Source organism: Pseudacidovorax sp. RU35E, from assembly GCF_900156165.1.
In the GTDB taxonomy this organism is placed as follows: Bacteria; Pseudomonadota; Gammaproteobacteria; order Burkholderiales; family Burkholderiaceae_C; genus Xenophilus.
Genome location: NZ_FTMY01000002.1, coordinates 1 through 55,473, shown reverse-complemented (window position 1 = coordinate 55,473; position 55,473 = coordinate 1). Strand labels below are relative to the sequence as shown.

Sequence of the window (55,473 nt, the reverse complement as noted above, 5' to 3'; positions counted from 1 at the left end):
GCATCGACGACATGACCCCACACTCCCGCTTCGGTCGGCTGGCCGTGCTGCCCTACATCGCCAAGTGGCTGCCACTGGCCAGCCTGGTGGCCGCACTGGCCGGCTCTGCCTCCGCCTTCTTCCTCTTCGCCCTGGACGCCGCCACGCGCTGGCGCGAGGCCCATCCCGCCATCATCTGGCTGCTGCCGCTGGCTGGCGCCGCGGTGGGCTGGATCTACTGGCGGCTAGGCAAGCAGGTGGAGGCCGGCAACAACCTCATCATCGACGAGATCCACGACCCCCAGAAGACGGTGCCGCTGCGCATGGCGCCGCTGGTGCTCGGCGGCACGGTGGTGTCGCACCTCTTTGGCGCTTCCGTGGGCCGCGAGGGCACGGCAGTGCAGATGGGGGGCGCGCTGGCAGACCAGCTGACCCGCCTGTTCCGCCTCGACAACGAGGACCGGCGCATCCTGCTGATGGCGGGCATCGCGGCGGGCTTCTCGTCGGTCTTCGGCACGCCGCTGGCCGGCGCCCTCTTCGGCCTGGAGGTGCTGGCCATCGGCCGCATGCGCTACGACGCGCTCTTCCCCTGCACCGTGGCGGCCATCGTGGCCGACCAGGTCGGACTGGCCTGGGGCGTGCACCACACGCACTACGTGGTGAGCAGCGTCGCACCGGTGACCCTGTGGAGCGTGCTGGCCGTCACGCTGGCGGGCATCGCCTTCGGCCTCACCGGCCGGGTGTTCGCCGTCGCCACGCACCGGCTGGGCAGCTGGGTGCGGCGCTGGATCGCCTACCCGCCGCTGCGCCCCTTCGCGGGCGGCATCGTGGTCGCCGTGGCCGTGTGGGCGCTGGACGCGCACCGCTATATCGGGCTCGGCATTCCCACCATCGTGGCGTCTTTCGAGGGCCCGCTCCGGCCGTGGGACTTCCTGGGCAAGATGGCCTTCACCATCGTCTCGCTGGGCACCGGCTTCAAGGGCGGCGAGGTGACGCCGCTGTTCTACATCGGCGCCACGCTGGGCAATGCGCTGGCGCCGCTACTGCACATGCCGGTGTCGATGCTGGCCGGCATCGGCTTCGTGGCGGTGTTCGCGGGGGCGGCCAACACGCCGGTGGCGACCATCGTGATGGCCGTGGAGCTCTTCGGCCCCGCCATCGGCCCGCTGGCGGCCATCGGCTGCCTGGCCAGCTACCTGAGTTCGGGGCACACGGGCATCTACCACGCACAGCGCATCGGCCAGGGCAAGTACCGGCACGTGCTGCCGGACGGGCTGCGGCTGTCGGAGATTGCGCAGTACCGGCCTCAGGCCAAGGCAGCCGAGGACAAGGCACGGCCAGATGACGGACGTCCATGAACGGCCGCTTCCTCACCGACATCCAGCGCAACGCCCACAACGCCGCCATCCTGGCGCGCTGGTCCCGCCTGGCGCTGCCGCAGGGCTGGCTGGTGGCGGGCTGTCTGTTCCAGACGGTGTGGAACCTTCGGGTGGGAGCGTCGCCCGAGGCCGACATCCACGACTACGACCTCTTCTACTTCGACCCTGCAAACACCACCGAGGCCGATGAACAGGCCGTGCAGCGCCATGTCGAGGCCGTGCTGGGCGATCTGGGCGTGCGGGTGGAGGCCTCGAACCAGGCGCGCGTGCACCTCTGGTACGAGTCGTACTTCGGCCAGCCTTATGCCCCGCTGAACAGCGCGAAGGACGGCATCGACCGCTTCCTCGTGCCGGCCACCTGCGTGGGCGTACGGCCGGGAGAGGTGTATGCGCCCTACGGTCTGGAACTGCTCTACGCAGGGGTGCTGACGCCCAATCCGCTGGTGCCGCACCGCGCCCTGTTCGAGCGCAAGGTGGCGTCGTACCGGGCACGCTGGCCATGGCTCACGGTGCAGGCCGGCTGAGCAGGCCCAGCCGCGGGTACCCAGCCGACCGCTCCGGATGCCTCAGGCCCGCATCGCCACCATCACCGAATACGCCTTGACCACCGCCGTCGCCGCCTGGCCGACGGCGATGCCCAGCGCATCCACAGCATCGTTGGTGACGCTGGCCGTGATCACCGCGCCGCCGGGCAACGTGAGGCCCACGAGCGACGAGACGGCGCCGCGCTCGACGCGCGAGACGGTGCCGGCGAACTGGTTGCGTGCCGACAGCTGGTAGCCAGCGAAATCGGTCACCAGCACCACGGCCGAGGACTTGATGAGCGCGATGGCCTCCTTGCCAACGGCCGCCTGCAGACGCGTGGCGGCGGCGCTGGTCATGGTGGCGACGATCTCCTGGCCACCGGCCAGAGCGATGGTGAGCTGGGTGGTGACGGGGCCGGCCTCGACGGCGCTGACGGTGCCGGCGAACTGGTTGCGGGCGGTGGTCTTCATGGCGATTCTCCGGAGAAGGCCGGCCAGGGCCGGCTGCTGGATGAGCAGGGCTTCCTGCGCACGCAGGAAGTCGGCATGGGCGCCCTGCAGACCGCGCCAGGCGGCCAGCAGCGCATGGCCGGCGGGCGTGAGCTGCGAGCCCCCGCCGCCCTTGCCGCCGATGGCGCGCTCGAGCAGCGGCTCGTTGGCCAGGTTGGAGGCCGTCTCCAGCAACAGCCAAGCGCCCTTGTAGCTGTAGCCCGCGGCGCGGGCGGCGCGGTTGATGGAGCGGGTGCTGTCGATGGCTTCGAGCAGGGCGAAGAAGCGTGCGTCCAGGCGGCCGGCCAGGCGCAGTTCGCCATGCAGCAAGGTGGCGTCAGCCATGGGCGGCGCCCAGCAAGCGGCGCACGGCGGCAGCCTCCGGCGGCTCGGCCGCGCGTGCGGCGCCGCCGAGCAGTTGCAGTTCGACGCCGGTGCCGCGGGCCACATCCACCTGCCGCACGGCGCGGCCCTGCTCGATGAGCACCGCTTCTTCCGCCAGCGCCAGCACATCGTCGACATCGTGCGTGATCATCAGCACGGGCAGCTGCCAGCGGGCGCAGACGGCGGCCAGCTCCTGCCGCAGCTCGTGGCGCAGCATCGGGTTGAGGGCGGCGAAGGGCTCGTCGAGCAGCAGCAGTTGCGGCTCGCAGGCCAGGGCGCGGGCCAGCGCCACGCGCTGCTGCTGGCCACCCGACAGCGCCGCCGGGCGCGCATTCGCCATCGATTCGAGGCCGAAGCTGGCGAGCAGCTCGTCCACCCGTTGCGCGGCGCGCGCATCCAGCCGGCGGCGCCACCAGGTGGTCAGGCCGAAGCCGATGTTCTGCCGCACGCTCAGGTGCGGGAAGAGCGCATAGTGCTGGAACAGGTAGCCCACGCGCCGCTGCTGGGTCGGCAGGTCGATGCCCGCGCCGGCGTCGAAGAGCGTGCGCCCGCCGATGCGCACATGGCCGCGCGCGGGCCGCAGCAGGCCGGCGACCGCCTGCAGCGTGAGCGACTTGCCCGCGCCCGACGGCCCATACAGCGCCACCATGCGCGCGTCGCTGCCGAAGCAGGTGCGCAGCTCGAAGCAGCGCTGGCCGTCGCTCACCGCCAGTTGCAGGTCGATGTCGATCAGCGCCATCAGGAGGGCTGGCCGAAACCGTACTTGTTCAGCACCTCCATCGCGGGCGGCGTCGACAGGAACTGGATGAAGTCACGGGCCAGCGCCTTCTGGCGGCTTTCGCTCACCACCACGATGGGATAGCTCACCGGCGTGTGACCGGTGGCGGTGAAGGCGATCCTCACCTTGTCGCCGCCGATGGCCGCGTCGGTGCGGTAGACGAAGCCGGCGTCCACCTCGCCGCGCGCCACATAGTCGAGCACCTGCCGCACGCTGTCGGCGTAGACGAAGCGGGGCTCCAGCGTGCGCCACAGGCCGGCCGCGTCCAGCGACTCCTTGGTGTAGCGGCCCACGGGCACCGTGGCCGTCTTGCCGATGGCGATGCGCTTGACGGCAGGGCCGGCCAAGTCCTTGGCCGACGCCAGCGCCGGGCCGCCCTGCGCGGGCACCACGGCCACCACGGTGTTGAGGGCGAAGTCGCGCCTGCTGTCGGCGTCGAAGAGCCTCTTCTCGATGCCTTGCGTCACCGTGGCCTGGTCGGCGCTGGCGAACACGTCCACCGGCGCACCCTGGGCGATCTGCTGGATCAGCGTGCCCGAGGCCGCGAAGTTGAAGACCAGCTTGACGCCGGGATGGGCGGCCTCGAACGTCGGCCCCAGCGCTTTGAAGGCATTGGTCAGACTGGCAGCGGCCGACACCGTGAGTTGCTGGGCTGCAGCCAACGCGGGCACCGCGGCCAGCGCCAGCGCGCAGAGGCCGCGGCGGGTGAGGCGGTGGAGGAACGGGGCGCAGGACATGGGCGAGACTCCTTCTCGATAGATGCGACAGATGGGGCGGCGACGATGACGCCTGACACGCTCAACGCGGCGACAGGAAGCGGTTGGACACCACCAGCAGCGCCACCGACAGCACCGAGGTCACCAGCACCAGCAGCAGCGCCGTGCGGTCCTCGCCGGCCTGCACTGCGTCGTAGATGGCCATGGACAGCGTCTGGGTCCGCCCCGGGATGGAGCCGGCCACCATCAGCGAGGCGCCGAACTCACCCATGGCACGGGCGAAGGCCAGCAGCGTGCCGGCCAGGATGCCGGGCCAGGCCAGCGGCAGCGTCACGCGCATGAAGCTGCTCCAGGCCGACTGGCGCAGCGTGCGGGCGGCGGCCTCGAGGCTGCGGTCCACGCCGCCGAAGGCCGCGCTCGCCGACTTGAGCACCAGCGGCAGCGCCACGACAGCCGAGGCCACCACGGCGCCGTGCCAGTTGAAGACGATCGTGTAGCCGAAGTAGTCGTACAGCCAGCCGCCCACCACGCTCCGACGTCCGGCCAACACCAGGATGGCGTAGCCGATCACGGTGGGCGGCAGCACCAGCGGCAGGATGCAGATCGCCTCCAGCACGCTGCTGCCCGGAAAGCGCCGGCGGGCGAACAGCCAGCCCAGTGCCGTGCCCGCAATCAACGCGACCAGGGTCGCCACGCCCGCCACCTTCAGCGAAAGCAGAAGCGGATGCCAGTCGGCCGCCTGGACGGCGGCGGACAGTTCCGACAGTGGGAATGGCGCAGTGTCGGCCATGGTTGTGTAATTCAGTACATAGCGAAAGCCCGCAATATACGCGTCGCCTGGTACCGACCGTCTGAAGGTTGGAGGACCGACCCCGCCGTAAAGAGGAACGCGGTGCCCTACTTCAGCTCGGGGAAGTCGACTGACGTGTCGTTGACGCGGTTGAAGACGTTGGTGAAGGTGATCACCGCTACGGACAGTGCGATGTCCACCACCGCGGCATCGGCAAAGCCGGCTGCGCGAAAGGCCTCGAACGCCTCGGCCGGCAGCGTGCCTGAAAGTTGATGCAGCGCGCGGACGAAGCCCGCCAGCGCATCGCGCCGGGCGTCACCGGTGGGCGCAAGCGCGCGGATCGCACGCACCGTGTCCACCGGCAGCCCCGCCGCCTAGCCCGCCAGGCTGTGGGCCGCCACGCAATAGTCGCAGCCGGCGATACGCGCAGTCATGGGGAGCATTCCTTTGCAGGAGGGTTGACGAATCGGGATGGACGGCGAAGCGCCACATTCAAGCCCAGGGCCATGACCTCGGCCGTCGCCGCCACGGCCCCGATGCCCCAGACCGCGCCGCAGCCCAGCACGGCCGCGCCGATGGCGCTTCCGGCCGAGAAGCCGAAATACATGGTCGAGGTGTTGAGGGCCAGCGCCACTGGCGCCTGGGCGGGCGCGCCGGCACCGATGAGCCGCGACATCTGGGCCGGGAAGAAGGACCAGACCGTGAAGCCCCACAGGCTGACCGCAGCCAGCACCGGCAGCACGGCCAGCCGCTGCGGCAGCAGCGTGGCCACGGCCAGCGCCGCAAAGGCCAGCGCCAGCAGTGCGAGCGAGCCCCGCACCACCCGGTCCGCCCCGAAGCGGTCGTTCAGGACGCCGCCCGTCATCACACCCGCCGCCGCCGACACGCCCCACAGCGACACCGTGGCCGTGATCGCCGCCGGGCCGAAGCCGAGCACGGCGGCCAGGTATTCGGCGACGTACGGATAGGCCGCGAAAGCGCCGATGGCCCAGGCCAGGCTGACGCCCAGCAGGCGCAGCACCGGCACCTGACGCACCACGGCCACCCGCTCGCGCAGGCTGGCGACCGCCAGGCCCTGACCGGCCTGCCGGCCGATGCCGAGCCCGATGCCCACGATGGCGACGGCGCTCATGCCGCCCACCAGCAGGAAGGTGGCGCGCCAGCCGAAGGCATGGCCGATGAGCCCGCCCAGCGGCAGGCCCAGCGCGATGGCCAGGGTCTGCCCGGCGCTCACGATGGCCAGCGCCCGCCCGCGCATGTCGGGCGGCACGATCACGCCGGCCAGGCCGTTGGCCGCCGGCACGTAGAGCCCGGCCGCCACCGCCATCAACACCCGCGCCACCAGCAGCAGTACGAAGGACGAAAACAGCGCCGCCAGCACATTGCCCGCCGCGAACAGCGACATGGCCAGCAGCAGCACTGGCTTGCGCCGCAGGCGGCCGGTGGCCACCGTGCTCACCGGCGAGGACAAGGCCAGCACCAGCGTGAACACCACCACCAGCAGCGCCACGCGCGTGATGGGCAGGCCGAAGTCCTGCGCCATGACCGGCAGCAAGGGCGCGATCATGAAGCCCTCTGTGCCGATGGCGAAGGTGCCGAGGGCCAGGAAGCCTGCGGGAATCAGGGGGCGCATGGCTACACCGGGATCGGGTTGGCCGCGATCTCGGCATTGAAGCCGTCCACCAGCGCATGCTCGCCCGAACCGGGGTTGTCGCGCAGCGGGCGGATCGCCTCGACGAAGACCTCGGGTGCGTCGGTCGCCAGGCCCTTCATCGTCTCGGCGATGAAGGCGTCCAGCGGCATGGCGCGCGGGTCGCCGCTCTTCTTGATGAGGTCGGTGTCCACCCAGGGCGGCGCGATCTCCTGCACGGTGACAGTGCTGCCCTTGAGCATGAAGCGCTGCGACAGCGCATAGGAATGCAGCGCCGCCTTGGAGGCCGAATAGACCGCGTTGGTGGCGATGGGCACATAGGCCAGCACCGAGGTGTTGTGGATGATGGTGGCGCGCGGCTGGGCCTTGAGGTGCTCGATCAGCGCGGAGGTCAGGCGGATGGGCCCGAGCAGGTTGGTGTCGAGGATGCGCCGCGAGACGGCGTCGTCGATGCAGCCCGAGGGATCGTCGAAGGGCATGATGCCCGCGTTGTTGATCAGCACGTTGAGCGCCGGGTAGTCGCGGATCAGCTGCGCGGCCACGCGGTCGATGTCGGCCGGGTTCTCGATGTCGAGGGCCACGCCCTCGATGCCGGGGTTGGCGCGCGCCACCTCGTCGAGCAACGCCTCGCGGCGGCCCGCGATGATCACCTTGTTGCCCAGGCGATGGAACTGCTCGGCCAGCGCGCGGCCGATGCCGGAGGTGCCGCCGGTGATGAAGAGGGTGTTGCCGGTCATCTGCATGATGAAGTCCTTTCGATGAATAAGGCGGGATCAGGCGAGGAAGAGGTCGAGCTGGACCGCAAAGTCCTCGATCTCCTGGAACAGGAAGGCGTGGCCCGCGTCGGGATAGAGCACCAGCCTGGCGTCGGGCGCCTGCTGCGACAGCACGTACGAGCGGTAGGCCGGCAGCATCACGTCATGGGCGCCGTTGGCCACGAGCATCGGCAGCCGCAGCTCCCGGGCACGATGCAGCACGCCGGGCCAGGACGAGATGGCCTTGACCTGCGCCATGAAGGCCTCGGCCGTGACGGCCGGGCCGATGTCCGCTTGCGCGGCAATGCGCGCCAGCGACGCCCGGCCCGCGGCCACGGCCGGTTCGGTCTCGGGATAGAAGAGGAAGAGGAAGTCCGGCGCGTCGTTGACGCCCCGCGTCATCACCTGCGGCACGCGGGGATGCGGCTGCGGCCCGTCGGTGATGCCGCCGGGGCTGGAGCCCGCCACCACCAGCCGCCGCACCAGATGGGGCGCGTCGAGCGCCAGTTGCTGCGCCACCACCCCACCCAGGGACCAGCCCAACACATCGGCCTGCGACAGCCCCAGCGCCACGATCACCTCGGCCGCGACTGCGGCCATGCCGGCGATGCTGTCCGGCACGCGGCCCTCGGAGCGGCCGATGCCGGCGCTGTCGAAGCGGATCACCCGGCGCTCGGCCGCGATGGCCTGGATGAAGGCCGGATCCCAGTCGTCCAGCGTGCCGCGGAAGCGCTGCAGCAGCACCAGCGGAATGCCGCCCTGCGGGCCGTCTTCACGGATGGCGAGGCGGCCGTGGCTCGTCTGCAGCCAGTGATTGCGCGATTCGGCGTTCATGTCGTTCGTCCTTGTGCGATGAAAGCCTGAAGATTAGGCCTCGCTCGCACGGCACGAATGACATGGAAACGGCAATTCAAGACATCACACGGATTCGTCCTCCATCAGGCGCAGGCTGCGTTTCAGGCCGGCGGGTGGCTGTCCGTAGTGGCGCAGGAAGGCGCGGCGCATGCGGTCGCGGTCGGCAAAGCCGGTGTCGCGCGCCACCACGTCCAGGGGGTGGCGGCCCTCTTCGAGCATCACGCGCGCCGCCTCCAGCCGCAGCATCTCGACCGCCTTGGCCGGCGACTGGCCCGTCTCCTCGCGGAAGAGCCGGCTGAACTGGCGCGGCGACAGGCTGGCAGCATCGGCCAGTTCCTCGACCGAGAGCGGATTGCGCAGGTGCTCGCGCGCATGGGTCAGGGCGCGCCGGACGCGGTCGGAGCGCGGCTCCAGTTCGAGCATGGCCGAGAACTGCGACTGGCCGCCCGGCCGGCGGTGATAGACCACCAGCTTGCGCGCCACCGAGCGCGACACCGCGGCGCCGTGGTCGTCCTCGATCAGCGCCAGCGTGAGGTCGATGGCTGAGGACATCCCGGCCGAGGTCCAGACCGGTCCATCGCGGATGAAGATGCGGTCCTCGTCCACCCGCACCTTGGGAAAGCGCCGCTGCAGATCGCGGGCATGCGCCCAGTGCGTGGTGGCCGCCCGGCCGTCCAGCAGGCCGGCTTGCGCCAGGACGAAGGCGCCGGTGCACACACCGGCCACGCGCCGCGCCTCCTGGCCGGCGCGCGCCACGAACTCGCGCACCCCGGGCGAGACGTCGGAAGGCACCAGCTCGCCCGCCGCCATCAGCGTGTCGGGCATCACGCCGAAGGGCACCGTCTCGATGCCCGCGTTCATGGACGAGCGCACGGTGCCGCCGTGCTCGGACAGGACCGTGAGCCGATAGCCCGCCGCGCCCAGCTCGGCATTCGCCAGTTCGAAGGCAGACAACGCCGCCAGGCCCATGAGCTGGAAACCGTCTTCGAGGATCAGACCGACTTGGCGCATGCTGTGCTTCCTGAATTGCTGAAACACGCATTCTCAGCCACAGCCGCACGGAACTGAAGCGCGAGCGCCGGCCGCCGCATCTGCACTGACTGGCCATGTGGACGCGAAGAACGTTGCTCTCGGCGCCGTTGCGCTTGTTCACGAGCCAGTCGGGTGGGGATCAAGCAACGCCACCGGGCACGCGAGAACGGTGTCGAAGATGCCCACCCTTCGATCCCTGGCACGCGTACGTGGACCGCGACGACTTGGGCGGCACCTGACGCAGGAAGGTGGGAGAGGCGGAAAGGTCTGCCTTGCAGCGAAGTCCTGAAGGACGACGGAAGGCGGGAAGAGGTGGAGCGGGTGAAGGGAATCGAACCCTCGTATGAAGCTTGGGAAGCTGCCGTTCTGCCATTGAACTACACCCGCCTGGGCGGCCCGCGGGGGGCCTGGAGGCTGTCTCGCCTGCTCGGGCGAAGACAGCGCGGGAGTGTAGCACCGGGGCTCGCGCCGCCCGCCGTGCGAGGCACCCGACTTGCGTCAGCGCCGCGCGTCCGCCGTCCCGCTCTCGGCCGCCACCAACGCCCCCTCGGGCGTGCCGACCACCTCACGCACCCAGCGCTGGCGCATGCGCAGGATCCGGGGCAGCGCCCGCACGAAGGCGTCGACCAGACGCGGCTCGAAGGCCGTCCCCGCGCCTGCCCGGATGTGGGCCACGGCATCGTCCTCGCTGAGGGCACCGCGGTAGGGTCGCGGCGAGGTCATGGCGTCGAAACAGTCCGCGATGGCCACGATGCGGGCCGCCAGCGGAATCTGCTCGCCCGCCAGCCCCGAGGGATAGCCCGTGCCGTCCCATCGCTCGTGATGGCACAACGCGATGTCGCGGGCCATGCCCAGCACGTCCGAGGGATCGTCGCCGATGAGTTGCGCGCCGAGCAGCGGATGCGCCCGCATCACGGTCCACTCGTCGGCATCGAGCGGCCCGGGCTTGCGCAGGACGGCATCGGGCACCGCCACGATGCCGAGGTCATGCAGCGGAGCCGAGCTCTGGAGCATGGCGCACCAGTCGGCCCGGGCGCCCGCCTCCAAGGCGATTTCGTGGGCCGTCTGGCTCATGCGCTGGATGTGCGAGGTGCTCACGTTCGCGCGCATGGCCGCCGCGTCGCACAGGCGCTGAAGCTGGCGCAGGCTGGACTGCTGCGCCGCCAGCATGCCCAGCGCGGCCAGGTGGGTCCGCACGCGGGCTGCCACCACATGCGGATAGAAGGGCTTGGTGATGTAGTCGGCGGCCCCCAGCCGCAGCGCCTTGGCTTCCGCGTCGCCGTCGTGCACGGCGGTGCAGAAGATGATGGGGATGTGCCGGGTCGCGGCATCGGTCTTCAACGCCTCGCAGACGGCGTAGCCGTCCATGCCGGGCATCATCAGGTCGAGCAGCACCAAGTCCGGCCGCCGCTCGCGGGCCAGCTCGACGGCGCGCCGGCCATCGGTGGCGAAGATGAGGTGGTAGTCGGCCTGCAGCGACAGGCGCAGCAACTGCAGGTTGCTCGGCTCGTCGTCCACGAGCAGCAGGCTCTGGCGCCGCGCATCGGCGGCATCACGCACCACGGGACTCGCAGGCGCATCGGACACCGCCGCGCCCGCTCCTTGATCGAGGCTCACGGCGCTGAGCTGTGCCGCCGGCATCGGCCGCAGGAAGGCTGCACGCTCCTCCCCCTGGGCCAGCAGCCATGCCCGTCCCAATCCCCGCGGGAGGATCACCGGCATGCGTCGGGGCTTGCCCGGCGGGCCGTAGTTGCCCATCAAGGGATGGCCAACGGCATCGACCGTGAGCAGTCCGACGCTCAGGCGCCGAACGCCGCTTTCATCCGCCCAGCTGCTCCACAGGCCGGCCAGGTAGAGGGGTCCGTCATCGCGTCGGCCGATGCGCGTGGCCCACGGCTCGCCGCTGGCATTGCGGTGATCCGGCACCTGCAGGGCCGATACCGGCACGAGGCACTGCTGAGCCCCCTGCCAGACACTGCGGACCGCCGCCTTGCCCACCTCATCGTCCCGGATGAGTGCCGTGCGCGCACGCATCGCGGCCGCCAGCCCGGCGCGGTGCGTCTCGCGCGTGACGAGGCCCCAGCGGCCATTCGCCATCACGATCTCGCCCCCACGGCGGAAGACGAAGGAGAGCTCGTCGCCCGGGACGACGGGAGCGTCAGCGGCCTCGGGCAAGACCCAATCGCCCGCGCGAAGGTCGCGGCGCAAGGCCTCCCAGTGGTGAGGCCGCGCAGATTCAAGACTTGAAATCATGGGGGGCACAGCGCCAGGACAGTCACGCACGGGCCGTGTCCCGGAGGGACGTCCGGAGGCATCGGCAGGGGCACCTCCTGCGGGCGCCGGCGCCCGACGCTGCAGAAGCGCCCCGTTGCGCTTTTAACAATATTTACAGTCTAGCCTGCGCGGCCCACGCCGGACTTACGCAGGGGGACCCGTCAGCCACTGCTGCGTTTCCTCATCGAAGCCGGACACGGGTTGTGCCTTGGCCAGGGACATCCACACGCCGAAGGGAATGCGTTCAACGGCACGGTGCACGGCAGCGCGCGCCACCGTGAGGCGGCTGCCATCGAGCAGCATCACGCCGCATTCGGCCGGCACGTCCTCGATGCCACCGATGGGCCGGCCACGGGCGTCATTGCCCAGCACATACCAGCACTCGCCGCCCAGGTCGAGGTAGGCCGCACGCTTGTCGGGCCGGCGCAGGTCGCCAAGCAGGTCCGCCCGCGTGACCTTGACTTCGTGCACCACCGGATGGGCATAGGCCTCGACGGTGGTGTTGCGGATGGAGAACACGTCGGGCCGCGCGATGCACCAGCGTGCGGGCCCGTCCGGCGCCAGCGGCGGCAGGCGCGCGCGCAGGCTGAGGCCGCGCCAGGCGATGCGGCCGCCCCGGGTCATCTCCCGGGCCACCTGTTCAACCAGCGCTTCGTGGGCGGACATGGCACTGCGATTGCCGGCCAACGCACCGGCAAGCCGGGCCAAGCCGGCATCGCTCAGGCGTACCGTCTCATGGCCCAGGGCGGACCGCACACGCTCCAGAAGGCCGGCGGCCAGCAGGTCCACCTCGATCGCATCGCAGCAGGGCCAGCCGGCCGAACGGTAGACCTCACGCAGCCGACGCATGTGGACCCGGCCCAGTGCGGCCACCGGGCCAGGCGGATCTGCGACCGGTGGCGCAACGGGCGGGTCGGTGACCGGGATTTGGGGTTCCAGGGGATCGCCGGCCGGCGGCGGGATGATGATGGGTGGCGACGCTGGCGGCTGCCCCGGCGCTGGCGGCGGCGGGTTCGAAGGCAGGGGCGCCGCCCGCTCGGCGCTGAGGGAAGGAGCGGACATTCCCGCAAGGCTAACGCCAACGCGGCAACCCTGGCCGCAGGTGCGATGTTGCGGCCTTCGCTTCGAGGGCGAGGCGGCCCGCTCGGGTTCGACGCGGCGGCATGTCACACTGCCGCCGCCATTCAACCCGCCCAAACCCTGATGACCGTCTCCGAAGTCTTTTTGATCGCGATGCTGATCGTCTTCTCCCTGCCCTACCTGCTGTGGCGGCTGGGGCGCACCGACTACTTCGCTCCGCTGGTGGTGGTGCAGATCATCATGGGCATCCTGCTCGGGCCCGGGGTGCTGGGCGCCGCCTTTCCCGACTACTACCAATTCGTGTTCAGTGCGCCGGTGATTCAGTCGCTCAACGGCGTGGCGCAATGGGCGGTGATGCTCTTCGTGTGGATCGCCGGCATCGAGCTGGACCTGCGCAAGGCCTGGACGCACCGCGGCGAAAGCAGCGTGACCGCCGGCCTGGCGCTGGGCGTGCCGCTGCTGCTGGGCAGCGCCGCGGCGCTGGTGCTGCTGATGCAGCCGGGCTGGATGGGCGCCAAGGCCCAGCACTGGCAGTTCGTGCTGGGCATCGGCATGGCCTGCGCGGTGACGGCGCTGCCGATCCTGATCCTGCTGATGGAAAAGCTGGAGATCCTGCGCCAGCCGCTGGGCCAGCGCATCCTGCGCTATGCCAGCCTGGACGACATCGCCATCTGGGGCGTGCTGGCCGTCATCCTCACCGACTGGGAGCGCGTGGGCCGCCAGGTGGGCTTCCTGCTGGTGTTCGCCGTGGCCTCGGTGCTGTTCCGTCGGCTGATGCGCCGCGTGCCGGAGCGCGACCGCTGGTACCTGGGTCTGATCTGGCTGGCCGCCTGCGGACTGGGCGCCGACTGGTCGGGCCTGCACTACATGGTGGGCGCCTTCATCGCCGGCGTGGTGATGGACGGCGACTGGTTCGACCAGGAGCATATGGACCTGCTTCGCCACCACGTGCTGCTGGTGATCATGCCGGTGTTCTTCCTGAGCACCGGGCTGCGCACGAGCTGGCAGGTGGGCGGCTTTGCCGTCTTCGGAGCAGCCGCCCTGCTGCTGGCGGCCTCGGTGGCGGGCAAGCTGGCCGGCCTGGGCCTGGCCGGCCGCATCCTGGGCTGGGGCCGCGGCGAGGGCATGCTGATCGGCTGGCTCCTGCAGACCAAGGCGCTGATCATGATCATCTTTGCCAACGTACTGCTGGACAAGGCCATCATCACCAACACCACCTTCACGGCCCTGCTGCTGATGGCGGTGGCCAGCACCATGCTAACGGTGCCGATGGTCACGCCGCGGCTGCGGCGCATGGGCCAGGCGGCCGGCGGGCGCTGAGCGCCCGCGCCGGCCCGGGCGGCGCTATTCGGCCTCGATGCCCGCCGCCTTGATGACCTGGCCCCACTTGCGCGTCTCGCCGGCCTGGAAGCGGGCCAGTTCCTCGGGCGTGGTGGTCCAGGCCTCGGAGCCGGAGCCGTCGAAGAAGCCCTTGGCCGCGGCGCTCTTCGTGGCCTTGCCCAGCACTTCGTTGAGCTTGGCGACGACCGGCGCAGGCGTGCCGGCCGGCGCATAGGCCGCGAACCAGTAGCCCATGTCGTAGCCCTTGACGCCGGCCTCGTCCAGCGTGGGCACGTCGGGCAGCTGCGTGCTGCGCTTCTGCGTGGAGTAGGCCAGGGCGCGCAGCTTGCCCGCCTTGATCTGCGGCACGCCGGTGGAGGTGTCGGTGATCATCATGTCGATCTGCCCGCCCAGCAGGTCGGTGATGGCCAGCGGGTTGCTCTTGTAGGGCACATGCAGGATGTCGACATGGGCCATCTGCTTGAGCATCTCGCCCGCCACGCGGCTGGACGAGCTGCCGCTGCCGAAGCTCATCTTGCCAGGGTTCTTCTTGGCGGCGGCCAGCAGCTCGGCCACGTTTTTGTACGGCGCGCTGGCGTTGACCACCAGCACCTGGCCGCCCTTGCCCAGGCCGGTGACGGGCGCGAAGTCCTTCACCGGGTCATAGGGCAGCTTGCGGTAGAGGTGCTCGTTGGCCGCATGCGTGGTGTTCGTGGTGATGAGCACCATGTAGCCGTCGGCCGGCGCCTTGGCCACGTACTGCGCCGCGATCATGCCGCTGGCGCCGGCGCGGTTGTCCACCACCACCGACTGGCCGGTCTGCTCGGTGAAGGACTGGCCCAGCGCTCGCGCCAGCTGGTCGGTCGCGCTGCCGGCCGCAAAGGGCACGACGAAGGTGACGGGCTTGGCGGGATAGGCCTGGGCCTGCGCCAGGCCGGGCAGCGCGGCGGCGGCGGCCAGTGCGGCGGCAAGCCAGGTGCGTCGGTGCAGGGGCGGGAATCGGTTCATGTCTCTTGTCTCCTCGGGTCGGGGGTGGATGAAGGAAGGTCGTCAGTCGATGGGGGGACCGGCCAGATGCCCGCGCAGCGCGGCAGGCACCCGCACCGGCAGGTCGAGCAGCAGGTACGACAGCGCCTTGCCATGGCTGTCGAGGTTGAGGGCGTCGTTGACGCCGCCGTCGAGCACGTCGTCGAGCACGAAGTTCATCGCCTGCAGCCTGGGCAGCAGGTGGCGCGTGACGCGGCTGGGCCGGCGATGGGCGAACAGCGCGGCGACGGCGTCCTCCGTCACCTGCTCGACCAGCAGCGGCCACAGGTCCGGATGCCAGGCGATCACGCTGATGTTGGAGCGGTTGCCCTTGTCGCCGGTGCGGCCGTGCGCCAGCCGATGGAGGGGCACGACCCGTTCGGCATCGGCGTGCGGGGCGGAGGGGAAAGGCGTGGGATTCATCGTCGGCCTCCTCAATCGGCCATGAAGTAGCCGGTGCTCACCGCCTCACGCGGCACCAGGCAGGACAGCGTGCCCAGGCGCGGCCGCATGCCGGTGCGCACGCCGCCGCCACCGGCGGGCCCACAGCAGTACAGCGCCGTGACCTCGCGCACCAGGCGGCGCGCGACGGCCGCGTCGGCATGCTGCAGGGCCACGCGCAGGCGGATGTCGCGCAGGGCGTCGTCCGGCGCAGCGGGGGCGGCATCGAGTGCCGCCGCCAGGGCGCGGCCCGCGTCGTCGCCGAAGATGCTGCAGGCGCCGATCAGGTCCACCCGCAGCGGGCCGGCATCGCGCAGGCGCTCGCGCAGCACCTCGCCGGCCAGGCGGGCCCGACCCAGGGCGCGGGCGCCCGCGTAGCTGATCTCGCCTTCGGCGAACCAGCCGGTGGCATGGCACACGTTGACCTTGAGCGTGGCCGGGCGTGCATGACCGCGCACGCCCTGCAGGCGCACGCCGCGCGCCGTCTGCAGCACCTCGGCCTCGCGGATGTCGGCCACCACGTCGGGCGTGAGGTAGGCGCCGGGGTCGTGCAGCTCGTAGAGGAGCTGTTCCTTGACCGTGTGCAGGTCCAGTCGGCCGCCGGTGCCTTCGGGCTTGAAGAGGGTGCAACTGCCGTCGGCCTCGATCTCGGCGATGGGATAGCCCAGCTCGGCCAGGCCCGGCACCTCTTTGTAGCCCGGGTCGGCGAAGTAGCCGCCAGTCACCTGCGCGCCGCACTCCAGCAGATGGCCGGCCATCGTGGCGCCGGCCAGGCGGTCCCAGTCGTCCAGCGCCCAGCCGTAATGCGCCAGCGCCGGGCCCAGGGCCAGCGCCGGGTCGGCCACGCGGCCGGCGACCACGATGTCGGCACCGGCGCGCAGGGCGTCGGCGATGGCCTCGGCGCCGATGTAGGCGTTGGCGCTGACCGGCGGATCGGCCGGCATGGCGGCGCCCAGGCACTGGGCCAGCAGGTCGTGGTGTTCCGGGCCGGAGAGGTCGTCGCCATGCACGACGGCGATGCGCGGCGCGCGCAGGCCCAGTCCGCGCGCCAGTTGCTGGATGCGCCGCGCCGCGCCGTGCGGATTGGCCGCGCCGAAGTTGCTCACGATGCGCACGCCATGGGCCAGGCAATCGGCCAGCACGGGGCGCAGCAGCTCGTCCAGCAGCGGCTCGAAGCCCGCATCGGGGTCGTCGCGGCGGGCCAGTTGGGCCAGCGCCAGGGTGCGCTCGGCCAGGGTCTCGAAGATCAGCACGGCGCTCTGGCCGCGGGCGATCAGTTCGCGCACCACGGGCGCGGCGGCGTCCACCCGGTCGCCCGAGAAGCCGGCGGCGCAGCCGATCAGCAGTCGTTCCTTCAGTGCCATGCGTGTCTCCTGCGACGGCACTCTAGGCGCGGGGCGTTATTCTGTGAAATAGATTGTCAGGATCAATTCATCCGCATCACCAATGAATCTGAGCAGCCGGCAGCTCGATGCCTTCCTGGCCCTGGCCACCGAGCGCCACTTCACCCGCGCGGCCGAGCAGTGCCACCTGTCGCAACCGGCCTTCAGCGCGCTGATCCGCACGCTGGAGGAAGGCCTGGGGCTGCGCCTGTTCGACCGCAGCACGCGCCATGTGGCGCTGACCGACGAGGGCCGCAACTTCATGGCGGCGGCCGAGCGCATCCGCGCCGAGATCGACGCGGCGCTCGATGCCGCGCGCGACAGTGCCCAGCTGCGGCGCGGGCGCGTGTCGCTGGCGCTGCTGCCCTCGCTGGCCGCGGGCTGGCTGCCGCAGGTGCTGGCGGAATTCCGCGAGGCCCATCCGGGCATCGTGCTCGAGATCGCGGACGTGCTCTCCGAGCCCTGCATCGAGCGCGTGGCCGGCGGCCAGGCCGACCTGGCGCTGGCCGCCATCCGCGCCGACACCCCGCTCCTGCAGGCCGAGCCCTTCTGCAGCGACGACTTCCACCTGGTCTGCCGCGACGATCATCCGCTGGTGCGGCGCCGCAAGCTCACGGCTGCCGACCTGGGCGACTGGCCCTTCATCCACCTGGCGCGCACGAGCAGCGTACGGCAGTACCTGGAAGCGGCCCTGCATCCACAGCCGCTGCGCACGCTGATGGAGGTGGAGCAGCTGGCCACCGTGATGGGCATGGTGCGCGCCGGCCTGGGCATCAGCATGGTGCCGACGCTGACGCTGTTCCACTTCCAGCAGCCGGGGTTGCACACACGCCCGCTCCCGTTGCCGGGGCTTAGCCGGCAGGTCTACCTGGTGCGACGACGTGACCGGTCGCTGTCGCCGGCGGCGCAGGCGCTGCTGACACTCGTACGCGAGCGGCGGCCCTGAAGAACGGCGAACGAGCCGCCGACGAGCGTTGCGCTTGCGGCGAGGCTGCGGCCCAACGAAGTCTCTACGGCCCGCAGCTTCTTTCCCCTGACCCTCAGCGCCAATACGCCCGCCCCTGCGCGCCCCAGAGCTCGCGCGAGGCCGCCTCGGCCTCGGCGCAGACGGCATCCATGTCCACCTTGGTGGGCAGGCCGTCTTCGACCAGCAGCTCGCCCTGCACCGCGACGTGGCGCACGTCCCGGCCTTGGCCGCAGTGCACCAGCGCGCCCAGCGGATTCACATGCGGCCGCAGGTGCGGGCGACGGCCGTCGACGACCACGAAGTCGGCCGACTTGCCGACGGCCAGGCTGCCGATCTCGGCCGCCAGCCCAAGCGCCCGGGCGCCGCCCATCGTGGCCATCTCGAACACATGGTGCGGTTGCCAGCCGTCGTCGACACCGCCTTCCTGCACCCGCGCCGTGGCCAGCGCCCAGCGCATCAGCTCGATCATGTCGCCATGCTGCGTGTCGGTGGCCAGGGCCATGTTCACGCCCAGTCGCTTGAGCATGGGCGTGGGCGCGAGCCGGCCGGAGGCGGCATTGCACTTCGGAATGTGCACCGCATGCGCGCCCGCCTCGGCCATGCGGGCGGCATCGGCCTCGCTCACATAGATGCAGTGGCCGCCCATCAGCCGATCGTTGAGCAGGCCGGTGTCTGCCAGCACCTCGGTCGAGCTGCGGCCCGTGCGTGCGCGCACACGCTCCACTTCCACCTTGCTCTGGCCCAGATGAGTGCTGACACGCAGACCGCGGACGGCGGCGGCCTCGCCCACCTCGCGCAGGAAGGCGTCGGAGCAGGTGTCCACCGCATGGGCCGCCAGGTTGACATGTACCCGTGGATGGGCCTGCCAGCGCGCATGCAGCGCCAGCCCCGCGCCCAGGGTGGCCTCGCCGATGGCCGCGCTGTGGTGCCAGTCGCCGTGCGCCACGCGGGCGAAATCCACGTCGTGGATGCGCCAGCTCGGCGCGAGCCGCAGGCCCAGTTCGGCCATGGCCTCGGTGCAGACGTCCGCGTGCACGAAGTTGTCGCCGACCAGGGTGGAACCGGCCAGCAGCGACTCCAGCGCGCCCAGACGGGCCAGCGCGCGGGCCTGCGCCTCGTCGACCTGCGTGCCCTTGGGAATGCCCGGCGTGTACGAAGGCGCGAAGCCCAGGTCCGCCGCCACGCCGCGCACCATGCTGAGGATGCTGTGGGTGTGCACGTTGACGAAGCCGGGCGTCACGAAATGGTCGGCCAGCCGCAGCGTCCGGGCGGCCGTGTAGTGCGCGGGTGGCTTCGCGTCCAGCCAGGCGATGCGACCGTCGCGCACGCCGAGGGCGGCGCCGCGGATCTCGGGACGGGCAGGATCGGCCGTCAGCGCGATGGCATCGAGCAGCAGCAGGTCGAAGTGGATGGGTTCGGTCATGGGCACTTTCGGGCCGGCTTGGTGCACCGGCGGGATGAATGCCATGACCCAAGCAATGGCCGTGCCATTTTGTATCCAATTCAGAGCCAGTTTGTGGCCAGTTGTGGCAGCGCACCGCGCGTCCGGCAGGTGGAGGCGCCCGCCCTGCAGCTCAACCGTGCGGCTCTTCCGGCGCCTGCAGCCCGCGCACGGCCGGCGTGCCCACCGCCATCACCGCGCCCACCACCCAGAACACACCCGCCACCCCGATCAGCGCGCCCAGGGAGCCGAACAGCAGCGGCATCACCACGCTCGATGCATTGATGGTCATCAACCGCAGGCCCAGCGCCTCGCCTTGCCGGTGATGCGGCGTGATCTGGTGCAGCATGCTCATCACCATCGGCTGCACCGCGCCCAACGCAAAGCCCAACAGCACCGAGCACGCCCCCATCGCCCACGGGTCGCGCAGCAGCGGATAGAGCGCGAACACGGCCAGCACCACCAGGTTGGAGGTCAGGATCACCTGCCGCTCGGTGGCTCGGGCCGCCAGCACCGGCAGCAGCATGCGCACCAGCGCCGCCGCGATGGCGAAGCCGCCGAGCAGCGTGCCGATGACCGACGCGCCCAGCCCGCGTTCATGGCCCAGCAGCGGCAGCACGAAGGCATGCACGTCCCAGCTGCAGGACTGCATCCAGTTGACGAACAGCAGGCGCCGGAACATGGGCTCGCGCAGCAGGTCCCAGGCCCGGGTGCCGGGCGCGTGGACGGCGGGCGCGGCCGAGGGCGCTTCCCGCGTGGGCCGCACCAGCATCCAGCACGCCAGCGGCAGCGTCGCCAGGAAGGCGAAGCAGATCGCATAGGCCCGCGCATCGCCGGCCGTGCTGCCGGCATGGTCGATCAGCAGGCCGGCCGCGAAGGGTCCGAAGAAGTTGGCGCCGGCCGGCGCGATGGCCAGCCAGCTGAACACCTGCCGCAGTTGCGCCGTGCCCTGCGCCGCCCGGCCCACGTGCCGCTGCAGCGCGATGACCGTGGCGCCGGTGGCACCGCCGGTGAGCAGGGCCGACACGCACATCGCCGGAAAGGCCGGCCACAGCAGCGGCAGCAGCGCGCCGACGAAGGCGGCGGTCACCGCCATCGCCATCGGCCGCTTCAGGCCGTGCCGGTCCACGTAGCGTCCGGCCGGCAGGGCCAGGAAGACCTGCGTCAGTGCGAACAGTGAAATCAGCACGCCCACGGAGGCCGCCCCGTGCCCTTGCTGCAGCATCAGCAGCGGCGCCGCCAGCCGGATGCCGGCCATGGTGGCGTGCAGGCAGACCTGCGCTGCGATCAATCGCGCGAGCTCGGCGCCCCTCACGAGGTGCCGCCTTCGTCCACCTCGGCCTGGTCGGCGGCGGCCTCGGCCGCCGTGGGCAGCAGCTGCTGGGCCTGCGCTTCGGGCAGCGCCTCGACACTGCGCAACTTGCGCGTCAGCACATTGGTGCGGGTCTGCGTCTGGTCCAGCGTATTGAGCACGGTCTGGGTCTGGCGCTTGACCTTGTCGAGCACCTCGCCGAACTTCATGAACTCGGTCTTCACGGCGCCCAGCACCTGCCAGACCTCGCTGCTGCGCCTTTCGAGCGCCAGGGTGCGAAAGCCCATCTGCAGCGAATTGAGCATGGCCAGCAAGGTGGTCGGGCCGGCCAGCGTCACGCGGTGGTCGCGCTGCAGCGCCTCCATCAGGCCCGGGCGCCGCAGCACTTCGGCATACAGGCCTTCGGTGGGCAGGAAGAGGATGGCGAAGTCGGTGGTGTGCGGCGGGCACACGTACTTCTCGTGGATGCCGCGGGCTTCGAGCCGGATGCGCGTCTCCAGCGCCTTGGCCGCCACCTCCACCGCCAGCGCGTCGGCGCGTTGCTGGGCGTCGAGCAGGCGCTCGTAGTCCTCGTTGGGAAACTTCGCGTCGATGGGCAGCCACACCGGCGTGCCGTCGCTGCTGCGACCCGGCAGGCGGATGGCGAAGTCCACCACCTGGCGCGACTCCGGATGGGTGGCGACCTGGGCCGCGTACTGCTCGGGCGCGAGCACCTGCTCCAGCAGCGCGGCCAGTTGGGCCTCGCCGAACATGCCGCGGGTCTTGACGTTGGTCAGCAGGTGCTTGAGGTCGCCCACGCCCTGCGCCAGCGTCTGCATCTCGCCCAGGCCCTTGTAGACCTGCTCCAGCCGCTCGGCCACCTGACGGAAGCTCTCGCCCAGGCGGGCTTCGAGCGTGCTCTGCAGCTTCTCGTCCACCGTCTGGCGCATCTCCTCCAGCTTGGCACTGTTGCTGGCCTGCAGCTGGGCGAGCTGCGTCTCCATGGTCGCGCGCACCTCGGCGATGCGGCGGGCATTGGATTCACTCAGGCCCTGCAGCTGGCTGGTGAGCGTCTCGGCCAACGCCTGGCGCAGGGTGCCGATCTGCTGCGCGAAGGCGTCGAGCTGCGCGTTCTGCGTGCGCGTGGCCTCGGCGCCCTGCGCCAGCAGCGTCTGCTGGAAGGTGGCCAGGGCGGCCGCGCTTTCCTGCCGGCCGGCACGGGCGCTCTCGGCGATCTCGCGGCGCAGTGCGCGTTCGTTGCGCTCCAGCAGCGCCTGGATCGGGGCCGCCAGTTGTCCCACGTCGGGCTCCGCGGGCCGGCGCAGCAGCAGCACGGCCAGCAGGAGGAGGTTCAGCAGCCCGAGGCCCAGCAGCAGCCAGTCCTGCAGCGTCATCGCCTCCGTCATTGACCGCGCACCCGGCCCAGCACGTGCGGATTGACGGGCGTGCGCGGCTGGCCGGTGGTGAGGAAGGCGATCAGGTTGTCCACTGCGAGGTCGGCCATGGCTCGGCGCGTCGCTGTCGTCGAACTGGCGATGTGGGGCGTGAGCACCACGTTGGGCACGCCGAGCAGGTCCGGATGCACCTTGGGCTCGCCCTCGAACACGTCGAGGCCGGCGGCGGCGATGCGCCGGTCCTTGAGTGCCTGGGCCAGGGCCGCGTCGTCCACGATGCCGCCGCGGGCGATATTGACCAGCGTGGCCGTCGGCTTCATCTGCGCCAGCTCGGCCGCGCCGATGCTGTGGTGGTTGGCGGACGTGTAGGGCAGCACCAGCACCAGGTGGTCGGCGGTGCGCAGCAGCTCTTCCTTGGCGACATACGTCGCCTTGCATTCGGCCTCCAGCTCGGGCGAAAGGCGCGAGCGGTTGTGGTAGACCACCTTCATGCCGAAGCCGTGCGCGCCCCGCCGGGCAATGCCCTGGCCGATGCGGCCCATGCCCAGGATGCCCAGCGTGCTGCCGTGCACCTCGGCACCGGCGAACATGTCGAAGGACCACTTGGTCCATTGGCCGGCGCGCAGGAAATGCTCGCTCTCGGTGATGCGGCGGGCCGTGGCCATCAGCAGCGCGAAGCCGAAGTCGGCCGTGGTCTCGGTCAGCACGTCGGGCGCGTTGGTGCCCAGCACGCCGCGGGCCGTCATGGCGTCGACGTCGAAGTTGTTGAAGCCCACCGCCATGTTGGCGCAGATGCGCAACTGCGGGCAGGCGTCGAGCACCTCGGCGTCGATGCGCTCGCTGCCGGTGGTGAAGACGCCGACCTTGCCCTGCAGGCGGCGGATCAGCTCGGCCTTGGACCACAGATCGTCGGCAGGATTGGCCTCGACCTCGAAATGCTCGGCGAGCCGCGCCACGGCTTCGGGAAAGACGGCGCGGGCGACGAGGACGGCGGGCTTGCTCATGGATGTTTCCGTTTTTCGAAAGAGCCGCCGGTGCGGGTCGGCCGCCAGCGGCCGCGCCCCGCTCAGCGGAAGAAGATGAAGGTGACGAGCACGAACAGCGGCAGCAGCACCGCGCCCGACCACGCCATGTAGCCGAAGAAGCTGGGCATGCGCACGCCGCGGTCCTCGGCGATGGCCTTGACCATGAGGTTGGGCGCGTTGCCGATGTAGCTGTTGGCGCCCATGAACACGGCACCGGCCGAGATGGCGGCCAAGGTCGCGGCATGGGTGGTCATGAGGGTGGCCGGGTCGCCACCCGCGGTGTTGAAGAACACCAGGTAAGTCGGCGCGTTGTCCAGGAAGGAGCTCAGCAGTCCCGTCGCCCAGAAGTACATGGCAGGCTCGGGCTGGCCATCCGGCCGGGTCACCGCCGCCACGACGGCGCCGAACGGCCCGGCGGTGCCGGCACGCAGCATGGCGATCACCGGCACGATGGTCAGGAAGATGCCGGCGAAGAGCTTGGCCACCTCCAGCATGGGGCCCCAGCCGAACTGGTTGGCCTCGTGCACCTCGCGCCTCGTGAGCGCCAGCGACAGCAGCGTCACGCCCACCAGGCCTACGTCGCGCACCAGCCCCGGCAGGCCCACCGGCGTGCCGGCCACGTCGAACACCACCGGGCTCTTCCACAGGCCGCTCAGCAGCACCAGGCCCAGCACCACCGCCAGCAGCGCGAAGTTGACCTGGCCGTCGAAGCGCACGCCGCGCGTGTCGGGCGTGGGGTCGACGGGCATCACGCCTTCGTTGCGGTAATAGAAGCGGTCGAGCACGAAGAAGATGCCCAGCAGACACAGCATGACGAAGGCCGTGTCGGGCAGCAGGTGCCAGGTGGTCCAGAAGAACTCGACGCCCTTGAGGAAGCCCAGGAACAGCGGCGGGTCGCCCAGCGGCGTGAGCGAGCCGCCCACGTTGGAGACGATGAAGATGAAGAACACCACCACATGCGCCTTGTGCTTTCGGTTGTCGTTTGCACGGATGAGCGGGCGGATGAGCAGCATCGAGGCACCGGTGGTGCCCATGATGCTGGCCAGCACGCCGCCGATGGCCAGCAGCCCGGTGTTGAGCGCCGGCGAGCCATGCAGGTTGCCGCGGATGTGGATGCCGCCGGCCACGGTGAACAGCGCGGTCAGCAGCACGATGAAGGGGATGTACTCGGCGAGCAAGGCATGCACAACCCGCGCGCCCGCGAGCGCGGGCCCGAAGACGGCCGCGAAAGGCAGGAGGAAGGCCAGCGCCCAGGCCCCCGCCACCTTGCCGAAATGGTGGTGCCAGAAGGTGGGCGCCAGCAGCGGCATCAGTGCGATCGACAGCAGGATGCCGGCGAAGGGCAGGCCCCACAGCGGCGACAACGCAGCGCCGTCGAAGGTGGCCGCCTGCGAAAGCGCGGGGGCTGCCAATGCAGCCCCCATGAAAGCCCGCGAGGGGCGAATCCGGCGAAGAAGTGAAGTCACGTTGGCGTTGGTCAAGGCGTGGCGGGCTGGGGAATCTCGAACACCTGGCGCAGGTACGCGAGGTACTTCTCGTCGTCGCACATGCCCTTGCCCGGCGTATCCGACAGTTTGGCGACCGGCTGGCCGTTGCAACGGATCATCTTGATGACGATCTGCAGCGGCTCGTAGCCCAGGTCGTTGGTGAGGTTGGTGCCGATGCCGAAAGCCAGCTGGCACCGGCCGCGGAACTGGCGATAGAGCTCGATGGTGCGCGGCACCGTCAGGCCGTCGCTGAAGATCAGCGTCTTGGTGTGCGGGTCGACCCGGTTGGCCACGTAGTGGGCGATCATGCGCTCGCCCCATTCGAAGGGGTCGCCGCTGTCGTGCCGCGCGCCATCGAAGAGCTTGCAGAAGTACAGGTCGAAGTCGCGCAGGAAGGCGCTCATGCCATACACGTCGGACAGCGCAATACCCAGGTCGCCGCGATATTCGCGGGCCCACATCTCGAAGCCGTAGATCTGGCTGTCGCGCAGCCGGGGCCCCAGGGCCTGGCAGGCCTGCAGGTACTCATGGGCCATGGTGCCCAGCGGAATGAGGCCCAGCTTCATCGCGAACAGCACGTTGCTGGTGCCGGCGAACTGCGGCAGGCGCTCGGCGGCACGCGGCTGGGGACTCACGGCGCCGAGCTCGGCCGTCAGGGTGCGCAGCACCTCTTCGTGCCATGTCTTGGAGAAGCGCCGGCGGGTGCCGTAGTCGGCGATCTTGAGGTCTTCGAGACCCGCGTCCTTCAGCTGCCCGATCTTGGCGGTGAGGCGCTCGCGGCCCTCGTCCAGGTCGGGCTGCGGCCGCGTATTGCGAAAGTACACCTCGTTGACGATGGCCAGCACCGGGATCTCGAACAGGATGGTGTGCAGCCAGGGGCCCTTGATGTGGATGTCCAGCTCGCCGGTGGCCGTGTTGGGCACGATCTCGATGTACTTCTCGTTGAGCTTGAACAGGCCCAGGAAGTCGACGAAGTCGCTCTTGATGAAGCGCATGGAGCGCAGGTAGGCCAGCTCGGCTTCCTTGAACTGCACACTGCACAGCGCCCTCACCTCTTCGCGGATCTCGGCCGCGAAGCGCGCGAGGTTGACGCCGGGGTTGCGGCACTTGAAGCGGTACTCGACCTTCGCGCCCGGGAAGTGGTGCAACACCACCTGCATCATCGTGAACTTGTACAGGTCGGTGTCGAGAAGGCTCTGGATGATCATGAAAGCGGCTCGGCGCGCGGCGGCGCGGTTGTCTGCCCCGGGATGCGCGTTGTCCCCGGCCCGGCAGCGGTGGGACGGATTATCACGGGCATGGTGCGCCTGCGCCTACGAACCATCCTTTGGGCGTCCTACCGGGTCTGCACATGGGGCCCACCACAGTGCATAGCACGGCGGCACCAACAAGCCCCGCAGTCAACCGAAAGGAGATCCCATGAACAAGGACATCATCGAAGGCAACTGGAAGCAGTTGAAGGGCAAGGTCAAGGAGCAATGGGGCAAGCTGACCGACGACGACTTCGACGTCGTGGCCGGCAAGCGCGATCAGCTGCTGGGCAAGATCCAGGAACGTCATGGCGTCAGCCGTGACGAGGCCGAGAACCAGGTCAAGGCCTGGGAAAACGCCGAAGGCCGCACGCCTGCCGCCCTCTGGATGGAAAAGTACTGAGCCGCTCGGCCAGATCCATCCGACTCACGAATCCCCAGATTTCAATCGTTGCCCAAGGAGCACATCATGATGAAGAAGACCGCACTCACCCTCGCCATCGCCACCGGCTGCCTGTTCGGCGCCGCCCAGGCCAGCGCCATGACCAAGGACGAGTACAAGGCCGAGAAGGACAAGATCTCCGCCCAGTACAAGGCCGACAAGGCCCAGTGCGATGCCATGAAGGACAACGCCAAGGACGTGTGCGAAAAGGAAGCCAAGGGCAAGGAAAACGTGGCCAAGGCCGAGCTGGAGCAAGCCTACAAGCCCAGCAACAGCCACGCCAAGAAGGTTGCCGAGGCCAAGGCTGATGCCGCCTACGACGTCGCCAAGGAAAAGTGCGACGACATGAGCGGCGACGCCAAGAACGCCTGCCAGTCGCAAGCCAAGGCCGATCATGAGAAGGCCAAGGCCGACATGAAGGCCATGATGGCCAAGAAGTAATTTGTCTCCTCGCGTTTGACGGAAGCGCTTTGGCGGCACCCTCGGGTGCCGCTTTTTTATGGGCGGTGCCGCGCGGCACCGCCCTTTTTCATGTCGGTGCGTCCATCAGCGCAAGTCGTCCAGCACAGCCATCAGTGCAGCCGGCAGGGCGACCGGGCGCTGCGTTGCGCGGTCGACATAGACATGCACGAAGTGGCCCTGCGCCGCGGCCGTCGGCGCCCCTTCGGCGAACAGCCCCACCTCATAGCGGACGCTGCTGCTGCCCACATTAGCCACGCGAACACCTGCTTCGATGGTCTGGGGAAAAGCCAGCGGCGCGAAGTAATTGCACTGCGTCTCCACCACGAATCCCACCGTGCTGCCCTTGTGGATGTCCAGCGCGCCACGCTCGATGAGCAGGGCATTCACCGCAGTGTCGAACCAGCTGTAGTAGACGACGTTGTTGACGTGGCCGTAGACGTCGTTGTCCATCCAGCGGGTGGTGATCGGGCGGAAGGCGCGGTAGTGGTCGCGCGGCTGAGGGGTGGGACGGGCGCTGCTCATGGCGGCCGATTCTGCCGGGCACCCCGAATAGGGGCTGTCACCTAAAAATGCTGCATCGCAGCAAAACGCCTTGAGATTGGCCGGCGCTGCTGCCATACTTCATCCCATGTTGCAGCGCAGCAAAAGCTGCAACCCCACTTCAACCACCTCCAGGAGCCCACCATGGCACTCACCGCCGACCAGATCATCGCCGTCCAAAAGGCCAACATCGACACGCTGTTCGGTCTGACGACCAAGGCCTTCGAAGGCATGGAAAAGCTCATCGAGCTGAATGTGACCGCCTCCAAGGCTGCCCTGAGCGAGGCCGCTGGCAGCGCCCACGCCGTGTTGGGCGCCAAGGACGCGCAGGAACTGCTGGCCCTGCAAGCCAGCATGATGCAGCCGATGGCCGAAAAGACCGCCGCCTACAGCCGCCACCTGTACGAGATCGCCCAGGGCACCAGCGCCGAGTTCACCAAGGCCTTCGAAAGCAAGGCCGTGGAAGCCCAGCAAGCCATGGTCGGCCTGATCGACAGCGCCGCCAAGAACGCCCCCGCTGGCTCCGAAACCGCCGTCGCCATGATGAAGAGCGCCGTGGCTGCCGCCAATAACGCCTTCGAATCCGTGCAAAAGGCCGTCAAGCAGGCCTCCGACGTGGCCGAAGCCAACTTCAACGCCGTCTCGACGCAGGCCATGAACGCCGCCAAGACCGCCACGAAGACGGCCACCGCCAAGCGCTGATTCATTGCAGGTTGTCTCCTTGGGTCCTCACGGGATCCATTCGGCCCCGCCTCGGCGGGGCTTTTTTTCGTCCGCGCCTGCCAGCGGCCCGCTCCTATCATGGCGGTTTTGCCCGCAACAAGGAGACAGCATCCATGCAGATCAAGGACAGGGTTTTCATCGTCACCGGCGGCGCCTCGGGCCTCGGCGAAGGCACGGCGCGCATGCTGGCCGAGCACGGCGCCAAGGTCGTCATCGCCGACATGCAGTCGGACAAGGGTGAGGCCGTCGCCGCCGAGATCGGCGGGCGCTTCGTGCGCTGCGACGTGAGCCAGGAGGCCGACGGCCAGGCCGTGGTGGCCGCGGCGCTGGAACTCGGCAAGCTGGTCGGCCTGGTCAACTGCGCCGGCATCGCACCGGCCGAGAAGACCGTCGGCAAGAACGGCCCGCACGCCCTGGCCGTGTTCGAGAAGACGCTGCGCGTCAACCTGCTGGGCAGCTTCAACATGATCCGCCTGGCGGCCGACGCCATGGCGAAGAACGAGCCCGAGGCCACCGGCGAGCGCGGCGTGCTCATCTCCACCGCCAGCGTGGCCGCCTACGACGGCCAGATCGGCCAGGCCGCGTACAGCGCCAGCAAGGGCGGCGTGGTGGGCATGACGCTGCCCATCGCACGCGACCTGGCACGCAGCGGCATCCGCAACATGACCATCGCGCCCGGCATCTTCGGCACGCCCATGCTCTTTGGCATGCCGCAGGAGGTGCAGGACGCGCTGGCCGCCAGCGTGCCCTTCCCCTCGCGCCTGGGCACGCCGGCCGATTACGCGAAGCTGGCCAAGCACATCATCGAGAACGACATGCTCAACGGCGAGGTGATCCGCCTGGACGGCGCCATTCGCCTGGCACCGCGCTGACCCTGACCGGGCCGGGTTGACGGCTTTTCGCCGATACTTCCGTCTCGCCCGAGGGGGCGCCATCCGCAGGGAGGCGCCCCTTTTTCATTGGTTCTCGTCGCATGGCCATCCCCGAATCCTTCATCCAGGAACTGCTCACCCGCACCGACATCGTCGAGATCGTCGGGCGGCATGTGCAGCTCAAGAAGGGCGGCGCCAACTTCATGGGGCTGTGCCCCTTTCATGGCGAGAAGTCGCCGTCCTTCTCGGTCAGCCCGACGAAGCAGTTCTATCACTGCTTCGGCTGCGGAGCCCATGGCGATGCGATCCGCTTCCTGATGGAGCACACGGGCGTGGGTTTTCGCGACGCGGTGCAGGACCTCGCCGGCCAGTACGGCCTGCAGGTGCCCGACGACGACCCGCTCTCGCCCGAGCAGAAAGCCCAGGTGGCCGCCCGCCGCGAGCGCCAGGCCACGCTCACCGACGTGCTGGAGAAGGCTGGCGACGCCTACCGCCGGCTGCTGCGAGATTCGCCCCGCGCCGTGGACTACCTCAAGCGCCGCGGCGTCTCGGGCGCCATCGCCAAGCGCTTCGGGCTGGGCTACGCGCCCGAGGGCTGGCGGGCGCTGGCCAGCGTCTTTCCGGACTACGCCGACGCGCTGCTGGTCGAGAGCGGCCTGGTGATCGCCAGCGAGGAAGGCGAGGACGGCAAGCGCTACGACCGCTTCCGCGACCGGGTGATGTTCCCGATCCGCAACGTCAAGGGCGAATGCATCGGCTTCGGCGGCCGGGTGCTGGGCGACGAGAAGCCCAAGTACCTCAATTCGCCCGAGACGCCGGTCTTCAGCAAGGGCCGCGAGCTCTACGGCCTGTTCGAGGCCCGCACCGCCCTGCGCGACCAGGGCTACGCGCTGGTCACCGAGGGCTACATGGACGTGGTGGCGCTGGCCCAGCTCGGCTTTCCCAACGCGGTGGCCACGCTGGGCACGGCCTGTACCGACGACCATGTGCACAAGCTGTTCCGCTTCACCGATTCGGTGGTGTTCAGCTTCGACGGCGACGCCGCCGGCCGCCGCGCCGCCCGCAAGGCGCTGGAGGCCGCGCTGCCCCACGCCACCGACGTGCGCAGCGTCAAGTTCCTCTTCCTGCCCGAGGAGCACGACCCCGACAGCTTCATCCGCGAGAACGGCGAGGAGGCCTTCGCCCGGGCCGTGGCGCAGGCCGTGCCGCTCAGCCGCTTTCTGCTCGAAGCAGCGCGCGAAGGCTGCGAGCTGGGCAGCGCCGAAGGCCGCGCCCGCATGGCGAGCCAGGCGCGGCCGCTGTGGCAGGCCCTGCCCGAAGGCGCGCTGCGCCAGCAGTTGCTGGCCGAGATCGCCCAGGCGGCGCATCTGGAACCGGCGGGGCTCCAGGCCCTGTGGGCCGGGCAGACGCCACCGCCCTCGCCCGCCGCCTCCCGCGACGAGCACGCGTCACAGGACGTCCATGGCGAGTCGATGCCCCCGAACTGGGATGACGGCACGCCGGCGCAGCCGCGCTGGTCGCAGCAACGTCGCGGCGGCAAGCGGCCTTTCCTATCGGCGCCGCCCCGGCCCGCGGGCCCGCGCCCCAAACCGGCCAGCCGCGCGGACCATGCCGCGCGGCTGATGCTGGAGCGGCTGGCAACCTGGGAGCACCTGTCCGGCGAGGAACACACCCTGCTGTGCAGCCTGCCGCCGCCGCACGGCCCGCTGTTCGCGTGGCTGGAAAGCTGTCTGCACGAATACGGTCCCCTCGAATGGCCGCAACTGCGCGCCGACATGGCCGGCCAGGCTTTCGAGGAGCTCGCGGTGCGTCTGATGGCCGGGCCGGCCGGCACCGCAACCGATGCTGAATGGGATGCCGAACTGCGCGACCTGCTCGACCGCATGCTCATCGAGCAGCTCAAGACGCAGGAAACCGAAGCCATCGCCGCCGCCGGCCGCGATCCGCAGGCACTGGCGCGCTATCGGGAACTGCTGACCCGCCGCCTGGCGCTCGAGAAGAAGCAGCGCGCTGGTTGAGCGACAGCCCTCCGTTCACAAGCAGGCGCCACGCATGTCGCGCAGTCATTCCCCCGCAAACAGCGTAGGAATTGATTGACAAAGGTATAATCCCCGGCTCGTCTCGGCAAGAGCGACAGCAGCACCTCCGGACCCTGGCCCACCGATGCCCCCGTGCACGACCGGCCTTCTTTCTTCCGCAAGGGCTTGCATTCCAAATGTTCGCCCCCCCATCTTGCCTGGCGTGCCGATAGCGCGGTCCCCGCGTCCTCATCGGCACTCTCTCGCCGCGCCGGCCTGACGGCGCCTGTTGATTCAATTTCTTTCTGTGGGTCCTCACGGGCCCAGGGGTTCTATGCCTGCTCAAAAGTCCGGAAAGACGACGACAACCGCCGCCGCCAAGCCCGCTGCCAAGACCAAAACCTCGGCCGCCGTGGTCGCGCCTGTGAAGGCGACCACCACCACCCCGGCCAGCCAGTCCGCCACGAAAGCCAAGTCAGTGCCCGCAACGAAGTCCCCTGCCAAAGCCGAGAAGGCCACCGAAGAACTGAAGAAGACGACCGCCAAGGCCGCCGCTGCCGCCACGGCCGACGAGATCGCCGTGCCTGCCAAGAAGAAGCCGGGCCGCCCGCCCAAGGCCGCGGCCGACAAGGAAGGCGCCGCCACCACCGGCGCCAAGCGTGGCCGCAAGCCCAAGGCCGCCGCGGCCGAAGCCAAGGACGTCGAGGAAGACTTCTCCGACGTCGAGGCCGAATTCGCCGAGGAAGAGACGCCCGAACCCGAGGCCGCCACCACGGCGACGGTCGAGAAGGCCAAGCCGCTGCGCATGAAGATCAGCAAGGCGAAGGAACGCGCCTTGATGAAGGAATTCGGCCTGGACGAGACCGTCCTCTCCGAAGAAGACATGGCCAAGCGCCGCCAGCGCCTGAAGACGCTGATCACCCTGGGCAAGACCCGTGGCTACCTGACGCAGGGCGAGATCTCCGACCACCTGCCCGACAAGCTGGTCGATGCCGAGACCATGGAAGTCGTGGTCACCATGCTCAACGACCTGGGCGTGGCGGTGTACGAGACGACGCCCGACGCCGAGACGCTGTTCCAGAACAACGTCACGCCCACCGCCGCCACCGTCGAAGAGGCCGAGGAAGAAGCCGAAGCCGCCCTGTCCACCGTGGACAGCGAATTTGGCCGCACCACCGACCCCGTGCGCATGTACATGCGCGAGATGGGCACGGTCGAGCTGCTGACGCGCGAAGGCGAAATCGAGATCGCCAAGCGCATCGAGGGCGGCCTGCAGGACATGATGGCGGCCATCAGCGCCTCGCCGGCCACCATCGCCGAGATCCTGCGCATGGCGGCGGACATCCGCGAGGGCAAGGTCGTCATCTCCACCGTGGTGGACGGCTTCTCCAACCCGAACGAGGCCGACGACTACGTGGCCGAGGAAGACTTCGACGAGTTCGACGCCGAGGACGACGACGACGGCAACGGCGGCTCCAAGGCGCTGACCAAGAAGCTCGAGGAGATGAAGAACGAGGCGCTGTCGCGCTTCGACAGCATCGCCTCGCTGTTCGAGAAGATCCACAAGATCTACGACAAGGAAGGCTACGGCACGCCGGCCTACCAGAAGGCCCAGCAGTCCCTGTCGGAACAGCTGATGACCATCCGCTTCACCGCGCGGACCATCGAGAAGCTGTGCGACATGCTGCGCGGCACGGTGGAAGACGTGCGCAAGAAGGAGCGCGAGCTGCGCCGCATCATCGTGGAGAAGTGCGGCTATCCGCAGGAGGACTTCATCCGCGAGTTCGGCGGCATCGACAAGAACGGCAACCGCGTCCAGTCGAACCTGCTGAACCTGCAATGGATCGAAAAGCAGTCTGCCGCGGGCAAGCCCTGGAGCGGCGTCATGCAGCGCAACATCCCGCCGGTGCAGGAGCTGCAGCAGCAGCTGACCGACATCCAGTCGCGCGTGGTGGTGCCGCTGACCGAGCTCAAGGAAATCAATCGCCGCATGAATGCCGGCGAGAAGTCCTCGCGCGACGCCAAGAAGGAGATGATCGAGGCCAATCTGCGCCTGGTGATCTCCATCGCGAAGAAGTACACCAACCGCGGCCTGCAGTTCCTGGACCTGATCCAGGAAGGCAACATCGGCCTGATGAAGGCCGTGGACAAGTTCGAATACCGCCGCGGCTACAAGTTCTCGACCTACGCCACGTGGTGGATCCGCCAGGCCATCACCCGCTCGATCGCCGACCAGGCGCGCACCATCCGCATCCCGGTGCACATGATCGAGACGATCAACAAGATGAACCGCATCTCGCGCCAGCACTTGCAGGAGTTCGGCTTCGAGCCCGACGCGTCCATCCTGGCCGAGCGCATGGAGATCCCCGAGGACAAGATCCGCAAGATCATGAAGATCGCCAAGGAGCCGATCTCCATGGAGACGCCGATCGGCGACGACGACGATTCGCACCTGGGCGATTTCATCGAGGACACCAACAACACCGCGCCGATCGAAGCAGCCATGCAGGCCGGCCTGCGCGACGTGGTCAAGGACATCCTCGACTCGCTCACCCCGCGCGAGGCCAAGGTGCTGCGCATGCGCTTCGGCATCGAAATGTCCACCGACCACACGCTGGAGGAAGTGGGCAAGCAGTTCGACGTGACCCGCGAGCGCATCCGCCAGATCGAGGCCAAGGCGCTGCGCAAGCTCAAGCACCCGAGCCGCTCGGACAAGCTGCGTTCGTTCATCGACACGCTGTAAGCGCGTCCGACGCGCCCCGCTGACGCGGCGCCCGCGGCCTTCTAGGGCTGGGGCGCCGTTTTCATTGGCTGCCCTTGCAACGTGCGAGAGGTAGCCCGCCGGGCAAGACCAGGCAGACAGAAGGAAAGAGACACGCATGAATCCCGATGCCAACCAACTCTGGCGAGCGCCGCGCTGGGCCCTGGCCATCCTGCTGGCGGTGCTGGGCATGCTCGGGCCTTTCTCCATCGACACCTACATCCCGGCCTTCTCGGGCATCGCGCGCTCCATCGGCGCGACGCCCACCGAGATGCAGCAGACGCTGTCGGCCTACCTGTTCGGCTTCGCCTTCATGAACCTGTTCCACGGAGCGCTGTCGGACAGCTTCGGCCGCCGCCCCGTGGTGCTGTGGGGCCTGCTGGTCTTCACGCTGGCCTCGCTGGGCTGTGCGCTGTCGCAGACCATCGGACAGCTGGTGTTCTTCCGCGCCCTGCAGGGCCTGTCGACGGGCGCGGGCATCGTGGTCTCGCGTGCGGTGGTGCGCGACATGTTCCCGCCCGCCGACGCGCAGAAGGTGATGGCGCAGATCACCATCTACTTCGGCCTGGCGCCGGCCATCGCACCGATCATCGGCGGCTTCCTGTTCGTGCATGCGGGCTGGCACAGCATCTTCTGGTTCCTCGTGGCCGTGGGCATCGTGCTGCTGGCGGCCAACTGGAAGCTGCTGCCCGAGACCCTGCACACAAGCCAGCGCCAGCCCTTCGCGGTGCGCGACCTGATGCGCGGCTACTGGCAGCTGTGCTTCGACCCGCGCTTCCTGCTGCTGGCGCTGGCCAGCGGTGTGCCCTTCAACGGGCTCTTCCTCTATGTGCTGGCGGCGCCCGCCTTCCTGGGCGACCACCTGGGCCTCGCACCCACGCAGTTCTTCTGGTTCTTCCTCCTCAACATCGGCGGCGTCATGCTGGGCGCCTGGGCCAGCGGCCGCATGGCGGGCAAGGCCAGGCCCAAGCGGCAGATCCGCGACGGCTTCGTCGTGATGCTGCTGACCTCGGTGGTCAACGTGGTGGCCAATGCGCTGCTGGTGCCGCAGGCCTGGTGGGCGCTATGGCCGCTGGCGGTGTTCGGCTTCGGCTGGGCGCTGATGGTGCCGGTGGTGACGCTGCTGGTGCTGGATCTGCATCCGACGCGCCGCGGCATGGCCTCGTCGCTGCAGGCAGTGATCGGCTCCACCGCCAATGGCGTGGTGGCGGGCCTGATCGCGCCGCTGGTCATGGATTCGCCGATGGCGATGGCGCTGTCATCGCTGCTCATGATGGGCGTGGGCCTGGTGGCGTGGACCTGGCTGCACCACCGCTGGCCGGAGATCGGCCGCGACACCACGTCGGTGGCGGAAACGCTCCCCGTCGAAGCGACGACGAAGCTGGAGTCCTGAATCAGCTGCTGACGCGCACCAGGGCCTCGATGGCCAGCGGATAGCCCTTCACGCCCAGGCCGACGATGATGCCGCGCGCCGCGGGCGAGATGTAGGAGTGGTGGCGGAAGGATTCGCGGGCATGCACATTCGAGATGTGCAGCTCGATCAGCGGCACGCTCGCGCCCTTGATGGCGTCATGCAGCGCGATGGAGGTGTGGGTATAGGCGCCCGGGTTCATCACCACGCCCAGCATGCGGCCGGCGGCGACCTCGCGGCCGGCCTCGTGGATCCAGTCGATCAGCACGCCTTCGTGGTTGGACTGGCGGCATTCGATCTCGACACCCAGCGCGGAGCCCGCCTCGGCGCACATGCGTTCGACATCGGCCAGGGTTTCGTGGCCGTACTGCGCGGGCTCGCGCGTGCCCAGCAGGTTGAGGTTGGGGCCGTTCAGGACAAGGATCTTCTTCATGCGAGGTCTCTGCGAAGTGCGCCATGGGAAAAGGAGTGCGGCATCTTAAATAGCTGGCCCGACCGCCGCCTCGCCCTGCCAAACCGACGCGAGCCGCCCTCGACCGGAATGCTCAGCCGCGGGGACGCAACAGCTTGCCGGTGGACGATGCGCGCGCCAACAGGCGCCCGGCTTCGTCGAACAGCTCGGCCTCCAGGAAGACCACGCTGCCGCCCCAGCGGATCACCCGCGCCTCGGCCTCCACGGGCGCCACGCGTACGGCTTCGAGAAAGCTGGTCTTGATCTCGAGCGAGGCCAAGCCCACGCCGCGCTCGCGCGAGAACACGGCGAAGGCCATGGCGTTGTCCAGCCAGGCCGTGACGAAGCCTCCCTGCACCACGGTGCCTTCCGTGTGGGCGAACTCAGGGCGCGGCGTGAAGCGTACCCGGGCACGGCCCTGCGGGTCGCTCGCGAGCAGGCGCTCGAAGCCGATGGCGCGCAGCAGCGGCTGGGTGTGGAGTTCGATGTCGGTCATGGCGGAGGTGGCAACAATGCAAGGCGCGGCAGGATAGCCGGGCCGGCGGCGCGGCGATGTCGCCCGCTTGCCTTGCATCCGGCGACGCCGCACGCAAACGGGGATGGTCGGGGCCGTGGCGCAACGCTTGCATAGAATCGCCCGCCATCCGCGTGGCTCGCTGCCGCGCCCCGCCTGCGCCTCCCGTTCCCCCCGCATGACACCCTCCGTTCCGCCGCCGCGCACCGGCGCGCGCCGCCTTCCCGTCCGTCTGCTGACCCACGGCCTCGCACTGCTCGTCGGCCTGGTGCTGGGCACGGGACTCGGCATCTATTGGCTGCCCATCCTCATCGCGCCGCCCACACCCAGCGAGGCGCAAATCGGCACCGTGGCGGCGCAGGCCGCCTACAAGGTGGAAATGCGTAGCGACCTCAAAGGCAGTGACCTGCTGCACTGGGCCCACGGCGAGTTGATGGTGGGGCCCTGGGCCATCGCCCTGCGCGGCTCGGTGGCACCCGGGCCGGACTATCGGCTGTACCTCTCACCCACCTTCGTGCAGACGAGCGAGGAGTTCGAGCAGCACCGCGGCGAAATGGTGCAGGTCGGGCAGGTGCGCACCTTCGACAACTTCATCGTCACGATGCCGGCCACCGCGGACATCGGCAGCTACACGACGGTGGTGATCTGGTGCGAGGCCTTCGGCAAGTTCATCGGCGCGGCCCGCTATCGCAACCCGGACGCGGCGCCCGCCGCACCGGCCTCGCCAGGCGCCCCTGCCGCGCGGCAGACCCCATGACGCAGCGCCCGGCTCGCCCCCGCAGCACGGGCGCGCCGGGCCGGTCGCCCAGCCTGTTCGTGCAGAGCCTGCACGAAGTCTTCTCCCCCTTGGGCCGTGTCGAGGCGCGCCGGATGTTCGGCGGCCATGGTCTCTATCACCAGGACGTGATGCTGGCGCTGGTGGTGCGCGACACGCTCTATCTGAAGGCCGACGCGGCCAGCCAGACCGAATTCGACGCGCTCGGCCTGCCCGCCTTCAGCTACCAGCGCGAGGGACGGCCCGCCACCCTCACCTCCTTCCGGCAGGCGCCGGAGACGATCTTCGACGACACGGAACAGGCCCTGCACTGGGGTCGGCTCGCCTATGAGGCGGCGCTGCGCGCCCATCAGGCCAAGCCCGCACGAGCGCGGGGCAGGACGCCGGCCACCTCAGCTGCGCCCCGCAAGACCAAACGCTGACGCGGCGCCGCTGCACGACGGCCGCTCAGAACAGGCTGCCCTGCCCCTCGGCACCCGGGGGCCGGAACAGCGAGGTGTCCATGCCGATGCGCTCGCGGTTGAAGCCCAGTCGCGCCGTGGCCTTGGCAAAGCGCTGCGCCACCAGCTCCGCCCACAGGCCGCTGCCCTTCATGCGGCTGGCGAAGTCGGCGTCGTAGTCCTTGCCACCGCGCATGTCCTGGATGCGCGCCATCACCCGGGCCGCGCGCTGCGGGTAGTGCAGCGACAGCCATTCCTTGAACAGCGGCGCAACCTCCCACGGCAGGCGGATGACCGTGTAGAAGGCGCTGCGCGCGCCAGCCTGCCAGGCGGCCTCGAGCACCTGCTCCAGGTCGTCGTTGAGGAAAGGGATCTGCGGCGCGACGCTCACACCCACCGGCACGCCCGCCTCGGCCAGGGTACGGATGGTCCGCAGTCGACGCGCGGGCGAGGCGGCGCGCGGCTCCAGCCGGCGGGCCAGGTCGGCGTCGAGCGTGGTGACGGTGACGTAGACGGCGGCGAGGCGCTGCGCCGCCATGGGCGCGATCAGGTCGAGGTCGCGCTCGACGCCGCTGGACTTGGTCACCAGCGCGAACGGGTGCTGCGCCGCCTGCAGCACCTCGATGACCGAGCGGGTGAGGCGCAGTTCGCGCTCGATGGGCTGGTAGCAGTCGGTCGCGGTGCCGATGGCGATGTGCGAGGGCCGGTAGCCGCGGCGGCCCAGTTCGCCGCGCAGCACCTGCGCGATGTTGCGCTTGGCGATCAGCTTGGTTTCGAAGTCCAGGCCCGGCGACAGGTCGAGGTAGCTGTGCGTGGGTCGGGCGAAGCAGTAGATGCAGCCGTGCTCGCAGCCGCGATAGGGATTGAGCGAGCGGTCGAAGGAGATGTCGGGCGAGTCGTTCTCGCTGAGGGCGGAGCGGGCATCCTCGAAACGGATCTCGGTGGCGGGCGGCGGGCGTCCTGCTCCAGTGCCCGCGCCGCCCTCCTCAGGAGACGCCGGTGCATCCGGCCATCCATCGTCGAATGCGCTGCGCTCGTCGCGGGAGAAGCGATGGGCCAGGCGCGTGGCGGCGCCGCGGCCCTTGATGGCGTGAACGGGGATGAGTGCGTCGGACATGCGGCAGGCGAGGAAGGCGGGAGCAGCCCATTCTGCGCCCATACTGTTTTTTTATACAGCCTCCCGCAAAGTCAGGTGAGAGTGGGGTTTTCCCTCGACCGCCGTGGGACATGTGAGAACTTTGCATGCCCTATACAGAAGCCGCTTACGCTTGCGCGCTTCGCGGGCGCCGGTGGCGCCCCGCTCCTTCCGCCAGGACCCCAACTTGAGCCGCATTCCCTCGCCGGGCGCCCGCCGCGCCCTGACCTGCTTTTGTGCCGTCTCGCTCGTGCTGTTGGTGGGCTGCCGCAATGGCGACGCCCAGAAGAAAGCCGCTGCGCCTCCGCCGACGCCGGAAGTGCTGGTGCAGGCCGTGCAGCCTGCGACCGTGCCGCTGCGCACCGAATTGCCCGGGCGAACCGCGGCCTCCATGGTCGCCGAGGTCCGGCCGCAGGTCGGCGGCATCATCCGCGCCCGGCCCTTCGTCGAGGGCAGTACGGTCAAGGCGGGGCAGGTGCTCTACGAGATCGACGCCCGCCCCTTCGAGGCCGAGGTGCAGCGCGCCGAAGGCGCCCTGGCCAACGCCCAGGCCACGGTTGCCTCGACCCGGGCGCTGTCCGAACGGTATCGGCAGCTCCTGCCGCAGAACGCCGTCAGCCGGCAGGAACACGACAACGCCATCGCCGCCTATGAACAGGCCCAGGCCAACGTGAAGGTTCAGTCGGCGGCCCTCAACACGGCGCGCATCAACCTGCAGTTCACCCGGGTGACCGCGCCCATCGGTGGACGCACGAGCCGCAGCGCCGTCACACCTGGCGCGCTGGTCTCGGCTGCGCAGGCCACGCCGCTGCTGACCATCTCTCAGCTCAACCCCATCTATGTGGACATCGCGCAGTCCAGCGCCGAGATCCTTCGGCTGCGCCAGGCACTGGCCGCCGGCCGCATCAGCCGCGAGGGCGACAGCCGCAAGGTGGCGCTGATGCTGGAGGACGGCAGCCGCTATGCCCAGGAAGGCCGCATCAAGCTGGCCGAGGTGACGGTGGACCCGAGCAGCGCCTCGGTCACGCTGCGCGCCGAGTTCCCCAATCCCGACGGCCTGCTGCTGCCCGGCATGTACGTGCGCGCGGTGGTCGATGAGGGCACCACGCCGCAGGGCATCGTGGTGCCGGCCTCGGCCATCCAGCGCGACCGGCGCGGCAACCCGACGGTGCGCGTGGTCGGCGAAGGTGACAAGCTCGAGGTACGACCGGTGGTCACCGGCCGCCCGGTGGGCACGGGCTGGCTCGTCGCGGAGGGCCTGAAGGCCGGCGACCGGCTGGTGCTGGAGGGCGCCCAGAACGCGCAGGCCGGCACGGCGGTGCGCGTCAAGATGGCACCGGCGGGCGGTGCCCCCTCTGCCCGGCAGGGCGATGCTCCAGGCGCGCAGGCGCCGGGCCGCGACGCGGCGGCGGGCGGCGGTTCGAATGCGGCCAATGCCGCGAACACGGCCAACGCCGCACCGCGCAGCAACCCATGATTTCGCGCTTCTTCATCGACCGGCCCATCTTTGCCTGGGTCATCGCCATCACGATCATGCTGGCGGGCGCGCTCGCCATCCACCTGCTGCCCGTCACCCGTTACCCGGTGGTCGCGCCGCCGGCCGTGAGCATCAACGCCTTCTACCCCGGCGCCAGTGCGCAGACGGTGGAGAACAGCGTCACCCAGGTCATCGAGCAGCAGCTCACCGGCCTGGACGGCTACCTCTACATGTCGGCGCGCAGCGACTCGACGGGCCGCGTGTCCATCTTCGTGAGCTTCGAGCCCGGCACCAATCCCGACACGGCCCAGGTGCAGGTACAGAACCGCGTGCAGCAGGCCCTGCCCCGCCTGCCGCAGCAGGTGCAGGACCAGGGCGTGACGGTGCGCAAGGCGGGCGTCGCGCCCGACCTGATCGTCACCCTCTACGACAAGACCGGCCAGCTTTCGCCCGGCGACATCGCCGACTTCCTGGTGAGCGACCTGCAGGACCCGATCAGCCGCATCGACGGCATCGGCGAGGTGTCGGTGATCGGCGGCCAGTACGCCATGCGCATCTGGCTGGACCCGCACAAGCTGCGCGGCTTCTCGATGACGCCGGGCGATGTGCAGACGGCGATCACCCAGCAGAACGTGCAGCTGGCCGCCGGCTCGGTGGGTGCGGCGCCGGCGGTGGAGGGCCAGAACTTCAGCGCCGTGCTCACGGCGCAATCGCGCTTTCGCACGCCCGACGAGTTCCGCAACATCCTCTTGCGCACCAACCGCGACGGCTCGCTGGTGCGCCTGTCGGACGTGGCGCGGGTGGAGATCGGCTCGGAGAACTACAACTTCACCGGCCGCTACAACGGCTACCCGGCCTCGGGCGTGGTGGTGCGGCTGGCGCCCACGGCCAATGCGCTCGAAGCCATCGCGGGCGTGAAGACCGCCGTCGACAAGATGCGCAGCCAGTTCCCGCCAGGGGTGGACGTGTCCTATCCGCTGGACACCACGCCCTTCGTCGAGCGCGCCATCAAGGATGTGATCAAGACGCTGGTCGAAGGCATCGTGCTGGTGGTGCTGGTGATGTTCCTGTTCCTGCAGAACTGGCGCGCCACGCTGATCCCGGCCATTGCCGTGCCGGTGGTGCTGCTGGGCACCTTCGGCGTGCTGGCGGTGGCGGGCTTCACCATCAACATGCTCACCATGTTCGGCATGGTGCTGGCCATCGGTCTGCTGGTGGACGACGCCATCGTGGTGGTGGAGAACGTCGAACGCATCATGGAAGAGGAGCACCTCTCGCCCAAGGAGGCCACGCGCAAGTCCATGGGCGAGATCACCGGCGCGCTGATCGGCATCGGCGTGGTGCTGTCGGCGGTGTTCCTGCCCATGGCTTTCTTCGGCGGCGCCACCGGCATCATCTACCGGCAGTTCTCGATCACCATCGTCTCGGCCATGGTGCTGTCGGTGCTGGTGGCGCTGGTGCTCACGCCGGCGCTGTGCGCCACGCTGCTCAAGCAGCATGCGGGTGATGCGCCCAAGCCCAAGCGCACCACCGGGTTCTTCGGCGCCTTCAACCGCTTCTTCGACCGCAGCATGGACACCTACGAAGGCAGCCTGCGCAAGCGGCTGCCGCGGCGCTGGCTGTTCATGGCGATCTACGCGGTCATCTGCGCGGGCATGGCCGTGATGTTCATGCGCACGCCCACCGGCTTCCTGCCCGACGAGGACCAGGGCCGCCTGTTCGTCCAGTACAACCTGCCGGGCGGTGCCACGCTGGACCAGACCCGCGAGGTGGCCGAGCGCGTGAGCCGCTACTTCACCGAGAACGAGAAGGACACGGTGGACGGCGTGTTCGTGTCGCCCGGCTTCACCAGCGCCGGCGCCGGCCAGAACCAGGGCCAGGGCTTCATCGCCCTCAAGGACTGGGAGCAGCGCCCGGGCCGCGAGAACACCGCCTTCGCCGTGCTGGAGCGTGCCGGCAAGGCCTTCGCCGGCGACCGGCAGGCGCGCATCTTCATGAGTGCGCCGCCCGCCGTCTCGGGCCTGGGCAACTCGGCCGGCTTCGACCTGCAGCTGCAGAACACCAGCGCCATGGACTACGACCGCTTCCGCGGCATCCGCGACCAACTTCTGGCCAAGGCGCGGCAGGACCCGCTGCTCACGCAGGTGCGCTTCCAGGGCCAGGAGGACCAGACCACGCTGCAGGTGGACATCGACCGCGCCAAGGCCGGCTCGCTGGGCATCACGCAGACCGATGTGAACTCGCTGCTGTCGATCACCTTCGGCGGCGCCTACGTCAACGACTTCATCGACCGCAACCGCGTCAAGCGCGTGTACCTGCAGGCCGACGCGCCCTTCCGCATGACGCCCGAGGACATCGGCATCTGGAGCCTGCGCACCAGCACCGGCGCCATGGCGCCCTTCTCGAGCGTGGCGACGCCGCGCTGGAGCTACGGCCCCATGGCGCTGACCCGCTACAACGGCCTGCCCTCCTTCAACATCCAGGGCCAGGCCGTGCGCGGCGAAAGCTCGGGCGCGGCCCTCACGCGCATGGAGCAGCTGGTGGCCGAACTACCCCAGGGCGTGGGCTACGCGTGGACGGGCCTCTCTTACCAGGAGAAGCTGGCCTCGGGCCAGGCGCTGTCGCTGTACCTGATCTCGCTGCTGGTGGTCTTCCTGGCGCTGGCCGCGCTGTACGAGAGCTGGACCATTCCGGTGTCGGTGCTGCTGGTGGTGCCGCTGGGCATCGTGGGCGCGCTGGTGGCGGCCAATCTGCGGGGCATGGACAACGACATCTTCTTCCAGGTGGGCCTGCTCACCACCATGGGGCTGGCGGCCAAGAACGCGATCCTGATCGTGGAGTTCGCGGCCGAGGGCGAACGGCGCGGCCTCTCGACCTGGGACGCAGTGATCCAGGGCGCCAAGCTGCGGCTGCGGCCCATCCTGATGACCTCGCTGGCCTTCGTGGCCGGCGTGGTGCCGCTGGCCATCGCCACCGGCGCAGGCTCGGGCAGCCAGAACGCCATCGGCACCGGCGTGATCGGCGGCATGATCACCGGCACCGTGCTGGCGATCTTCTATGTGCCGCTGTTCTACCTGCTGGTGCGGTCCATCGGGCGCAGGCGGCGCGAGGCGCCCTCCACGGCCCACGCCGCCAGCTGAGCGCGCCCTCCCGTCCCGGCAGCCGCCTGCCGCGGCCGGGGCAATGGGAGGCGGCGGCAAGGCGACAACAGGCACCGACGTCCTACGCACAGCCAGCGCCGGTCGGGGCAGAACGCGACCATGCCGGCCGTTCCAGGACCTCCCCGCCTACCACCCGATCCATTCCGCTGGCCCGCAGGTGCACGGCGCCTTGCGTGGGCCCTGCCCCTGGCCGCCGTCTGGCTCGCTGGATGCCAGGGCACCGACGACCTGAGCCGTACGGGCTGCCTCCCGCTGCGTGTGCCGGCCACGGTGGTGCTGCAACGCGAGACCGGCCTGTACCGCGTGGGGGACGAAAAGCTGCCTGTGCTGTCGGACCATCCGCGGGATACGCGCAGCGACGCTTCCCAGCGCAGGAGCCTGCTGCGTGTGGTTGCTCCCGGCACCCGCGTGACCATCGACCGTCTGACACAGCGCTGGGGCTTCGATTCCGGCAAGGGCCGCATCAGCGCCTTGGGCACGTTGCCGGGCGGCGAGCGCTTCGAGTACGGCTGGGGCGCGGGCCGCGTCATCGGCCCGGCACCCTGGGAAGCGCCGGGCCTGCCGAACCTGCGCACGGTCACGTGCGGCGATTGACTTCCTGCCACATCCCTTCTTCGACCGAGGCCATGACATGACTCTTCGCCGCACCGCCTATGCCTTGGGACTCTTGCTGGCTGCCAGCACCGCCGCCCTGGCCCAATCGGTCCTGTATGTCGCCCGCCCCGCCATCGCGCTGAGCGTCAGCGATCGCAGCGCCGCCCGCCAGGCGCCCGTCGAGTTCACCGTCACCATGCCCGACGGCAAGACCACCCGCGCCACGGCGACGCCGCAGATGAACGGCGAGCGCGCCGGCACCGTCCACTACCCCAGCGACTTCGGCAATGCCGGCATGCATGTGGGCGACTACCGCTGGTCCGCGCGCATCGGCGGCCGGGAGGTGATGAGCGGAACGTTCAGCTACCGGCCGTCGAAGGAGGGTCAGTTGCTGTTCGTGCCCGGCTGAGGACAGGTCGCCACGGTGGACGACGCGCCGCTCAGGCCTCGTTGGCGATCAGCGCATTGAGGTCGGTCACGCCGACGTCCACGCCGGCCTGGAACAGCAGCGTCGTCGCCTGCCCACGGTGGTGCGTCTGGTGGTTGAAGAAGTGCAGCAGTAGCGGCCCGAAGCGCTTGGCCTGCGCCCTGCGGGCGGTGTTGCCGTATTCGAGCAGCAGGCCCAGGTCGTCCTCGACCAGGCGGTCGGGGAGCGCTGCGATGCAGCCGTCGATCCTCGTGCGCAGCGTGGCGAGCGCCTGCAGCGTATCGGCCAGACCTTCCGTCAGGGACGACGGCGACGGCAGGCCGTCCAACGATCGGCCCCATTCGGTGAGAGCCGGATGCCGCGCGAAGCGATGGAGCCAGATCAGGTCGGCCGCCGCGATGTGGCTCAAGGTGCCGCAAAGCGATCCGAAGAAGGCGCCACGGTCCTGGTGCAGTGCGGTCTCCGGCAGCTGCGCCGCGGCGGCGTAGAGCCGTTCGTTCATCCAGCCGTTGTACGAAGCCATCAGGCGAAGGGCGTCCAGCATCAGGGCTGGCCCTCGAAGCGGGGCATGTCGCCGGCCGGCACGGCCCAGTCCAGGCAGCGCCGCGTCCAGATCTGGCGCATGGGTTCACCCAACTGCTGGCGCTGCACGATGGTGCCGGTGCGCAGCGAGTAGACGGTCGGGGCTTGTTCGGCGCAGGCATAGAGCGGCGTGCCGCAATCGCCGCAGAAGGCCAGCAGCCGCCGCGCACCGCTGGCGGCCGTCTTGACCCACGTACGCGGCGTGCCGCGCAACAGCCGGAAGCCTTCGGCCGGCGCCGGGATGTTGGCGCGGAAGGCGGTGCCCGACTGCACCTGACAGTCGAGGCAATGGCACACCGTGATGCTGCCGGGCGTCACCTCGGCTTCATAGGCGATGGCGCCGCACAGGCAATGACCGTCGACTTTCAATGCACGCTCCTCATGCGCGGGAAGTTGATCGCGCTCCGACACTCTAGTCGCCTTGCAGGCTCAGACGGCCTGCCCGCCAGCGCCCTCGGCTCGCGCTTCATTGCGCACCCATTCCACGAAGGCCGCCACGCCATCGTGCGCGGCGCGCTGCGCCGGCACGAAGACCGCGTAACGCTGCGTGTTTTGCTGGACGTGCCGGTGGGCCTGCACCAGCCTGCCGTCCTCCAGCTCCCGCCGCACGAAGAACGTGGGCACGATGGCAGCGCCCAGCCCCGCGCGCACGGCCTCGACCAGGGTGGTGAACAGGTCGAAGCGGTGCCCGGCCAGCGCATTGGGTGGCACGCGCACCAGTGCCGAATCCTCCAGCCACGCCGCCCAGGCCTGCGGACGGTTGGCCAGGTGCAGCAGCGGCACGCGCCGGAAGTCGCCCGACGCCGCAGCCCGTGCGAAGGCCGCCTGCGGGCTGCACACGACGATGCAGGATTCGTCGAACAGCGGCTGTGGCTGCGCCTGCGGCCAGACGGCGTCGGGGTAGTGCAGCGCCACGTCGAAGCGGAACTCGCCGGCAAAGAGCTTGTTGGGAAACTCACGCACCGTCACGGCCATCTGCGGCCAAGCCGCAAGGAAGCGTGGCAGCCGCGGCAGCAGCCAGCGGTCGGCCAGGGCGGGCAGCACGCCCACCACCAACGACGCTTCGCCCTCGCGCAGCGACATGAGCTCCATCACATGGGCGTTGAGCTGTTGCAGGTCGCCATCCACGTTGGCGCGAAAGCGCTCGCCCACGGCGGTGAGCGAGACACCGCGCGTCGTGCGGCGCAGCAGCGTCACGCCGAGCTGCTGCTCCAGCTTCTGCATCTGCTGGCTCAATGCACTGTGGGTCACGCACAGCGCCTCTGCCGCCTGGCTCAGACTCTGATGGCGGGCGACCGCGCTGAACATCTGCAGCGCGCGCAGGGAGGGAAGGGCTCGGGACATGGCTGTTAGCAAGGCTTTCAGGCCACCAGAATAAACCGATGCGCAGCCGCGCGGCGCCCACCAGAATCCGCGCTTTCTCCAGGAGTCCGGTGATGCTTCCCCCCTTTCGTTCTTCCCCTGTAGGGCACGCTGCGCGCGGCTTCTTCGTGCTGCTGTGCCTGTCGACCACAGCCCTGCCCGCCGTGTCGGCAGAGGCGGTGGCTGCGCCCACGGCGCCCGCCGTGGAACAGTCGCTGTCACGCCTGCTGGCAGCACCCCAGATCCAGCAGCTGATGAAGGCCGTGGAGGCGGACCATGCGCGCACGCTGGTCGATCTCAAGGCGCTCACCGAAATCCCGGCACCGCCCTTCAAGGAGAAGGCCCGCGCCGAGGCCTTCCTGGCACGGGCCCGGGCGCTGGGTCTGGACGCCCACATGGATGCCGAAGGCAACGTGGTCGGCGTGCGCAAGGGCACGGGCAGCGGCCCGCGGCTGCTCGTCTCGGCACATCTGGACACGGTGTTCCCCGAAGGCACCGACGTCACGGTCAGGGTGCGCGACGGTCGCTGGTACGGCCCGGGCATCTCCGACAACGCGCGCGGCCTGGCCGTGCTGCTGTCGTGGATCAAGGTGCTGGCGGACGCCAGGCTCCAGACCGTGGGCGACATCATGTTCGTCGCCAACGTCGGCGAAGAGGAGCTGGGCGACCTGCGCGGCATGAAGGCCGTCTTCCGCGAGCACCGCGACATCGACGGCATGGTGGGCCTGGAGCCCGACCCGAGCGGTGCCATCACCACCGCGGGCGTCGGCAGCCATCGCCACGAGGTCACCGTCAAAGGACCGGGAGGCCACAGCTACGTCACCTTCGGCCTGCCCAGTGCCACGCAGGGGCTGGGCCGTGCGATCACGCGCATCTCCGACGTGCGCACACCCTCCGATCCCAAGACCACCTTCACGGTGGGCACCATGAGCGGCGGCACCGCCGTCAACGCCATTGCGGCCGAAGCCCGCATGGCCATCGACATCCGCTCCGAGGACAACGCCGCCTTGGCCGTGGCCGAGCGCGAGATCCTGGCCGCCATCGACGCCGGTGTGGCCGATGAGAACCGCCGCTGGAACGCCACCTCGCTCGGCTACACCACGCGCCTGATTGGCGACAGGCCCGCCGGCCGCACGCCCGCCGGATCGCCCGTGGTGCAGGCCGCCCTGCGCGCCAATACCGCTTTCGGCCGGGCAGTGCCGCGGCTGATGGCCAACAGCAGCGATGCGAACGTGCCCATGTCGCTGGGCATTCCGGCCGTCATCCTGTCCAACGGCGGCGAGTCTGGCGGCTGGCACAGCCCCGGCGAATGGTGGAAGCCAGACGGCGCCTGGAAGGATGCGCAGATCGGGCTCACGACCATTCTGGCGCTGGTGGGCGTCGAAGGGCTGGGCGAGCCCTTGCTGGACAAGCGCCCGCGCTGAGGCCCGGACGCCGTCCGCCTTTCAATCGAGCAGCAGCGGCTTGCGATGGACGCAATGCCGCTGCACGGCAACGAAGCCGCAGCTTTCGTACACACGAAGGGCGCCATCGAGGTTGTGCGTGTTCACGCCCAGACCGGACTGGGTCATGCCGGCATCGCGCTGGGCCCGCAGACTGCGCAAGTTCAGGGCCCGGCCAAGCCGCGTCTGCGCCAGGATTCGCCCACGCTGATGAACTCCGTCCAGCCGCGCTGCACCCCATTGGCCCGATTCCACGTCGCATCGACGTAGGTGCGGACCTGGTCGGCCACCTGCAGCGCCCGGCCGATGCCCCGCCGGCGCCCGTTCGGCGCCATGACGCCGAACTGCGCATACAGATGCAAGCCGTCCGCCTGCACGAAGGGCCAGCAGCGCAAGTAGCCGGCGATCTCGCCGTTCGCATCGGCGAGGCAGACGTCCCGCTTCGGCACGCAGTCGACGAAGGACGAATAGTTGCGCGCCTGAAGATCCGATGCCGGCCGCCGAGGCGCGTTCACGCCCTGCGGGGCGTGGCCGGCGGCGCCGGCGCGGCCGAAGGCGGCGGCCGTCTTACTGGGGCACCAGGCCCGAGGCTTTCACCAGCTGCGCATGCAGGGCCAGCTCCTCCGCGATGGTGCGCTGGAACTGCTCGGGCGTGGTCGGTGCCACGTCCATGCCCGCCTCGCGCAGCTGGGTCTTCACGTCCTCGCGGGCGAGCACGGCATGCACGTCGCGGTTGAGCTGGGCCAGCAGCGGCTTGGGCAGCCCGGCGGGCGCGAGCAGGCCGATCCAGGTGACCATCGTCATGTTGTCGATGCCGCTCTCGCGCATGGTGGGCACCTGCGGGATCAGGCCCGAGCGCGCATCGCCCATGATCGCCAGCGCGGTGAGCTTGCCGGAGCGCACGTGCGGCAGTGCCTCGGGCAGCGGCGCGAAGAGCACGTCCACATTGCCGCCGAGCAGGTCGGTGATGGCCAGCGCGCCGCCCTTGTAGGGCACATGGGTCATGCGCACCTTCATGCGGGTCTCGAACATCAGCGCCGCCAGATGCTGCGGGCTGCCATCGCCCGAGCTGGCATAGGTCACGCCCTCAGGCTTGGCACGGGCCGCAGCCAGTACGGCGCCAGCCGTCGGAAAGCGCGCCGCGTCCTTCACCACCAGCACCATGGACTGGTTGGCCAGCTTGGTGATGGGCGTGAAGTCGGCCTCGGGGTCGTAGGGCAGTGTCTTGAAGATGCTCTTGTTCGTGGTCAGGAAGGAGGCCGGCGAGGCCATCAGGGTGTAGCCGTCGGGCGCGGCCTTGGCCACCAACGGCAGGCCGATGCGGCCCGAGGCGCCAGCCTTGTTGTCGACGATGAAGGGCTGGCCCAGGCTGTCGGCCAGCTTCTGGCCGACCAGGCGCGCGATCATGTCCACGCCGCCACCGGCGGGCAGCGCCACCATCATCTTCACCGGATGGTCGGGGTACTTGCCCTGCGCCTGGGCGGGCAGCACGGCGGCCATCAGGGCCAGGGCGCAGGCCATCAGAGGCAGGCGGCGGGAGAGTCGGTTCATGGGTGGCACTCCGGGGTGGGGGATGGGGAAGCGGGGGGCGGGGCATCGTCCTCCACCCGCGCCCGCAGACGCAGGGCGGTGATGACGCCGATCTCGGCCAGGGCGGCGGCCAGTTCGTCGGCGCGCGGTCGGGTGAGCCGCGCGCGGAAGGCGGCCAGCGCCGAGTCGCGCGTGTGGCGGCGGATGCAGAGGATGAAGGGGAATCCGAAGCGCTCGCGGTAGGCGGCGTTGAGGGCGTCCCACGCAGCGGCGTCCTCGCCATCGAGCCGGCCAAGGCCGAGGCTGCCCTGCTCGTCGATGGACGCCTCGGTCATGGTGCCGGCCCTGGCGGCGCGGCCGGCCAGTTCGGGATGGCCGGCGAAAAAGGCCACGCGGCGGGCCTCGTCCAGCCCTGCGACATGCGCGACCATGGCCCGGTGCAGGTCGTCCACGCTGGCGAAGGGTCGTTGCGCCACCACGGCCTGGGCGACCCAGGGGGCGTGCTCCCAGACCTCGGCCAGCGCCTCGCAGAAGTCCTCGGGGGTGCAGGTGTTCAGCTGCGCCAGACGCCAGCGGGCGGGCGCCGCGGCCGCGGCGGCCGGAGCGTTGGAAGGCGTGGCGAGGTCAGGCATGGGCGAGGGTCGGCGAGAGGCTGGCAGAGCGGCTGGAGCGGCTGGCGTGCGACTCGGAGCGCAACGCCATGGCCGGCATCGTAGGAAGGGCGACCATTGCCGTCCATCGCAGCTTCGGCAATGATCCATGCGCAAAAGTCGTACGCAAAGGCCCGGCTGCCATGCCCCATTCCCTCGTCCCCGCCGCCCTGCGCTACCTCGACCAGGTGGCGCGCTCGGGCTCCATCCAGAAGGCCGCCCGCGAGCTGCATGTCGCGGCCTCGGCCATCAACCGCCAGATCCTGCAGCTGGAGGACGAGCTGGGCGTGCCGCTGTTCGAGCGGCTGCCACGCGGCATGCGGCCGAGCTCCTCCGGCGAGGCGCTGGTCACGCTGGCCCGCCGGTGGCGGGAGGACGAGCGTCGCGTGGCGGGCGAGATCCGCCGCATCCAGGGCGTGCACCAGGGGCGGGTGTCGGTGGTGGCGATGGACAGCCATGCGACCAGCTTCCTCGCCCCGCTGGTCGAAGGGCTCGCCCACAGCCATCCGCTGGTGACGCTGTCCATCGAGCTCGCCACGCCCGACGAGGCCGAGGCCGCGCTGCTGGCGGGCAAGGCCGAGGTCGGCGCCATCTTCAACCTGGCGCCGCGGCGCGAACTGCTGGTGCTGCACCGGCGCGAGCTGCCGCTGGGTTGCGTGGTGGCGCCCGGCCACCCGCTGGCAGCGCGCGCCACGGTCAGCCTGCAGGAGGCCATGGCCCATCCCGTCGTGCTGCAGAGCAAGGCGCTCACCATCCGGCGCTACCTGGAGGCGCAGTACAGCTGGCTCTTCAAGGAAGGCCGCCGCCATGTGGAGACCAATTCGCTGCAGCTGGCCAAGCAGTTGGTGATGGGGGGCCAGCATGTGGTGTTCACCTCGGAGCTGGACGTGGCGGCCGAGCTGCGCGACGGCCGGCTGCGCTTCGTGCCGGTGCGCGACCACGGCGCGGAGCCGCAGGCGATCAGCGTCGCCCTGGACGCAGCCCGCCCGCCCGGGCCCGTGGTCAAGCTGGTGGCGCAGCGGCTGGTCGAGGCCATCGACCGCTGCCTGGCCGAGGTGCGGGCGGCGCCCGCGACGGACTGAGCCTCAGCCGTCCGCGGTCTCGACCGGGTCCGGCGCCGGCAGGTGGATCATGCCGGTGCGGAAGTCGTACTCGAACACCTCGCCATAGCGGCCCCATTCGATGGCCTGACGCAGCACGCGCAGGGCCTCGGGGCCGTCCAGGCTCTCGCGCAGCAGGTCGAGGAAGTGCTCTTCCGAGATCTGGCCCTGGGCATCCTGCTCCAGACTGTGGCGGATGTGCGCCGCGAGCGGCACCCGCTCCAGCAGCTGCTGACCGAAGATGCGCTGTCGCCCGGCACGTGCACTGCCGGCGTAGTGACGGCCCAGCGGCGTGACCAGCAGGTCGCCTTCGGCCAGCCGGGCCAGGCCCAGCAGCGACAGGCCCTGGGTGAGCGGCAGCAGGTCGTGGTCGGTCAGCTCGGCCTCGTCGGCCAGGCGCGGCAGGTCGGCGCGGCCCTGGAAGTCGTCTTCCACCAGCAGCTCCAGCAGGCCTTCCATGCGGGCCACGTCGGCCGAGGGCAGGCGCTCGGCGAGCACCGCATGCTTGGGGCCGTGCGGCGTGCCCGAGGCACCGGCCGTCATCAGCGCATAGACCTGGTCGATCAGCATGCGCACCTCCACCGAGTCGCGGTCGCGCGGGCGCGGCAGCGCAATGCGCAGCTCGGCGCGCACCCGGCCGGGATCGGCCGCGAAGACCAGCACGCGGTCGGCCATCAGCACCGCTTCCTCGATGTTGTGCGAGACGACCAGCATGGCCTGCGTGGGCATCTGCCCGCCCTCCCACAGCGCCAGGATGTCGTCGCGCAGGCGCTCGCCGGTGAGCACGTCCAGGGCCGAGAAGGCCTCGTCCATCAGCAGCACGTCGGGCTCGACCACCAGGGCGCGGGCGATGCCCACGCGCTGGCGCATGCCGCCCGACAGTTCGCGAGGCAGCGCGCCCTCGAAGCCGCCCAGGCCGATCAGCTCGATGGCGGATGCCGCCCGCCGCGCCCGCTCGGCCTGCGGCACGCCGCGCGCCTCCAGGCCCAGTTCCACGTTCTGCTGCACCGTCAGCCAGGGAAACAGCGCGAAGGACTGGAACACCATCGCGATGCCGCGCGCCGGCCCGTGCAGCGGCTGGCCGCGGTAGCGCACCTCGCCCCGGTCGGCCGGCACCAGGCCGGCCAGGATGCGCAGCAGCGTGGACTTGCCCGAGCCCGAGGGGCCCAGCAACGCCACGATCTCGCCCGCGGCCAGGCGCAGATCCACGTCCTGCAGCACGGGCCGCGCCGTGCCGTCCGCCGCGCGGAAGCCCTTGCCGACGGCGTGGAGGTCGATGATGGTGTCGCGCTCGGTCATGGCCCGTCCCTTGATTCAGAAGTGCATGCGCTGCTCGGCGAGCTGGTACAAGCGCCGCCAAACGAAATGGTTGAGCCCCATGACGAACACGCACATCACGCCGATGCCCAGCGCGATGCGCGGAAAGTCGCCCGCCGCCGTCATCTGCGCGATGTAGCTGCCCAGGCCATGGGCCTGCAGCGTGGTGTCGCCCCAGCTCACGTACTCGGCCACGATGCTGGCATTCCACGAGCCGCCACTGGCGGTGATGGCGCCGGTCACGAAACTGGGGAACACGGCCGGCAGCAGGTAGCGCTTCCAGCGCAGCCAGCCGGTGAGGCCCAGATTGCGCGAGGCATGGCGCAGTTCGGTGGGCACGCTCGACGCGCCCGCGATCACGTTGAAGAGCAGATACCACTGCGTGCCCAGCACCATGAGTGGCGACAGCCAGATGTCGGGGTTGAGCTTCCAGCGCACGAGGAGCAGCACCGCCACCGGGAACATCAGGTTGGCCGGGAAGGCCGCCAGGAACTGGGCCACCGCCTGCAGCCGGTCGGACCAGCGCGGGTTCATGCCGATCCACACGCCCACCGGCACCCACACCACCGCCGCGATGGCGATCAGCACCAGCACCCGCACCAGCGTGTAGAACCCGAGCAGGAAGACATGTCCCACCTCGCCCCAGCCCACCTCGCTGTGGATGAAGCGCAGCAGCCACACGATGGCCAGCAGCACCGCGCCCGACAGCAGCGCGTCGCCGGCGCGCTGGGCCAGGGTATTGGCCGGCCGCGGCCGGGCGCGCACCGAGGTGCCGTCGAAGCGCCGCGGAAACCAGGCCAGCGTGCGCACCGCCCGGTGCGCCAGCCACTCACCGGCGGCGCGGGTCAGCCGGGTGCGGCGCAGCCAGTCGAGCAGCCAGGAGCGGCTGGCCTCGCCGCTGCCGCTTTCGTCGAAGCGGAACTTGTCGGCCCAGGCCACCAGCGGCCGGAAGAAGAGCTGGTCGTACAGCAGGATGCCGATCAGCATGCACAGGATGGCCCAGCCGATGGCCGCCAGGTCGCGCGCCTCGATGGCCATGGCGATGTACGAGCCCACGCCGGGCAGCTTGATGTTCTGGCCCGACACCGAGATGGCCTCGGAGGCGACCACGAAGAACCAGCCGCCGGACATGGACATCATCATGTTCCACAGCAGGCCCGGCATGGCGAAGGGCAGTTCCAGCCGCCAGAAGCGCTGCCAGCCCGAGAGCTGGAACACCGCCGCCGCCTCGCCCAGTTCGGCCGGCACGGTGCGCAGCGACTGGTAGAGGCTGAAGGCCATGTTCCAGGCCTGCGAGGTGAAGATGGCGAAGATGGCCGCGAACTCCACGCCCAGCAGATTGCCCGGGAACAGCGCGATGAAGCCGGTGACGGTGATCGACAGGAAGCCCAGGATGGGGATGGACTGCAGCACGTCCAGCAGCGGCACCAGCAGACGCTCGGCCAGCCGGTACTTGGCCGCCAGCACGGCGAAGGTGCAGGCGAAGACCAGCGAGGCGCCCAGGGCGATGAACATGCGCAGCGTCGTGCGCAGCAGGTAATAGGGCAGTACGGTCGGGTCCAGGCTCAGCGGCAGCGGCTCGCCCACGGCATAGGGGCGCGCCATCTGCGAGGCTGCGAAGGCCAGGCCGAAGAGCACGGCCAGGATCAGCGGCAGCAGGGCCCAGTCCCAGCGGTTGCCCACGGCGCTGGAGACTTCGAGCGGCAGGAAGCGACGGCGCATGGCGGATCGGTGCGTGGGCAGGCGGCAGGTTGGACGGACGGCGCCTGCGGCCACGCGATGGGCCAAGGCAGTGATGGAGGCGAAGGTGCGGTGCACCTCCATGCCGACAACGCACGAGGCCTGGTCGGCGTTGGCAGCCGAGGGCTGCCGGGCGGCCGCGGCTGGCAAGGGCGGCGGGCGCGGCGAGCAGTCTAGGCGCCGACCTTGACTGGAACATGACGCGTGCGCCGCAGGGACAAGGCCCGGACCTACGCACCGGGCCTGCGCCCCGCCGCGCCTGTGGCTGACAACCCCGTGCGTGCGGCGGGGCCATGCTCAGAGACGGTCACAACAACACCCCAGAACACCTGGACCGCCTGCCATGAACGCTTCCATCGACCCGGCCGGCCGCGCTGCGCCCGACTCTTCCACCCCACCCCTGCCCGTCTACACCGCCGAGGAAAAGCGCCGCCGCGTCTTCGCCATCGTCGGCGCGTCATCGGGCAACCTGGTGGAATGGTTCGACTTCTACGTCTATGCCTTCTCGGCGCTGTACTTTGCGGGCGCCTTCTTCCCCAAGTCGGACCCGACCGTGCAGCTGCTCAACACGGCAGGCGTGTTCGCTGCCGGCTTCCTGATGCGGCCGATCGGCGGCTGGCTGTTCGGCCGCATCGCCGACCGGCGCGGACGCAAGACCTCGATGCTGATCTCGGTCACCATGATGTGTGCCGGCTCGCTGGTCATCGCTTTCCTGCCCACCTATGCGCAGATCGGCGCCTGGGCACCGGCGCTGCTGCTGGCGGCGCGGCTCTTCCAGGGCCTGTCGGTGGGCGGCGAATACGGCACCACCGCCACCTACATGAGCGAGGTGGCGCTGCGCGGCCAGCGCGGCTTCTTCTCGTCCTTCCAGTACGTCACGCTGATCGGCGGCCAGCTGCTGGCGGTGCTCACCATCGTGATCCTGGAGACGATCTTCTCCGAGGCCGAACTGCGCGCCTGGGCCTGGCGCATCCCCTTCGTGGTGGGTGCCATCGCGGCGGTGGTGGCCATGCTGCTGCGTCGCTCGCTGACCGAGACCCAGGGCGCGCAGACCCGCACCAATCAGGAGGCCGGCACGCTGGCCGGGCTGTTCCGCCACCACAAGGCCGCCTTTTTCACCGTGCTGGGCTACACGGCCGGCGGCTCGCTGATCTTCTACACCTTCACCACCTACATGCAGAAATACCTGGTCAACACGGTGGGCCTGCCCATCAAGACGACCAGCTACGTGATGACAGGCGCCCTCTTCCTGTACATGTGCATGCAGCCGCTGTTCGGCATGCTGTCGGACCGCATCGGTCGGCGCAACAACATGCTGCTGTTCGGCGCGCTGGGCACCCTGTTCACGGTGCCCATCCTCACGGCGTTGCAGCACACGAGCAGCCCCTACGTGGCCTTCGTGCTGATCGTGGCGGCCCTGGCCATCGTGAGCTTCTACACCGCCATCAGCGGCATCGTGAAGGCCGAGATGTTCCCACCCGAGGTACGCGCGCTGGGCGTGGGGCTCGCCTATGCGGTGGGCAACGCCCTGTTCGGCGGAACGGCCGAGTACGCCGCGCTGTGGGCCAAGTCGGCAGGCATCGAATCGAGCTTCTTCTGGTACGTGACCGTGATGATGGTCATCGCCTTCCTGGTCAGCCTGCGGCTGCCGCGGCAGGCGAGCTACCTGCACCACGACCACTAAGGGACGCAAGCGCCCTCCCATGACGACAAAGGCCCGCCATCGCTGGCGGGCCTTGTCGTTGGTGCGGGCGGTTGGCGATCAGTCGGCGTAGACGCCGGCTTCCTTGATGACGGGGCCGAAGCGGGCGACTTCCGCCTGCACGAACTTCTTGTG

General features: G+C 69.7%; 53 protein-coding genes and 1 tRNA gene. 20 read left to right on the top strand and 34 right to left on the bottom strand.

The window, feature by feature from the left end; genetic code table 11:
* The first annotated feature begins 11 nt into the window (after positions 1–11).
* Positions 12–1,337: a voltage-gated chloride channel family protein gene (locus BXA03_RS03075; protein ID WP_076503740.1), complete on the top strand. Its 1,326-nt coding sequence runs from the start codon at positions 12–14 to the stop codon at positions 1,335–1,337.
* Complete coding sequence (locus tag BXA03_RS03070) at positions 1,334–1,882, top strand: nucleotidyltransferase family protein (protein ID WP_076503737.1); 549 nt, start codon at positions 1,334–1,336, stop codon at positions 1,880–1,882. Before BXA03_RS03075 ends, BXA03_RS03070 begins: the two co-directional genes overlap by 4 nt.
* A 42-nt stretch (positions 1,883–1,924) precedes the next feature.
* Here the strand turns inward: BXA03_RS03070 and BXA03_RS03065 are convergent, their stop codons facing one another.
* The 12 genes from BXA03_RS03065 to BXA03_RS03010 all read right to left on the bottom strand — a co-directional run bounded on the left by BXA03_RS03065 (position 1,925) and on the right by BXA03_RS03010 (position 12,668).
* Complete coding sequence (locus BXA03_RS03065) at positions 1,925–2,716, bottom strand: TOBE domain-containing protein (RefSeq protein ID WP_076503735.1); 792 nt, start codon at positions 2,714–2,716, stop codon at positions 1,925–1,927.
* Positions 2,709–3,494 carry a sulfate/molybdate ABC transporter ATP-binding protein gene (locus BXA03_RS03060; RefSeq protein WP_200803325.1) on the bottom strand — a complete coding sequence of 262 codons (786 nt, stop codon included), beginning with the start codon at positions 3,492–3,494 and terminating at the stop codon, positions 2,709–2,711. Before BXA03_RS03060 ends, BXA03_RS03065 begins: the two co-directional genes overlap by 8 nt.
* Positions 3,494–4,270, bottom strand: a complete 777-nt coding sequence (modA, locus tag BXA03_RS03055) for a molybdate ABC transporter substrate-binding protein (RefSeq protein WP_083715850.1) — start codon at positions 4,268–4,270, stop codon at positions 3,494–3,496. The genes BXA03_RS03060 and modA overlap by 1 nt, the downstream gene beginning before the upstream one ends.
* A 61-nt stretch (positions 4,271–4,331) precedes the next feature.
* Complete coding sequence (gene modB / locus BXA03_RS03050) at positions 4,332–5,039, bottom strand: molybdate ABC transporter permease subunit (RefSeq protein ID WP_200803324.1); 708 nt, start codon at positions 5,037–5,039, stop codon at positions 4,332–4,334.
* Positions 5,040–5,146: 107 nt separating this feature from the next.
* On the bottom strand, positions 5,147–5,398 hold the full coding sequence (locus tag BXA03_RS03045; protein WP_076503734.1) for a carboxymuconolactone decarboxylase family protein: 252 nt from the start codon (positions 5,396–5,398) through the stop codon (positions 5,147–5,149).
* Between the two features lie 71 nt (positions 5,399–5,469).
* A complete protein-coding gene (locus BXA03_RS03040; protein WP_076503733.1) occupies positions 5,470–6,672 on the bottom strand; it encodes an MFS transporter in 1,203 nt (400 codons plus the stop codon).
* Positions 6,673–6,674: 2 nt separating this feature from the next.
* Positions 6,675–7,433: an SDR family oxidoreductase gene (locus BXA03_RS03035; RefSeq protein WP_076503732.1), complete on the bottom strand. Its 759-nt coding sequence runs from the start codon at positions 7,431–7,433 to the stop codon at positions 6,675–6,677.
* A 30-nt stretch (positions 7,434–7,463) separates the two neighbouring features.
* Positions 7,464–8,279: an alpha/beta fold hydrolase gene (locus tag BXA03_RS03030; protein WP_076503731.1), complete on the bottom strand. Its 816-nt coding sequence runs from the start codon at positions 8,277–8,279 to the stop codon at positions 7,464–7,466.
* Positions 8,280–8,363: 84 nt separating this feature from the next.
* Positions 8,364–9,311 (bottom strand): GlxA family transcriptional regulator, encoded by a 948-nt coding sequence (locus BXA03_RS03025; protein ID WP_076503730.1) that lies wholly within the window; start codon positions 9,309–9,311, stop codon positions 8,364–8,366.
* 334 nt (positions 9,312–9,645) lie between these two features.
* Positions 9,646–9,719 (bottom strand) — tRNA-Gly (locus tag BXA03_RS03020).
* A gap of 111 nt (positions 9,720–9,830) precedes the next feature.
* Positions 9,831–11,507, bottom strand: coding sequence for an HD domain-containing phosphohydrolase (locus BXA03_RS27530; RefSeq protein WP_159444699.1), 1,677 nt, complete (start codon positions 11,505–11,507; stop codon positions 9,831–9,833).
* A 243-nt stretch (positions 11,508–11,750) separates the two neighbouring features.
* Positions 11,751–12,668, bottom strand: a complete 918-nt coding sequence (locus BXA03_RS03010; protein WP_076503728.1) for a hypothetical protein — start codon at positions 12,666–12,668, stop codon at positions 11,751–11,753.
* A gap of 141 nt (positions 12,669–12,809) precedes the next feature.
* Here BXA03_RS03010 and BXA03_RS03005 point away from each other — a divergent pair, with 141 nt between their 5' ends.
* Positions 12,810–14,006 carry a cation:proton antiporter gene (locus BXA03_RS03005; RefSeq protein ID WP_076503727.1) on the top strand — a complete coding sequence of 399 codons (1,197 nt, stop codon included), beginning with the start codon at positions 12,810–12,812 and terminating at the stop codon, positions 14,004–14,006.
* A 24-nt stretch (positions 14,007–14,030) separates the two neighbouring features.
* Here BXA03_RS03005 and BXA03_RS03000 read toward each other — a convergent pair whose 3' ends face one another.
* The 3 genes from BXA03_RS03000 to BXA03_RS02990 are packed head-to-tail and all read right to left on the bottom strand — an operon-like array spanning position 14,031 to position 16,837.
* A complete protein-coding gene (locus tag BXA03_RS03000) occupies positions 14,031–15,014 on the bottom strand; it encodes a Bug family tripartite tricarboxylate transporter substrate binding protein (RefSeq protein ID WP_076503726.1) in 984 nt (327 codons plus the stop codon).
* Between the two features lie 42 nt (positions 15,015–15,056).
* Entirely contained in the window at positions 15,057–15,455 is a 399-nt protein-coding gene (locus BXA03_RS02995; protein WP_076503725.1) for an AtuA-related protein, read from the bottom strand.
* A gap of 11 nt (positions 15,456–15,466) precedes the next feature.
* On the bottom strand, positions 15,467–16,837 hold the full coding sequence (locus tag BXA03_RS02990) for an acyclic terpene utilization AtuA family protein (protein WP_076503724.1): 1,371 nt from the start codon (positions 16,835–16,837) through the stop codon (positions 15,467–15,469).
* Between the two features lie 82 nt (positions 16,838–16,919).
* Between BXA03_RS02990 and BXA03_RS02985 the strand changes: the two genes are divergently transcribed.
* Positions 16,920–17,801 (top strand): LysR family transcriptional regulator, encoded by an 882-nt coding sequence (locus BXA03_RS02985; protein ID WP_076503723.1) that lies wholly within the window; start codon positions 16,920–16,922, stop codon positions 17,799–17,801.
* Between the two features lie 94 nt (positions 17,802–17,895).
* Here BXA03_RS02985 and BXA03_RS02980 read toward each other — a convergent pair whose 3' ends face one another.
* The 6 genes from BXA03_RS02980 to pncB form a co-directional block, all read right to left on the bottom strand.
* On the bottom strand, positions 17,896–19,245 hold the full coding sequence (locus BXA03_RS02980) for an amidohydrolase family protein (RefSeq protein WP_076504765.1): 1,350 nt from the start codon (positions 19,243–19,245) through the stop codon (positions 17,896–17,898).
* A 151-nt stretch (positions 19,246–19,396) separates the two neighbouring features.
* Positions 19,397–20,578, bottom strand: a complete 1,182-nt coding sequence (locus BXA03_RS02975) for an MFS transporter (RefSeq protein WP_076503722.1) — start codon at positions 20,576–20,578, stop codon at positions 19,397–19,399.
* A complete protein-coding gene (gene rmuC / locus BXA03_RS02970) occupies positions 20,575–21,948 on the bottom strand; it encodes a DNA recombination protein RmuC (RefSeq protein ID WP_234983579.1) in 1,374 nt (457 codons plus the stop codon). Before rmuC ends, BXA03_RS02975 begins: the two co-directional genes overlap by 4 nt.
* An 8-nt stretch (positions 21,949–21,956) precedes the next feature.
* Positions 21,957–22,952 carry a 2-hydroxyacid dehydrogenase gene (locus BXA03_RS02965; protein WP_076503720.1) on the bottom strand — a complete coding sequence of 332 codons (996 nt, stop codon included), beginning with the start codon at positions 22,950–22,952 and terminating at the stop codon, positions 21,957–21,959.
* 62 nt (positions 22,953–23,014) lie between these two features.
* A complete protein-coding gene (locus tag BXA03_RS02960; protein ID WP_076503719.1) occupies positions 23,015–24,397 on the bottom strand; it encodes a sodium:proton antiporter in 1,383 nt (460 codons plus the stop codon).
* Between the two features lie 53 nt (positions 24,398–24,450).
* Positions 24,451–25,668, bottom strand: a complete 1,218-nt coding sequence (pncB, locus tag BXA03_RS02955; protein WP_076503718.1) for a nicotinate phosphoribosyltransferase — start codon at positions 25,666–25,668, stop codon at positions 24,451–24,453.
* Positions 25,669–25,879: 211 nt separating this feature from the next.
* Here pncB and BXA03_RS02950 point away from each other — a divergent pair, with 211 nt between their 5' ends.
* Both BXA03_RS02950 and BXA03_RS02945 read left to right on the top strand, forming a co-directional pair.
* Positions 25,880–26,113, top strand: a complete 234-nt coding sequence (locus BXA03_RS02950) for a CsbD family protein (protein WP_076503717.1) — start codon at positions 25,880–25,882, stop codon at positions 26,111–26,113.
* 69 nt (positions 26,114–26,182) lie between these two features.
* Positions 26,183–26,593, top strand: coding sequence for a hypothetical protein (locus tag BXA03_RS02945; RefSeq protein ID WP_076504762.1), 411 nt, complete (start codon positions 26,183–26,185; stop codon positions 26,591–26,593).
* Positions 26,594–26,698: 105 nt separating this feature from the next.
* Here the strand turns inward: BXA03_RS02945 and BXA03_RS02940 are convergent, their stop codons facing one another.
* Positions 26,699–27,136 (bottom strand): acyl-CoA thioesterase, encoded by a 438-nt coding sequence (locus tag BXA03_RS02940; protein WP_076503716.1) that lies wholly within the window; start codon positions 27,134–27,136, stop codon positions 26,699–26,701.
* A gap of 162 nt (positions 27,137–27,298) precedes the next feature.
* Here BXA03_RS02940 and BXA03_RS02935 point away from each other — a divergent pair, with 162 nt between their 5' ends.
* The 5 genes from BXA03_RS02935 to BXA03_RS02915 all read left to right on the top strand — a co-directional run bounded on the left by BXA03_RS02935 (position 27,299) and on the right by BXA03_RS02915 (position 34,921).
* Positions 27,299–27,856 carry a phasin family protein gene (locus tag BXA03_RS02935; protein WP_076503715.1) on the top strand — a complete coding sequence of 186 codons (558 nt, stop codon included), beginning with the start codon at positions 27,299–27,301 and terminating at the stop codon, positions 27,854–27,856.
* A gap of 134 nt (positions 27,857–27,990) precedes the next feature.
* Complete coding sequence (locus BXA03_RS02930; protein WP_076503714.1) at positions 27,991–28,749, top strand: 3-hydroxyacyl-CoA dehydrogenase; 759 nt, start codon at positions 27,991–27,993, stop codon at positions 28,747–28,749.
* A 101-nt stretch (positions 28,750–28,850) separates the two neighbouring features.
* Positions 28,851–30,767, top strand: coding sequence for a DNA primase (dnaG, locus tag BXA03_RS02925; RefSeq protein ID WP_076503713.1), 1,917 nt, complete (start codon positions 28,851–28,853; stop codon positions 30,765–30,767).
* 334 nt (positions 30,768–31,101) lie between these two features.
* A complete protein-coding gene (rpoD, locus tag BXA03_RS02920; RefSeq protein ID WP_076503712.1) occupies positions 31,102–33,510 on the top strand; it encodes an RNA polymerase sigma factor RpoD in 2,409 nt (802 codons plus the stop codon).
* A gap of 136 nt (positions 33,511–33,646) precedes the next feature.
* Entirely contained in the window at positions 33,647–34,921 is a 1,275-nt protein-coding gene (locus BXA03_RS02915) for a multidrug effflux MFS transporter (protein WP_076503711.1), read from the top strand.
* Between the two features lies 1 nt (position 34,922).
* On the opposite strand, the gene aroQ is transcribed toward BXA03_RS02915, so the two are convergent.
* Together aroQ and BXA03_RS26810 are read right to left on the bottom strand one after the other, a co-directional pair.
* Positions 34,923–35,372 (bottom strand): type II 3-dehydroquinate dehydratase, encoded by a 450-nt coding sequence (gene aroQ / locus BXA03_RS02910; protein WP_076503710.1) that lies wholly within the window; start codon positions 35,370–35,372, stop codon positions 34,923–34,925.
* A gap of 112 nt (positions 35,373–35,484) precedes the next feature.
* Positions 35,485–35,886, bottom strand: coding sequence for a PaaI family thioesterase (locus BXA03_RS26810; protein WP_076503709.1), 402 nt, complete (start codon positions 35,884–35,886; stop codon positions 35,485–35,487).
* Positions 35,887–36,082: 196 nt separating this feature from the next.
* Here BXA03_RS26810 and BXA03_RS02900 point away from each other — a divergent pair, with 196 nt between their 5' ends.
* Positions 36,083–36,661, top strand: coding sequence for a DM13 domain-containing protein (locus tag BXA03_RS02900; protein WP_076503708.1), 579 nt, complete (start codon positions 36,083–36,085; stop codon positions 36,659–36,661).
* Complete coding sequence (locus BXA03_RS02895) at positions 36,658–37,101, top strand: TfoX/Sxy family protein (RefSeq protein WP_076503707.1); 444 nt, start codon at positions 36,658–36,660, stop codon at positions 37,099–37,101. The genes BXA03_RS02900 and BXA03_RS02895 overlap by 4 nt, the downstream gene beginning before the upstream one ends.
* Positions 37,102–37,126: 25 nt before the next feature.
* Here BXA03_RS02895 and BXA03_RS02890 read toward each other — a convergent pair whose 3' ends face one another.
* Positions 37,127–38,236: a PA0069 family radical SAM protein gene (locus BXA03_RS02890; protein ID WP_076504760.1), complete on the bottom strand. Its 1,110-nt coding sequence runs from the start codon at positions 38,234–38,236 to the stop codon at positions 37,127–37,129.
* A 205-nt stretch (positions 38,237–38,441) separates the two neighbouring features.
* Between BXA03_RS02890 and BXA03_RS02885 the strand changes: the two genes are divergently transcribed.
* The 4 genes from BXA03_RS02885 (at position 38,442) to BXA03_RS02870 (ending at position 43,895) form a co-directional block, all read left to right on the top strand.
* Positions 38,442–39,731 (top strand): efflux RND transporter periplasmic adaptor subunit, encoded by a 1,290-nt coding sequence (locus BXA03_RS02885; protein WP_200803323.1) that lies wholly within the window; start codon positions 38,442–38,444, stop codon positions 39,729–39,731.
* Positions 39,728–42,871 (top strand): efflux RND transporter permease subunit, encoded by a 3,144-nt coding sequence (locus BXA03_RS02880; RefSeq protein ID WP_076503706.1) that lies wholly within the window; start codon positions 39,728–39,730, stop codon positions 42,869–42,871. The genes BXA03_RS02885 and BXA03_RS02880 overlap by 4 nt, the downstream gene beginning before the upstream one ends.
* Before the next feature lie 120 nt (positions 42,872–42,991).
* Positions 42,992–43,486, top strand: coding sequence for a hypothetical protein (locus BXA03_RS02875; protein WP_143476205.1), 495 nt, complete (start codon positions 42,992–42,994; stop codon positions 43,484–43,486).
* 37 nt (positions 43,487–43,523) lie between these two features.
* Entirely contained in the window at positions 43,524–43,895 is a 372-nt protein-coding gene (locus BXA03_RS02870) for a hypothetical protein (RefSeq protein ID WP_076503704.1), read from the top strand.
* Positions 43,896–43,926: 31 nt separating this feature from the next.
* Here the strand turns inward: BXA03_RS02870 and BXA03_RS02865 are convergent, their stop codons facing one another.
* From BXA03_RS02865 to BXA03_RS02855, 3 genes are read right to left on the bottom strand one after another with little or no spacing between them, the layout of a single operon-like run.
* Positions 43,927–44,457, bottom strand: coding sequence for a DinB family protein (locus BXA03_RS02865; RefSeq protein WP_076503703.1), 531 nt, complete (start codon positions 44,455–44,457; stop codon positions 43,927–43,929).
* Positions 44,457–44,864: a GFA family protein gene (locus tag BXA03_RS02860; protein WP_076503702.1), complete on the bottom strand. Its 408-nt coding sequence runs from the start codon at positions 44,862–44,864 to the stop codon at positions 44,457–44,459. Before BXA03_RS02860 ends, BXA03_RS02865 begins: the two co-directional genes overlap by 1 nt.
* A gap of 60 nt (positions 44,865–44,924) precedes the next feature.
* A complete protein-coding gene (locus BXA03_RS02855; RefSeq protein ID WP_076503701.1) occupies positions 44,925–45,839 on the bottom strand; it encodes a LysR family transcriptional regulator in 915 nt (304 codons plus the stop codon).
* A 92-nt stretch (positions 45,840–45,931) separates the two neighbouring features.
* Between BXA03_RS02855 and BXA03_RS02850 the strand changes: the two genes are divergently transcribed.
* Positions 45,932–47,281 carry a M20/M25/M40 family metallo-hydrolase gene (locus BXA03_RS02850; RefSeq protein WP_143476204.1) on the top strand — a complete coding sequence of 450 codons (1,350 nt, stop codon included), beginning with the start codon at positions 45,932–45,934 and terminating at the stop codon, positions 47,279–47,281.
* 21 nt (positions 47,282–47,302) lie between these two features.
* Here the strand turns inward: BXA03_RS02850 and BXA03_RS27420 are convergent, their stop codons facing one another.
* Genes BXA03_RS27420 through uraD form a run of 4 tightly spaced genes read right to left on the bottom strand, consistent with a single transcriptional unit; the run spans position 47,303 to position 49,461 of the window.
* Positions 47,303–47,428 carry a hypothetical protein gene (locus BXA03_RS27420; protein ID WP_255377164.1) on the bottom strand — a complete coding sequence of 42 codons (126 nt, stop codon included), beginning with the start codon at positions 47,426–47,428 and terminating at the stop codon, positions 47,303–47,305.
* Positions 47,429–47,463: 35 nt separating this feature from the next.
* Complete coding sequence (locus BXA03_RS02845) at positions 47,464–47,814, bottom strand: GNAT family N-acetyltransferase (RefSeq protein WP_076503699.1); 351 nt, start codon at positions 47,812–47,814, stop codon at positions 47,464–47,466.
* A 52-nt stretch (positions 47,815–47,866) separates the two neighbouring features.
* A complete protein-coding gene (locus BXA03_RS02840; RefSeq protein ID WP_076503698.1) occupies positions 47,867–48,850 on the bottom strand; it encodes a Bug family tripartite tricarboxylate transporter substrate binding protein in 984 nt (327 codons plus the stop codon).
* The gene (uraD, locus tag BXA03_RS02835) at positions 48,847–49,461 is read right to left on the bottom strand and encodes a 2-oxo-4-hydroxy-4-carboxy-5-ureidoimidazoline decarboxylase (RefSeq protein ID WP_083715847.1); all 615 of its coding nucleotides are present in this window, start codon (positions 49,459–49,461) and stop codon (positions 48,847–48,849) included. Before uraD ends, BXA03_RS02840 begins: the two co-directional genes overlap by 4 nt.
* Positions 49,462–49,622: 161 nt before the next feature.
* On the opposite strand from uraD, the gene BXA03_RS02830 reads away from it, so the two are divergent.
* Positions 49,623–50,561, top strand: coding sequence for a LysR family transcriptional regulator (locus BXA03_RS02830; RefSeq protein WP_076503697.1), 939 nt, complete (start codon positions 49,623–49,625; stop codon positions 50,559–50,561).
* A 3-nt stretch (positions 50,562–50,564) separates the two neighbouring features.
* On the opposite strand, the gene BXA03_RS02825 is transcribed toward BXA03_RS02830, so the two are convergent.
* Together BXA03_RS02825 and BXA03_RS02820 are read right to left on the bottom strand one after the other, a co-directional pair.
* Positions 50,565–51,878 (bottom strand): ABC transporter ATP-binding protein, encoded by a 1,314-nt coding sequence (locus BXA03_RS02825; protein WP_076503696.1) that lies wholly within the window; start codon positions 51,876–51,878, stop codon positions 50,565–50,567.
* A 15-nt stretch (positions 51,879–51,893) separates the two neighbouring features.
* Positions 51,894–53,618, bottom strand: a complete 1,725-nt coding sequence (locus BXA03_RS02820; RefSeq protein WP_076504751.1) for an ABC transporter permease — start codon at positions 53,616–53,618, stop codon at positions 51,894–51,896.
* 361 nt (positions 53,619–53,979) lie between these two features.
* On the opposite strand from BXA03_RS02820, the gene BXA03_RS02815 reads away from it, so the two are divergent.
* Positions 53,980–55,320, top strand: coding sequence for an MFS family transporter (locus BXA03_RS02815; protein WP_076503695.1), 1,341 nt, complete (start codon positions 53,980–53,982; stop codon positions 55,318–55,320).
* Positions 55,321–55,473: the final 153 nt, after the last annotated feature.

Excerpts from the sequence above, each read along its gene's own strand:
- BXA03_RS03075 (WP_076503740.1), top strand. The coding sequence starts at position 12 with ATGACCCCACACTCCCGCTTCGGTCGGCTGGCCGTGCTGCCCTACATC.
- BXA03_RS03070 (WP_076503737.1), top strand. The coding sequence starts at position 1,334 with ATGAACGGCCGCTTCCTCACCGACATCCAGCGCAACGCCCACAACGCC.
- BXA03_RS03065 (WP_076503735.1), bottom strand. The coding sequence starts at position 2,716 with ATGGCTGACGCCACCTTGCTGCATGGCGAACTGCGCCTGGCCGGCCGC.
- BXA03_RS03060 (WP_200803325.1), bottom strand. The coding sequence starts at position 3,494 with ATGGCGCTGATCGACATCGACCTGCAACTGGCGGTGAGCGACGGCCAG.
- modA (WP_083715850.1), bottom strand. The coding sequence starts at position 4,270 with ATGTCCTGCGCCCCGTTCCTCCACCGCCTCACCCGCCGCGGCCTCTGC.
- modB (WP_200803324.1), bottom strand. The coding sequence starts at position 5,039 with ATGGCCGACACTGCGCCATTCCCACTGTCGGAACTGTCCGCCGCCGTC.
- BXA03_RS03040 (WP_076503733.1), bottom strand. The coding sequence starts at position 6,672 with ATGCGCCCCCTGATTCCCGCAGGCTTCCTGGCCCTCGGCACCTTCGCC.
- BXA03_RS03035 (WP_076503732.1), bottom strand. The coding sequence starts at position 7,433 with ATGCAGATGACCGGCAACACCCTCTTCATCACCGGCGGCACCTCCGGC.
- BXA03_RS03030 (WP_076503731.1), bottom strand. The coding sequence starts at position 8,279 with ATGAACGCCGAATCGCGCAATCACTGGCTGCAGACGAGCCACGGCCGC.
- BXA03_RS03025 (WP_076503730.1), bottom strand. The coding sequence starts at position 9,311 with ATGCGCCAAGTCGGTCTGATCCTCGAAGACGGTTTCCAGCTCATGGGC.
- BXA03_RS03010 (WP_076503728.1), bottom strand. The coding sequence starts at position 12,668 with ATGTCCGCTCCTTCCCTCAGCGCCGAGCGGGCGGCGCCCCTGCCTTCG.
- BXA03_RS03005 (WP_076503727.1), top strand. The coding sequence starts at position 12,810 with ATGACCGTCTCCGAAGTCTTTTTGATCGCGATGCTGATCGTCTTCTCC.
- BXA03_RS03000 (WP_076503726.1), bottom strand. The coding sequence starts at position 15,014 with ATGAACCGATTCCCGCCCCTGCACCGACGCACCTGGCTTGCCGCCGCA.
- BXA03_RS02995 (WP_076503725.1), bottom strand. The coding sequence starts at position 15,455 with ATGAATCCCACGCCTTTCCCCTCCGCCCCGCACGCCGATGCCGAACGG.
- BXA03_RS02990 (WP_076503724.1), bottom strand. The coding sequence starts at position 16,837 with ATGGCACTGAAGGAACGACTGCTGATCGGCTGCGCCGCCGGCTTCTCG.
- BXA03_RS02985 (WP_076503723.1), top strand. The coding sequence starts at position 16,920 with ATGAATCTGAGCAGCCGGCAGCTCGATGCCTTCCTGGCCCTGGCCACC.
- BXA03_RS02980 (WP_076504765.1), bottom strand. The coding sequence starts at position 19,245 with ATGACCGAACCCATCCACTTCGACCTGCTGCTGCTCGATGCCATCGCG.
- rmuC (WP_234983579.1), bottom strand. The coding sequence starts at position 21,948 with ATGACGCTGCAGGACTGGCTGCTGCTGGGCCTCGGGCTGCTGAACCTC.
- BXA03_RS02965 (WP_076503720.1), bottom strand. The coding sequence starts at position 22,952 with ATGAGCAAGCCCGCCGTCCTCGTCGCCCGCGCCGTCTTTCCCGAAGCC.
- BXA03_RS02960 (WP_076503719.1), bottom strand. The coding sequence starts at position 24,397 with ATGGGGGCTGCATTGGCAGCCCCCGCGCTTTCGCAGGCGGCCACCTTC.
- pncB (WP_076503718.1), bottom strand. The coding sequence starts at position 25,668 with ATGATCATCCAGAGCCTTCTCGACACCGACCTGTACAAGTTCACGATG.
- BXA03_RS02950 (WP_076503717.1), top strand. The coding sequence starts at position 25,880 with ATGAACAAGGACATCATCGAAGGCAACTGGAAGCAGTTGAAGGGCAAG.
- BXA03_RS02945 (WP_076504762.1), top strand. The coding sequence starts at position 26,183 with ATGAAGAAGACCGCACTCACCCTCGCCATCGCCACCGGCTGCCTGTTC.
- BXA03_RS02940 (WP_076503716.1), bottom strand. The coding sequence starts at position 27,136 with ATGAGCAGCGCCCGTCCCACCCCTCAGCCGCGCGACCACTACCGCGCC.
- BXA03_RS02935 (WP_076503715.1), top strand. The coding sequence starts at position 27,299 with ATGGCACTCACCGCCGACCAGATCATCGCCGTCCAAAAGGCCAACATC.
- BXA03_RS02930 (WP_076503714.1), top strand. The coding sequence starts at position 27,991 with ATGCAGATCAAGGACAGGGTTTTCATCGTCACCGGCGGCGCCTCGGGC.
- dnaG (WP_076503713.1), top strand. The coding sequence starts at position 28,851 with ATGGCCATCCCCGAATCCTTCATCCAGGAACTGCTCACCCGCACCGAC.
- rpoD (WP_076503712.1), top strand. The coding sequence starts at position 31,102 with ATGCCTGCTCAAAAGTCCGGAAAGACGACGACAACCGCCGCCGCCAAG.
- BXA03_RS02915 (WP_076503711.1), top strand. The coding sequence starts at position 33,647 with ATGAATCCCGATGCCAACCAACTCTGGCGAGCGCCGCGCTGGGCCCTG.
- aroQ (WP_076503710.1), bottom strand. The coding sequence starts at position 35,372 with ATGAAGAAGATCCTTGTCCTGAACGGCCCCAACCTCAACCTGCTGGGC.
- BXA03_RS26810 (WP_076503709.1), bottom strand. The coding sequence starts at position 35,886 with ATGACCGACATCGAACTCCACACCCAGCCGCTGCTGCGCGCCATCGGC.
- BXA03_RS02900 (WP_076503708.1), top strand. The coding sequence starts at position 36,083 with ATGACACCCTCCGTTCCGCCGCCGCGCACCGGCGCGCGCCGCCTTCCC.
- BXA03_RS02895 (WP_076503707.1), top strand. The coding sequence starts at position 36,658 with ATGACGCAGCGCCCGGCTCGCCCCCGCAGCACGGGCGCGCCGGGCCGG.
- BXA03_RS02890 (WP_076504760.1), bottom strand. The coding sequence starts at position 38,236 with ATGTCCGACGCACTCATCCCCGTTCACGCCATCAAGGGCCGCGGCGCC.
- BXA03_RS02880 (WP_076503706.1), top strand. The coding sequence starts at position 39,728 with ATGATTTCGCGCTTCTTCATCGACCGGCCCATCTTTGCCTGGGTCATC.
- BXA03_RS02875 (WP_143476205.1), top strand. The coding sequence starts at position 42,992 with ATGCCGGCCGTTCCAGGACCTCCCCGCCTACCACCCGATCCATTCCGC.
- BXA03_RS02870 (WP_076503704.1), top strand. The coding sequence starts at position 43,524 with ATGACTCTTCGCCGCACCGCCTATGCCTTGGGACTCTTGCTGGCTGCC.
- BXA03_RS02865 (WP_076503703.1), bottom strand. The coding sequence starts at position 44,457 with ATGCTGGACGCCCTTCGCCTGATGGCTTCGTACAACGGCTGGATGAAC.
- BXA03_RS02855 (WP_076503701.1), bottom strand. The coding sequence starts at position 45,839 with ATGTCCCGAGCCCTTCCCTCCCTGCGCGCGCTGCAGATGTTCAGCGCG.
- BXA03_RS02850 (WP_143476204.1), top strand. The coding sequence starts at position 45,932 with ATGCTTCCCCCCTTTCGTTCTTCCCCTGTAGGGCACGCTGCGCGCGGC.
- BXA03_RS27420 (WP_255377164.1), bottom strand. The coding sequence starts at position 47,428 with ATGACCCAGTCCGGTCTGGGCGTGAACACGCACAACCTCGATGGCGCC.
- BXA03_RS02840 (WP_076503698.1), bottom strand. The coding sequence starts at position 48,850 with ATGAACCGACTCTCCCGCCGCCTGCCTCTGATGGCCTGCGCCCTGGCC.
- uraD (WP_083715847.1), bottom strand. The coding sequence starts at position 49,461 with ATGCCTGACCTCGCCACGCCTTCCAACGCTCCGGCCGCCGCGGCCGCG.
- BXA03_RS02830 (WP_076503697.1), top strand. The coding sequence starts at position 49,623 with ATGCCCCATTCCCTCGTCCCCGCCGCCCTGCGCTACCTCGACCAGGTG.
- BXA03_RS02825 (WP_076503696.1), bottom strand. The coding sequence starts at position 51,878 with ATGACCGAGCGCGACACCATCATCGACCTCCACGCCGTCGGCAAGGGC.
- BXA03_RS02820 (WP_076504751.1), bottom strand. The coding sequence starts at position 53,618 with ATGCGCCGTCGCTTCCTGCCGCTCGAAGTCTCCAGCGCCGTGGGCAAC.
- BXA03_RS02815 (WP_076503695.1), top strand. The coding sequence starts at position 53,980 with ATGAACGCTTCCATCGACCCGGCCGGCCGCGCTGCGCCCGACTCTTCC.